We start from the raw sequence: 57,671 nt of genomic DNA, 5'->3' as shown, positions 1-57,671 counted from the left end.
AATTCTACGTAAGAACTGAGCCTTTTTTTGAAAAGATGAACAGCAGTTATGCCGAAGCTCTTTCAAAATTCATGGAAAGAAAATGGATTAGTTTTCCAATTTTAATTGCTTGTTTTGGATTGATTTATTTGTTTTTTACCATTTTACCAAAAGAAACAGCTCCTTATGATGACCGAAGCTCTGTAACCATGCGTATGACAACTCCAGAAGGATCATCATACGAATATACAGATCGTTTTATGCAGGAAATTTCAAGATTGGTTGACGATTCAATTCCTGAGAAAAAAGTAAGTTTGGTGATTACCGCACCAGGTTTTGGAGCATCAGCTACAAATACTGGTTTTATAAGACTTTCTTTAAAAGAACCTCATGAAAGAAAGAGATCGCAAAAAGAAATTGCCGACCAATTAACAAAATGGACAAAGCAATATCCTGATGCAAAAACATCTGTTATTCAACAACCTACAATTGCTGTAAACAGACGCGGCGGATTACCGATTCAATATATTATTCAGGCTCCTAATTTTGAAAAATTAAGAGAAAAAATACCTGTTTTTATGGATGAAGTTGGTAAAAGTGATGTTTTCTCTATCAGTGATGTTAATTTAAAATTCAACAAACCTGAAATAAACGTTAGTATTAATCGTGAAAAAGCCGAAAGTTTAGGAATTTCAATTATTGATATTGCACAAACTTTACAACTTTCTTTAAGCGGACAGCGTTTTGGTTATTTTATCAAAAACGGAAAACAGTATCAGGTTATTGGTCAATTTGATCAAAAAGACAGATCGAAACCATTGGATTTAACTTCGATGTTTGTAAAAAACAAAAAGGGAGAATTAATTCAGATGGATAACGTTGTAAATGTTGAAGAACAAAGTAATCCTCCGCAGTTATACCACAACAATCGTTATATGTCGGCAACTGTTTCGGCAGGTTTAGCTCCAGGAAAAAGTATCAGCGACGGAATTGCTGAAATGGATAGAATTAAAGCTAAAGTTTTAAATGATAGTTTTACAACAGATTTGAGCGGAGAATCGAGAGATTTTGTGGAAAGCAGCTCGAATACATCTTTTGCTTTTGGATTGGCTTTATTATTAATATTTTTAATTCTTGCGGCTCAGTTCGAAAGTTTTATAGATCCTTTTATTATTATCTTGACGGTGCCAATGGCGGTTGCTGGGGCTTTATTTTCATTATGGTTATTCAATCAAACTTGGAATATTTTCAGTCAGATTGGAACCGTAATGCTTATTGGTCTGGTGACTAAAAATGGTATTTTGATTGTAGAATTTGCTAATCAATTACGAGAACAAGGAAAACCAAAACTAGAAGCAATTCTTGAAGCTTCAGAAGCACGTTTACGTCCAATTTTAATGACCAGTTTAGCCATTGCTTTAGGAGCCTTACCAATTGCGATGTCGCTTGGAGCTGCGTCAACCAGTAGAATTGGTATGGGAGTTGTAATTGTTGGCGGAACTATATTTTCATTAGCATTAACACTTTTTGTTATTCCTGCGATCTACATGATGTGGTCTAAAGCGCGTAAACATTATCCGGAATTTGATCATATCGAAGAATACGAAAAAGAAGTAAGTAAATAATTTATTAGCCTTGAATTTCTGAATTGCATTTGATTAATTCAGGAATTTAAGGCAAAAGAAAAATAATATGAATATTAAAATTTTAATTAGCAGTTTGTTATTACTCTTTTTAAGCATTACAAAAACGAATGCGCAAGAAGTTTTGACTATTGAAGATGCTATGAAAATTGCTTTAGAAAACAATTTTGAGATTAAAATAGCTAAGAATAACTCAATAATAAGCGAAACAAATGTGACTTTAGGAAATGCAGGAATGCTTCCTAATGCAGGCGCTTCGATTACAGACAATAACAGCGTCACAAATTCTTCGCAGACGCGTCAAGACGGAACAACAACTTCGTTGGATAACGCTAAAAATAATAGCTTAAATTACGGCGTAAGTTTAGGCTGGACTGTTTTTGACGGATTGAAAATGTTTGCTAAACTAGATCAGTTAAGAGAACTTCAAAAATTAGGAGACGCAGAATTAAAGAGAACTATTTTGATCAAAATTGGTCAGGTAAACTCTGCTTATTATGATTTAGTACAACAGCAGCACCAGTTAGCCGCTTTAGATACGACAATCGTAATTTCGAAACAAAGATTAACTTTAGCTCAAAACCGTTTCAGTATCGGAAAAGCTTCAAAATTGGAGGTTTTAAATGCACAAGTTGATTTAAATTCAGATCAAGTTGCATTATTGAGACAAAAAGAATCGTATGCAAATGCTAAAATTTTATTGAATCAATATTTAGCCAGAGATCCTAAAATAAATTTTACCGTTACAGATTTAGTTACGGTTGATAATAAATTGATTTTGGCTGATCTTATGGATTTAGCACAAAAACAAAATCCAGCTTTAGAAGCTCAAATTATCAATAAACGTATAGCCGAACTGCAACTAAAACAAGTAAAAGCAGATCGATATCCTGTGGTAAACTTAACATCTGGTTATAATTTTAACGAAAGTCAGTCGAGTTTAGGTTTTACGAGTCAAGCATCATCACGAGGTTTAAATTATGGCTTTAATGCCACTTTAAATATTTTCGACGGTTTTAATCAGCATCGAAATGAAAAGGTTGCCAAACTTCAAATTGAAAATTCTCAAATTGCTATCGAACAGCAAAATATGATTTTGAATACGCAGTTAAGTACTGCTTTTCAGACTTATTTAACCAATCTGGAATTGATCGATTTAGAAGAAGATAACGAAGCAATTGCTAAGCAAAATTTAGACATTACCTTAGATAAATTTAGAATCGGAACTATTACAACTCTTGATTTTAGAACGGCTCAGCTTAATTATGTAAATGCAAAAGTACGTTACAGTAATGCACAATATGAGGCGAAATTATCTGAAATTGCTTTAAAAGAATTGGCAGGAAATATTAATTTTTAAAGTAAATTTACTGCAAAAAAAAAGTAATGACTTCGTATAATCCAAAAGACTGGTTTAGTTTTATTTTTCATTTTAGCAAAGCCGATACTTTCCGTAAATTAATTCCCGTAATGTTTTTTATGGCAATATATTGCTACGGAATTGCTTATCTTGAACTTGAATATTGGGATTTACCAGAAGACAGTAAGGTTAAAAACATCTCAACAATGCACAGCATGTTGGGTTTTGTAATTTCATTATTACTTGCATATCGTACCAATACAGCCTATGATCGCTGGTGGGAAGGACGCAGGATGTGGGGAAGTCTGGTAAATAACAGTCGTAACTTTGCCATGAAACTTTCGGTTATTTTAGAGGACGAAAAGGATAAAGCATTTTTTAGAAAGATGATTCCAGGATATGCTTCTATCTTAAATAAACATTTGAAGGATGAAGAAACCGGAATGCAATTGTTTGATAATGTAGATTTAGAACTGGATCATCACAAGCACAGACCAAATCAGGTTGCAAAAATAATGTTCAAAAAAATACACGATCTTTATGCAACTAATAAAATTTCAGGCGAACAGCTCATTACCTTAAACAATGAAGTAACAGCATTTACAGATATTTGTGGAGCCTGTGAGAGAATTAAAAACACTCCTATTCCCTACTCTTACAGCGCTTTTATCAAGAAATTTATATTTATTTTTGTTCTCACACTCCCTTTTAGTTATGTATTTACATTAGGCTATTATGTAATTCCTGTAGTTGTTTTTATTTTTTATGTTTTAGCGAGTTTAGAACTTATCGCAGAAGAAATTGAAGACCCTTTTGGTGATGACGAAAATGACCTTCCGACAAGAAAAATGGCCGAAAATATTAAGAAACATGTTGAAGAGCTGATTTAATTAAACGTTAAATCTTAAATTGCTAAACTTATTTTTATTAAATTTAGAGTTCCACTCGAAAATTTAATACAATGCAAAATCAACGTGTTTTAATTACTCCGCCAGATTTATCTAATGAAAAATCATTAAAAACACTTGTTGAAAACAGGAGTGTTTACACTCTAAACCATTGCGAACTGAATATTTTTGAAACTTACGAATCTTCAAAACTAGTACCTTTAAAGTTTAACGATTTTGTAGTTACGAGTATGCTTCGTGGTAAAAAAGTAATGCATTTGTTTGACGAACCTGGATTTGATTATCTGCCTGGTGAAACAGTTGTTATTCCTTCGAATATTGAAATGAAAATTGATTTTCCAGAAGCTTCAAAAGAAAATCCAACGCAATGTCTTGCTTTAGCTATCGACACAACAAAAATTAGCGAGACTCTTGATTTCTTAAATGAGCGTTATCCAAAGAAAGGAAGCGACAATTATTGGCAGTTAAATTATCAAAATTACTTTTTTTACAATAATGTTGATCTTGCTTCAACAATCAGCAAATTAATAAAAGAATGCACAAGTACATCAATAACAAAAGATGTTATAGCCGATTTGACATTACAGGAATTATTAATCAGAATTATTCAAACTCAAACCGCAAAATCTCTTGATGATGGAGCTGTTCTACAATCCAACAATCCAATTTTTGAAGTTACCGAATTTATCAAACTAAACTTGAAGGAAAACATAAATCTTAAAAGCCTAAGCGAAAAAGCCTGCATGAGCACCGCTTCCTTTTATCGTTTTTTCAAAAGAGAATTAGGCATGAGCCCAATAGAATATGTTTTGAATGAAAAAATTAAACATGCTAAAAAGCTGCTCAAAAATCCAAGCATCCAAATAAACGAAGTTTGTTATTTATCTGGTTTTGAAGATGCCAATTACTTCATCCGATTGTTTAAAAAACACGAAGGAATTACACCGAAACAGTATCAGTTACTTTATGTTAATTAAAGGGGCTAAGGTACTAAGATTCTAAGGTGCTAAGATTCTGAGTTTTTTTTTAGACAATCTTGTCATTTCGAGGAACGAGAAATCACACTAGAAGCTCGACAAAGATTATCCATAAAGATTAGCGACATACTTAACGGAGTTTCTAGTGTGATTTGCTTCGCCTGTTCGCTATCGCTCGGGTCTCCTTTCAGTCGAAATGACAAAACCCTACAAAACTTTTGTCTCTTTGCCTCTCTGAACCTTTGTCCCTTTTTTAAAAACTTATTCAAAAATTTTTACAGGTTCTAAATCTTTTTCCTCTTCTTCAGTAAAGATTCTATATTCAATTTGGAATGTTTTTTTCAGAGGTGTTTCCAAAGAGAAACCACCAACACCAAAAGCATCAATAACTTTAAGTGTAAAATGCGAATGCTTCCAATATTCATACAAATCATTATCAACCCAAAATTCAGTATCTTCAATAGTCCCGATACAAACATCACCTATTCGCTGATAGTAACCGCCTTTTTCAAAACACTGCGGCTGCGTGCCTTCACAACATCCTCCGGCTTGGTAAAACATTAAATCGCCATGTTTTTCCTTTAGAATTTTAATTAATTCGACAGCTTCTTGTGTGGCTTCAATTCTTTTAACCATGACTTTTACAATTTAAAAAAGCAGTAAACTTATTGTTATAAATTTACTGCTTTTTGCATTACCAATTAAATATTTGCGATATCAAGAACGACTCGTCCTTCAATCTGACCTTTTTTCATTTTATCAAAAACGGTATTAATGTTTTCCAGTTTTTCGGCAGTTACAGTAGCTTTTACCTTTCCTTCGGTGGCAAATTCTATTGCTTCTTTCATATCCTTACGAGTACCAACGATGGAGCCTCGAATTGTAATTCGGTTTAAAACCGTATCAAAAATAGATAAATCAAAATTACCTGGTGGAAGTCCGTTGAGTGCCATTGTACCTTTTCTTCTTAAGGTTTCAAGACCTTGCTTGAAAGCTATAGGAGAAACTGCAGTTACCAATGCCCCATGCATCCCACCGACTTCCTTTTTCAAATATTCTCCAGGATTTTGATTTTTTGCATTAACTACTAAGTCCGCACCTAGTTTTTTTGCCAGGTTAAGTTTATCATCGGCAACATCAATTGCAGCAACATGCATTCCCATTGCCTTTGCATATTGTACTGCAACGTGGCCTAGTCCGCCAATTCCAGAAATTGCTACCCATTCTCCAGGTTTCACTTCTGTTTCTTTTAGACCTTTATAAACAGTAACTCCGGCACAAAGTATTGGAGCCATTTCCATAAAATTTACATTTGAAGGTAGAATTCCAACATATCTTGCATCAGCAATTACAAATTCGGCAAAACCGCCGTCTACACTATAACCTCCATTTTGCTGACTGTCGCATAATGTTTCCCATCCAGTAATACATTGGTCACAGCCGCCGCAAGCGCTGTAAAGCCAAGGCACTCCTACAGCATCACCCTCCTTAACATTTTTCACATCTTGACCCACAGCTGCAACATAACCGACAGCTTCGTGTCCGGGAATTAACGGCATTTTTGGTTTTACCGGCCAATCGCCTTCAACGGCGTGCAAATCGGTATGACAAACACCACTTGCAATCACTTTTACAAGAATTTCATTTCTTCCCGGTCGTTTTACTTCAACTTCTTCAATTTTTAAAAGAGAACCAAATTCTCTAATAACTGCTGCTTTCATTGTTTTTGGTAACATAACAAAGATTGATTTAATGAGCATAATAAATAAATAGATTAACTTATTATGCTCAGGTTTATATTAATAGGGATAATGTTTTCTAGAAGAAACCTAATTTCTTTTTATCATAAGAAATAAGCATGTTTTTTGTTTGACGGTATTGACTCAACATCATTTTATGATTTTCGCGACCAATTCCAGATTGTTTATAACCTCCAAACGGTGCTCCTGCCGGATAAGAATGATATTGATTAATCCATACACGACCAGATTGAATTGCTCTAGGAACTTGGTAGATTTCATGCGCATCACGTGTCCATACTCCTGCTCCTAATCCGTACATTGTATCATTAGCAATTTCGATAGCTTCCTCGGTAGTTTTAAAAGTTGTTACCGCTAAGACTGGTCCAAAAATCTCTTCCTGAAAAATTCTCATTTTGTTATGGCCTTTAAATAAAGTTGGTTTTATGTAATAACCACCTTCAAGATCTCCGCCTAAATGATTTGCATCACCTCCTGTTAATAATTCTGCCCCTTCTTCTTTACCTAATTTTATATAGGACATAATTTTTTCTTTCTGAACTAAAGAGGTCTGCGCTCCAATCATAGTGGATTTGTCTAATGGATTTCCAGCAACAATAGCTTCAGTTCTTTCAATTACTTTGGCAATAAACTTGTCATAAATATCTTCATGAACTAATAATCTTGACGGACACGTACAAATTTCACCTTGATTTAAAGCGAATAAAACTGCACCTTCAATGGCTTTATCGAAGAAATCATCATCGTGATCTGCTACAGATGGAAAGAAAATATTAGGTGATTTCCCTCCCAATTCTAAAGTAACTGGAATAATATTTTCGGTTGCATATTGCATTACTAAACGACCTGTTGTTGTAGATCCAGTAAATGCGGCCTTCGAAACTTTTTTATTGGTAACCAATGGGCGACCAAGTTCAGCGCCAAAACCATTTACAATGTTTAAAACTCCCGGAGGAAGAATATCTCCAATAAGTTCCATTAACACCATAATAGATATAGGTGTACTTTCTGCAGGTTTTAGAACTATGGTATTTCCTGCTGCAAGGGCTGGAGCGATTTTCCAAACGGCCATTAAAATTGGGAAATTCCACGGAATAATCTGAGCAACAACTCCTAATGGTTCGCTTAAAGCTATTGAAACTGTCTGCGAATCCAATTCGGAAATCGAGCTTTCTTCGGCACGAATTACACCTGCAAAATATCTAAAATGATCTATTGCCAGCGGAATATCAGCAGCAAGAGTTTCACGAATAGGTTTTCCGTTATCAATAGTTTCAACAGTGGCTATGTACTCTAGATTATCTTCAATTTTTTGTGCAATTTTATTAAGTAAAATGCTTCGTTCTGTTACCGATGTTTTTCCCCAAGTTTTAAATGCTTCATGAGCTGCGTCTACTGCTTTTTCTAAATCTCCTTTGCCTGAGTGAGCCGCTTTGGTAAACACTTTTCCATCTATTGGAGAAACTACGTCAAAATACTCTCCTGAAATTGGAGCCGTAAATTTTCCGTTTATGTAATTGTCATATTTTGCCTTAAATTCAGGTCTTTGTGTGGTAGTGCTCATAATTAGTAAATTTTTGATTTGTATCAAATTTAGTTTCATAATTAGAAACAGAATAGCATTATTCATTCATCTAATAGCACAAAAATTACACATTCATTTTTTTATCTAATTTTTAATGAATTTTTATTAAAAAATTAATACTAAATATGATTTTATATTGACCTCTAGTCATTTAGTTTAAAAAAAGTCTTACTCGAAAAAACCAAATAAATTGTTTCTTACTACAATACGCAATTCTTATATTTGTAACCTCATACAAGAATAATAAAGCTAACATGAAAATATCTTACAACTGGTTAAAACAATTCATTAAAACAGATTGGACATCTGCAGAAACTTCAGAATTACTGACAGATTTAGGTCTTGAGGTTGAAGTTGTCGAAAAATACCAATCTATTAAAGGCGGTTTAGAAGGGGTTGTTGTAGGACACGTACTGACTTGCGAAAAACACCCTGATGCCGACAGATTAAAAGTTACAACTGTAAATATTGGTTTAGAAGCGCCTATACAAATTGTTTGCGGTGCTGCAAATGTCGCTGCAGGACAAAAAGTTCCTGTCGCAACTATTGGAACTGTTTTATACGATAAAGACGGCGGTGATTTTACTATTAAAAAAGGTAAAATTCGCGGACAGGAAAGTCACGGAATGATTTGCGCCGAAGATGAGTTAGGTCTTGGTACTGGTCATGACGGAATTATGGTTCTAGACGATAAATTAGTTCCAGGAACTCCAGCTGCCGAAGTTTTTCAAATTACAAATGATGAAGTTTTTGAAATTGGATTAACTCCAAATCGTGCCGATGCGATGAGCCATTTTGGTACTGCGCGTGATTTAAGAGCAGGAATGCTGCAACGTGGTGTAAATATAGAATTGATTACACCTTCTGTAAGCAATTTTAGAGTAGACATGCGTACGCTGAAAATAGATGTTAATGTCGAGGAACCACTTTTGGCTCCTAGATATTGCGGTGTAACGATTTCTGGAATTACAGTGCAAGAATCTCCAAGTTGGCTGCAAGATCGATTAAAAGCTATTGGTTTAACTCCAAAAAACAATATTGTTGATGTTACTAATTATGTATTGCATGAATTAGGGCAGCCTCTGCATGCTTTTGATGCAGCAAAAATTAACGGAAAAGTTATTGTAAAAACACTTCCTGAGGGAACAAAATTCACGACTTTAGATGATGTTGAAAGAACATTACATAAAGAGGATTTGATGATTTGCGACGAAAAAGGACCGCTTTGTATCGCAGGAGTTTTTGGAGGTAAAAAATCTGGTGTATCTGAAGGTACAACAACTATATTTCTTGAAAGCGCTTATTTTGATGCGGTAAGTGTTCGTAAAACGGCAAAAAGGCATCAATTGAATACTGATGCTTCTTTTAGATTTGAAAGAGGTATTGACCCAACTATTACAGAATATGCTTTGAAACGTGCAGCGCTTTTAATTCAAGAAGTGGCGGGCGGAAAAATAACTTCAGATGTTATAGAGGTTTATCCTAAAAAAGTAGAAGATTTTGCTGTTGTATTGAATTTCAGCCATGTTTCAAAAATCATTGGACAAGAAATTCCAAAAGATACCATCAAAAAAATATTAGTTTCTTTAGATATTAAAGTAAATAGTGTTTCTGATTCTGGTTTAGGACTTACTATTCCTGCTTATCGTGTAGACGTTCAGCGTGAAATTGATGTAATCGAAGAAATTCTAAGAGTTTACGGTTACAACAATATTAATTTCTCTAAGAAATTCAATGCGACGGTTGCAAATTCGCCAAGAACCGAAGACTATAAAGTACAAAATACAATCGCTTCACAATTGAATTCGCAAGGTTTTCATGAAATGATGGCAAACTCTTTAACAACAGCTTCATATGCAAAATTATCGACTGTTTTAAAAGAAGAGCACAATGTATTAATGCTAAACCCATTAAGCAGTGATTTAGCAGCATTACGCCAATCTCTATTGTTTTCTGGACTTGAAGCTGTTTCGTATAATATTAACAGACGTAATTCTGATTTAAAATTATTTGAATTCGGAAAAACATACCATAAGTTTCTAAGCGGTTACGAAGAACACAAACATTTGACTTTATTAATCTCTGGAAACAGAAACAAAGAATCTTGGACAAATCCGCAAAAAGGAACTGACTTTTTCTTATTGAAAGGATATGTAAAAGGTATATTGGCACGTTTAGGAATTGAAAAAATCTCGAATGCACCAGTACAATCGGATGTGTTTTCTGAAGGAACTGCAATTACTTATAATAATGATGTATTAGTAGAAGCTGGAGTAATTAAGAAATCTATTTTAAAGCACTTTGGAATAAAACAAGATGTGTATTATGCCGATTTTAACTGGAATTTAATTTTGAAAATCATTACTGGAAAAATTAAATATACTGAGATTCCTAAATACCCTGAAGTACGTAGAGATTTAGCCTTATTGATTGATAAAAACACAACGTACGAAAGTATTTTTAACTTGGCTAAGCAAACTGAAAAAACACTTTTAAAAGACATTAATTTATTTGACGTTTATGAAGGTGAAAAACTTCCCGAAGGTAAAAAATCGTATGCTTTGAGTTTTACAATTCAAGACAATACTAAAACGCTTACTGATGCTCAGATTGATAAAATCATGTCTAAGCTGCAACAGACTTTTGAAACTGAACTTGGAGCAAGTTTAAGATAAAAAAGCATTAGAAATAATAAATCCCAATTCTGAATTAATTTTAGAATTGGGATTTTTTTTATTCAATACCTTTTAGCACTTAATAAGTAATCGCAGAGAAGATTGGATAGTCTTTAATTTTTTCACGACCGTTTAGAAAAGATAACTCCATTAAAAAATTGCATTGTACAATTTCACCGCCCAGCTTTTCTACAAGTTCACAAACTGCTTTTGCGGTTCCTCCTGTTGCTAAAACATCATCATGAATCAAAATACGTTCTCCCTTCTTTATAGCGTCTATATGCATCTCTAAATTATCAGAACCATATTCGAGTTCATACGAAGCAGAAATCGCCTCATACGGCAGTTTATTTGGCTTTCTTACTGGAATAAAGCCAGCGTTTAATTCCTGCGCTAATAACATTCCGAAGAAAAACCCGCGGCTCTCCGCTCCTACCACTTTATCAATTTTTTGATCTTTTAATGATTTTACTAAAATTTCAAGGCATTCTTTTCTTGCAATTGGGTCATTTAGCAGCGGAGTGATATCTTTAAATAAAATTCCTTTTTTTGGAAAGTCTTGAATATCACGTATATAATTTTTAATCTGCATTTTTTTTTATTTTTATGTTATTTTTCTCTTGTATATCTCACATTTATGTCTATCTTTGCACCCGCAATAAGCAATCAACAAAGCTACAAAAAATTAGCTAATTGATAATAAAAAAGGCCTCGTGGCGCAACTGAATAGCGCATCTGATTACGGCTCAGAAGGTTACTGGTTTGAATCCAGTCGAGGTCACAAAATTAAAATCCCATTTCTAACGAAATGGGATTTTTTTTATGTCTAATTATTTGCTAATTGAACTATCTGTGATGATATAAATTTTTCAAAACTTCCCCACAAACTTCCCAATAAAATTTATTGGAAAGTTTCAACATAAGTATTCACGAGCTAGAAACTCGCACCAGTTCGGATGTAATGTTACAGAAGTTACAGCACCAAATAAATCCTTAAGGGTAGTAATAGAAAGTAAAACTCGAATTATTGAAAAAATAAAAAAAGTTTAGTTTATAAGTTTTCTGCAGCAATAAGTAGTGTTAGCAAAAACGGATTTAGATATTTTAATAGCAATTTTGTCTTTTGTATAGTAATAATTTTCACCCTTTTGTTCAACAAAATAATACTGAGCACTAGAAGTAATTTTTTCTTCTATCAAAAGTGCAATGAAGCGATCCGGTAATAATTCTATTTCAGATACATCTACCCGAACCACTCCATTTTGAATATTGAAAAATGTTAGTGTATCTACTATTGCTAATTATAGAAGGATAATGGGGTGTTATTAAATTCTGTAATAAAAAATCCTCTTTATCAACTTGTATACCTTCTTTTTCCAAATATCAAAAAAGAGGCTTTGAATTAATGCTCATGAAAATTATTTTATACTATTTTCTATTTTCTCAAATTCTTTAAAACTACTTCCTCTCATTAAAATTTTCCCATTAGAATCTAACAGAATATAGGTCGGATATGCTTGTATTGCTAAATCATCAAAAAGTAAACTTTTTTTATTTCTGTTTATAAATCCATTTGTCCAGTTCATTCCATTTTTTAGGACATATTCTTTAACTTTATTTTTATCTACATCATTTGCTATACTAATAATACTTAATTTTAAAGGGAATTTATTTTGGAGCTCTACTAGTTTTGGAATCATCTTTACACAAGGAGCACACCAAGTACCCCAAAAGTCAATTAATGTGTATTTTCGTTTTCTAAGTATCGAATCTGTTTTAAAATGACCATTATTTAAATCCTCAATAACTCTGTTTTCAAAATAGCTTCCGATTTCTTGTCCATATTTTCCTTTATTCTCTTTAATTTTTCTTAAATAAAGTTTAGATATATTTCTATTGATGCTATCTATTTTAAAGTAACCATCTCCAATTGCAATAGTATCATTAGAATAGTGCATAAACTGATTATTAAAATATTCATCTTTACTAAAAGGAATTTTTTTTGGTTTGATGTATATTGCTCCGAAATAATTATCACGGGCTTGGTAATAAAATTCGTAAGTTATATCATTTATTAGCTGTTCTCCTTTCCAATAATCTTTGAATCTATAACTTGATAAATATTCAAATTGTTTTCCATTTAGTTGATAACGTATAAGATACTTGCTAGGAAATAAAATTATTTTCCTTTTATAAGTTTGAATATTACCTTTATGATAAAATTCATAGCTATATTCAGTAACAGGTAGTTTATTTAAAACATCCAAGCTGTCTAATGCATGATTTCTAAAATTTATATCAAACTCATATTTAACATCATCATCAAATCTTTGATTTCTGTTGGCATCTGCAATAATAAATTGTTTATTTTTATAAAATCCTACTATAGAGACAAAACCTTGTTTTATAGGTTTTTTAGAGAATTTTAGAGTATCTATATCAATCTCTTTAACTAATTTCAAAAAATCACTTTTATTATATTCATTAGTTTTATATAAATCCCAATAAAACTGTAAACCCTCTTCATTATTAACATAGTATGCTATAGAATCATTTATAGGTACTCCAGTATAGTTACGTATTACTTTTTCTTTAAAAAGAGGGACTCTATCTATTGAATATAGATTTGGATTTACATAACTAAAATTAAGAATTATAGAATCGTTTATTTCTTGTTTCATATCAACAATCCACTTGTCATTTTGGTTCTTAAATTGATACCCACATAATACAAACACTCCAACCAAAAAAAATATTTTTTTATACATTTTAATTTTTATTAAATACAACTCCAGTATTAAAATTATTTGATAAAATAGTGATTTCCCAATATATCTTAAAAGATTACTAAAATATATTATAAAATTATCGATAAGTATAATAGCACGTTCAAATTAATTACCTCGAGTATTAGGCTCAAGGTAATTTTATTGATTAAGCATAATAATTACAACTTTTAAACGATGAAATAGTGCCGCTGATAGTTTTACAACTTGTTGTTGCACAATAAGAATTTGGATGTGCATCCGTTTTGCAAACAGTTTTGTCGTCACAAGGAGTATAAGTTCCTTCTGCGGGGCATGGTACATCGTCATCACCACTACCCGCCATCACATACCTCATTTCGTTTCTTGTCAGCTTGCTAATCATATTAGAAAGGCTCATTTTTTTAATTTGTTTCATACTTTTTTAAAATTTAAGGTTAAAATATCAATTTTAAAAATTCCTTAACCATCCTTTTAATCAATCCACCATGTGCACTTGATTTTTCAATATAAAAGAAAATAAGATAACTTCATCAAATATAACGATTGAGTAAAATAATCCTTATGCGAATTTATGCGAATTTACACACGTTATTAATTATTAAAATATTTTAACAACTAACCCTTAAATAATACATATTTGTAATAACAAAAGAAAAAACTTTATAAATGCTAAAAAAAGAGTACTAGAAGCATGATTAAATAAGGGGTTATCCCCCGCTCTCCGAAGAGTTCTGATGGAAAGGCCTCCGCTCTCCGAAGTGTTCTACTTTATGCTATGCAAATGTCTCTGACTTTGTGCATTTAAAAAAAATACAATTGAAAAGCAGAGACTTCATAAAGTCTCTGACTTTAAAACTAATTTCCTTAGAATAATTCTCATGAATGTAAAAAAAATCTAAGAAAATAATAAGACCTAACCGTAAAAGTCAGGAGACTTCTATTTGGTTTATAATTTCTAAGGAACAAAAAATTGCGTGAAGTCAGGAGACATCCGCACAGCTTTTCATAAGAACTCTTGGGAGAGCTGGGCATGTATTTATGCGGAAAATAAGGTGACTTTTAAGTTTGTTGCTATTTATTATTTTTTCAATCTTTTAAAATCTTCTATATATAAACCTTTGGCTGTATTTGTAGGGTTGAATGCAGCAAGATTGTCAATATTTAATAAAACAGAAGAATTTGTAGTTTTTGCTGTAGTTCGAATAGTTTGGCCTGTAATTAATTCGAGAGCTTTATTCAAATAAGGATCTTTTACGTTTCCAAATTCAACCAGGTTTAAGAAAGTACTATAAGGATTGATTTCGTAATCAGGTACAATTTTCGCTGGATTTGCGTCTTTGTCTTTATTGTAATATGAAAAAGTAATGGGTTGCAATTGCCATTTGTGTTTAGTGCTTCGATTGGCATAGGACGTATAATCACTAGCAGGAGAATCGTATAGTGTGTTTGAGCCAACAAATTTACCAACGGTTTCTTCGCCTATTGTGATTACGTTAATATATTTTTTTAGACATTGTATTGTGAGCTCGCTGGCAGAAGCGGTTTGAAAACTTACCAACACATATATTTTTGTCAAAGCAAGGCTGTTTATACTTTCTTCTCTCTGAAAAGTTGGTTTGTTATCAACCAAGTTAAAAATGTTTACTTTTTCGGAAAGATTTTCATAGCCGTCTTCACTATTGTGTTTATTATTGAAGTCTAAATAAATATATGGTTTATTGGTAAAACTGCCATTAATCATTTGAGCCAGAGCAACTGCCGTTTCTAATGAACCGCCTCCATTGTATCTTAAATCTAAAATCAATTCGTTAATTCCATCCAATTGCATTTTCGCGAAAGCCAAATTGAGTTCATCATTATAATCAGATTTAAAACCATTAAAAACCAGATAACCAATATTCTTTGCTCCGTATTCTTTCTTTTCGTAATAAGCAATTGGATTTTCATCAATTTCGGCTTTTGATACACTCACAGTTCCTGTTTTGTCTGTGGTTACTAAACCACCGCTTGAAAATTGCACGCTTGCCGCCAAAGTAATTGTCAATTGTGCGTTTTCTAGTTGGTCATAATTGCTTGAAGTAAGCTGGCTTCCATTTACTTTTGTAATAACGTCGCCTCTTTTCAATCCTGCCAAAGCTGCTGGTGAATTAGGTACAACGTAGTTAATTAAGGCTACCAAATTTGTATTGGATGCATCTTTAGGGTAGATTGCGAAATTAAAACCACCTTTTTTTTCGACTTCTGCAATTTTTGAAACACGCACTATCTCATTACTGTTTTCAATCCAAGAAAATCTATCGACAGTTCCTCTTTGATATAGAAGTGAATAAAAAAGCGCATCGGGAGTTTTTCCGTTGACTAAATTGTTATATACTTCGGTAGAAGTGATTTTGTCATCGGACAAATTGGCAACGTTGGGCTGCCAGTAGTACCAAGAATTCATAGCTTTCCAAACAAAGTTGTTAATCTCGTCTGGCTTGGTAACTGTAGCTTCTTTAGCGTCAGAATCAGAATCCTTGCTGCAAGCTGTAAAAACCAATCCTACCAGTAATGTCTTAACAATATGTTTTAATTTCATTATTTTTCAATCGTTTAATTTAAGTTAATTTTGTAGGTGTAAAACGCTAAAATTATGAAAAATAGTATCCCTAAAGCCGTCTTTTTATTATTTTCTTTTGGACTTTTTTTTCTTTCTTGTTCAAGACAACTTTTAGATATTAAAAATCAAACGTATAAAAGTTATAAAAGCAATAATGAAAGAGGATATATAGTTAGTTTTAAATTAAATGACACTGCTGTTGTTCCTAAATCGGTTGTGATTAATGGTATTGTTCAAGATATATCCAAAGCAAATAAAATTGGAGATACTTACCAGATCAATATCATTGCACAAACTACCATAATTCATAATTACAAAGTAAAATTTGATGAAAACGAAAATGGAATTTATTTTGAGAAAAATTCAAATATCTTTTTTCAACCTGTAAAATTCAAATTAATCACAGACTAATTGAAAAAGTTTAATTATAGTTGACTTTTTTTTTCTTTAACATACAAAAATTCATCATCTCAATCTGTCTTGATAGAGATGATGAATTAATTCTATTTGGAGTTTACTCCACTCCTCCGCCTAAAGCACGATAAAGGTTTACGGACGCATTTAATCTTTCCAATTTTATAGTGACCAAATCTAGATCATTTTGCAATGCACTGTTTTGAGCTGCTATAATTTCAAGATAATTTGCCATTCCGCTTTTATATAAAAGGGAAGCATCAGCAGTAGCTTTGTCTAAAGAAGCCGCTTTTTCTTGAGCCAATTCAATACGCTCGTCAGCATATTTCAATCTTGACATGGCGTCTGAAACTTCACCAACAGCAGTAATAAAAGATTGCTTAAACGATACAACTGCTTTTTCCTGTTCTAAAACGGCAACCTCGTAAGCTGTTCTTAAAGCTTTTTTCTGAAAAATAGGCTGTGCCAGATTCGCTGCTATATTTTTTGTAACTGATCCGGGAAAATTAAACCAAGTATCAAACTCAAATGAATTGATTCCAATTGACGGACTTAAACTCAGCGTTGGATACATGGTGGCTTTAGCTAAACCTGTTTTTGCTGTTGCCGACATAACTGCATACTCACTCGCTTTTACATCGGGTCTTCGGCTTAAAAGTGAAGCTGGAATTCCTGATGGCATCTTGAAAGCAAATTCATCAACATTTAAGTTTCCTGAACGCTCTATTGTGTTTGGATATTCGCCACACAAAATCTGCAAGGCATTTTCCTGAACAGCTATATTGGCTTTTGCTAAAGGAACGAGCAATTCTGCCGTTTTTTTCTGAGCCTCAGTTTGATTTACTGCCAAAGAGCTTATAGAACCCGAATTATACTGCAGTTTCATCATTTTAAGTGTATTGTCACTTAATTCAATATTCTTTTCAGCAATTTTCAATTGTTCATCCAATCCTAAAAGATTGTAATACGATTGTGCCACTTGAACAATAATTCTTGTTTTTAAAGCAGACAGGTTTTCTTTCTGCGCAAAATAAGTCGCTTTTGCATCTCTTTTCTGCATGGCTGCTTTTCCCCAAATATCAACTTCCCAAGACATTTTTAAAGAAGCGTTATAATCGTCCATATAATCTTTACTCGTAAACTGTGAACTTAAAGATCCGTTTAACGAATTCTTTGAAAGGTAGGAACGGCTTGTTCCTGCATCAAAATCAAGTGTTGGAAGTAAGGACAACTTGGCTTGCTTGTAAGCAAGATCAAGCTGTTCCATACTTTTGACTGCAATAAGCACCTCGTTGTTTTTAACGAGTGCTTTTTCAATCAAATTAACCAACAAAGGATCTTTATAATAATTTTTCCACGGCAGTAAAACCGTGTCGGCGGTAACCGCAATTTCTTCACGGTATTTTTCCGGCGCTTGTAAATCTGTACGGGAATATTTTTTTCCTACCACACATGATGTCATGAGCGTTCCGGTAAGTAAAACCATTCCAATTTTATATAGTGTTTTCATTATTATTCTTTTATAGTTTGAACTTGCACCGTAACTTTCTTACCGGATACTTTTTCCTGTAAATATTGGAATACGATAAAAAGCAGCGGAATTACAAAAATTCCTAAAATAACACCGCTCAACATCCCAATTGAAGCACTGACACTAATCGATCTGTTCCCAACTGCAGTTCCTCCAGAAGCAAACATCAAAGGAATCATACCTACAATAAAGGCCAATGATGTCATAATAATTGGTCGCAGCCTTGATCTTGCTCCTTCAATTGCCGCTTCAACAATACTTAAACCTGATAAACGTCTTTGCAATGCAAACTCCACAATCAAAATGGCGTTTTTGGCGAGAAGTCCCACAAGCATAATGAGTCCGACCTGAACATAAATGTTGTTATCTAACCCAACTGCTTTTACTCCGGCAAAAGCACCCAATATTCCTGTTGGAATTGAAAGTAAAACCGCCAACGGTAATAAATAACTTTCGTATTGTGCTGCTAATAAAAAGAATACAAACAACAGACATAATCCGAAAATGGCAACGGTTTGATTTCCTCCTGCTTTTTCTTCCAAACTTAAACCTGTCCATTCGTAACTGTAATCAGAAGGAAGTTTATCCAAAACCTTTTCTAAATTTCCCATAATCTGACCGTTACTGTAACCTGGTAATGCCATGGCAGTAATATTTACCGAATTGTAAAGGTTGTAACGGTTGACCGATTCTGGTCCGTACACTTTATGGAATTTTACAATTGATTTTACAGGAACCATCTGCATATCTGCATTTCTAACGAAAATCTCATTAAAGGCATCTTGATCCATTCTGAATATTCCATCGGCTTTTACATTTACTCTGTAAAACTTACCAAATCTTGTAAAATCTGATGATTGATCTCCCGCAAAATACGTTTGAATATTTCCTAACAGCTCTTTCACATTCACTCCCATCTGGCGGGCTTTGTCTTCATCAACTTCCAATTCCAGCTGCGGATAATCGGCTCTAAAAGTCGTATAGGCATATTGAACTCCGGGTTGCTGCATAATCTGTCCGATCACTTTATCTGACATTGCTTTTAAAGCTTCTGGACTTCTTGCCATTCTGTCCTGCAATACAATTTCGGCACCACTTGTTACACCAAATCCTTCAACAGGCGGCATCCTGAATACCATAATCGAACCTTCTTTGATTTTGGATAATTTAGCCGTTACACTGTTCAAAATTTCATCGATATCTTTAACTTCACCTCTTTCTTTTTTAGGTTTTAATTTAATAAATCCTAATCCGTATGCGGTACTGGAACTGTTACTCAAAATATTAAATCCAGTAATACTGGTATTGACATCAATCGCTTTTTCTGATTCTAATATTTTTTCCATTCTCTGCACTACTTCTGTAGTACGATCAAGTGCGGTTCCCGGCGGCATTGATAAACTATAAACCATAAAGCCGTCATCTTCAAGCGGAACAAAACTTTTTGGTGTAGACATCATCATGTAAACTGCAAGAGCTGTTATTCCAGTAACCAATCCTGCTGCGATCCATTTTCTTCCGATAAGGAAACGAACCCCTTTAATGTATCTTCCAGTAAAATTGTTGAAACTTGTATTGAATCCAACAAAAAAACGGTCTTTAAAACTGGTCTTATGCTCGTTATTTCCATGTTTATCTCCATGATTTTTAAGCAAAAGTGCACATAATGCAGGAGTTAAAGTCAAGGCATTTACTGCTGAAATAATAATCGCAATTGCCAATGTATAGGCAAATTGTTTATAGAATATCCCCGAAGATCCTGTCATAAAACCAATTGGAATAAATACGGCCGACATGACTAGAGTAATCGAAACAACAGCTCCAGTAATTTCTGCCATTGCCCCATGAGTAGCTTCTTTGGCTGAAATTCCTGCATCCTCTTCCATTTTACTGTGAACAGCTTCAACCACAACAATAGCATCATCCACTACAATTCCGATGGCCAAAACCAACGCAAAGAGTGTTAGAATGTTGATGGTAAATCCGAAAACCAACAAGAAGAAAAAAGTTCCAACAATCGCCACTGGCACTGCAATAGCAGGAATTATCGTCGAGCGAATGTCTTGCAGGAATATAAACACGACGATAAATACCAGAATAAAAGCTTCAAACAAAGTCGATTTCACCTGTCCGGTAGCTTCATCCAGACGTTCTTTAGTACTCATTACGTTCACATATTTAATACCGGGAGGAAAAGACTTCGATAATCGCTCTACTTCTTTATTAATCCCGATTTCAATATCGTTTGCATTAGAACCCGAAGTCTGTAAAATTGCCATTGTAACCGCATTTTTACTGTTCGATTTGTTATCTCCACTATAAGAAATAGAACCAAATTCTACTCGCGCAACATCTTTTAATCTTAGAACATTGCTTCCGTTATTTTTAACGACAATATTTTCATACTGCTCTGGTTTATTCTTTTTTCCTTTGTAACGAATTACATATTCTAAGGCTGCTTTAGATTCTTCTCCTAATTTTCCCGGAGCCGATTCTAAACTTTGATCTGCAATAGCCTGCGTAACATCTGAAGGAACTAAACCTGCATTTGCCATTTTACGCGGATCCAGCCAGATTCGCATCGAATAATCTTTCTGTCCAAAAATTTGAACCTGTCCAACACCCGGAACACGTTTCATTTGAGGCACTAAGTTGATATTGGCATAATTCTGCAAAAACAACTCGTCATATTTAGCATTATCTTCTGTATATAAGTTGAAGATAACAATCATACTATTTTGCTGTTTCGAGGTCGTAAGTCCCATACGAACAACTTCCTGCGGTAATTTTGGTGTCGCTTGCTGCACTCTGTTCTGTACATTTACCGCAGCCTGATCTGGATCTACGCCTTGTTTAAAAATAACGCTGATCGAAAAAGATCCATCGTTACTGGCAGTAGATTTTATGTACTCCATATTTTCAACTCCGTTAATTTGTTCCTCTAATGGGGTTACCACTGAACGAATAACGGTTTCACTATTTCCTCCTGGGTACGTACCGCTTACCATTACAGTCGGCGGCGAAATATCAGGAAATCTCGTCACAGATAATCTGGTAAGACCAATGATCCCCAAGATTACCAATACAATAGAGATAACTGTGGCCAATACTGGCCTGTCTATTATTTTCTTTAACATGGAAAATGTTATTATAAGTTTAAATCAAATATTATTTACTGCTTATGGCTTTACCAGCGATTTTTGGAACTACTTCCATATTATCGTAAAGCACATCGATAGAATTTAAAGCTACTTTGTCTCCCGATTTTAAACCTGATTTTACGAAGTAATCTACTCCGGCGCTTCCTGCAATTTCAATAGGAACCATGGCAACTTTGTTTCCTTCTTTCAAAACAAAAACGAAAAATTTATCCTGAATGTCTTTTACACTTGCCATTGGAACTGTAATTACTGATGATAAACTTTTGTTCAATACCACTCTTGCGGAACCTCCAGAACGTAATTCTTTTTTCGGGTTTGGGAAAATGGCTTTTAAAGCAATTGTACCTGTTGCACGATCAATATTTCCACTGGCAACTTCTAGTTTCCCTTTTTGATCGTACGGGCTGTCATCGGCCATAATCAAACTTACTGTTTGATCGCTTTTTGAATCTTTTGAGAAAGCCAGATAATCGGCTTCTGTCAACGAAAAATAAACAAATACATTGTTAATTTCTGAGAGCGTAGTCAAAGGAACTGCATCGTTTGGTGTAACTAAATTTCCTATACGATTTGGAATACGACTAATATAACCGCTTACAGGAGCTTTAATCAAAGAGAAATCGGCATTTAACTTTGATGATCCTAAAGCCGCCTTAGCTTGTGCTACTTGTGCTGTCGCCGCTTCGTAAGTGGCTTGCGCTGTTTTTAACTGCATATCAGAAAAAACTTTTCCTTCAACAAGCGGTTTGATTTTTTCTACTTCCAGCTTTGCATTGGCTTGGTTTGCCAAAGCGCTTTTATAGGCGGCATAACTGTTGTTTACCTGCTCGGCATATATGTCGCCTTTAATTTTAAAAAGAGATTGTCCTTTGTTTACATAATCTCCTTCTTTAACATAGATAGCTTCAAGATAACCTGATACTTGCGCTTTTATATCAACGTTTACAGTACCTTCGACTGTTCCAGGATATTTTTTTTCGACATCACCTGTTACGGAACTGGTCTGTAAAAAGTCAACTTCTGGTTTTGGAGGCGCCATCTGCGCATCTGCACTTTTCCCACACGAAGAGAAAGAAATGATTATCAATAAAACTGCAATCCTGCCAATTGCTTTATTATTCTTAAAAAACTGTTTTGTCATTTTACTTTTCATTTTAAATGAATTACCTGAAATTTGACAGCAAATTAACAACTCAAAAGAGCCTTTTTACGGGATAAACTTACCCAAACGGAATTTTTCGATACTGAAACGAAGACGTAAGTCTACCCAAATAATAGCGCATAAAAAAAACCTTATGCTATAGGATTATACGCTATAGAAAGGCTTTTTTATAATTATTTTGAAAGAAGGTTAAATCACAACGATTTTTCTCAGCAACTAGAAATAGACATATAATTTTAAGCCTATTACAAAAAACTTCAAAAGAGTTAGATAGAATTAAAGGATTGAAAAGATTCTATTTTTCACGCAGATTATGCAGATTTTAGCAGATTTAATAATGCACTAGCAATATTATGTCGCAAAGTTTTTTTTACCGCAGATTAAAGGATTTTTAGCACCGATTTTGTTCTCCTGACGGAGGAAAAAATAAAAAAAAGAGCTTTTCATCAAAAAAATAAAAAAACTTTGTCGCTTTGAGCCTTTTCATCTTTAAACCTTTCCTATCGATCCATCCATTGTTTAAAATAGGGTGCTTTTTCGCGGCTTATAATTACTTCGCGCTCTGGATCAGCTTTTAACTGAATTTTAAGTTTGGCATTAAAATAATTAGCGATCGATTTTATGCTTTCGGCACGTATGAAAAACTGCCTGTTGGCACGAAAAAAAACATCTGGATCAAGTTCCTGCTCCAATTCTTCCATTGTTTGTGGAATTGGAATCACCATTTCCGATTTTAAAACCAAATTTGATGTTTTAAATTCGGAATAGATAAAATCAATATCGGTAACATTCACACTTTTGTAGCCGTCACGATGCGTTACTAAAAAGCGAAGACGAAAATTCGGTTTATTTAAAAAACCTTTTAAAATTTCGGCAATATCAATATTACTGTCAGATTTAGATAGTTTTTTAAACTTTTGCAACGCAAATTCCAGTTCGCTCTTATCAATAGGTTTCATCAAATAATCGATACTGTTAACCTTAAAGGCTCTTACCGCATATTCATCGTAAGCCGTGGTAAAAATAACAGGACTTGTAATTTTTATTTCTTCAAAAATAGAAAAACTGATTCCATCTGCCAGTCGAATATCCATGGTTATTAAATCCGGTTTTTCGTTTGCGCGAAGCCACTTTACAGCCCCTTCAACGGTATCAATAATAGCAAGGATCTCACAATTGGGTTCTAATTCTTCTAAGAGTCTTTTAAGTCGACTGGCATTAATACTCTCATCTTCAATAATCAAAATTCTCATACTCTCTATATTAATGGTAAACGCACTGTAAAACTTTCTAATGACTGTGAAAAAACAGGTTTTTTGTTGAATAGAATCTTATACCGAAATTCTATATTTTTGCGCCCTACACCTGTAGAAACTAGGGATTTTCCAGAAGTAAGCTGTAAATTATTTTTTACTATTAAACTTTTTTCTTCTGAATGAATGGATATAATTAACGGACTCGATAATGTTGCCATGTTGTGTTTTACGGCATTTTCGACCAATAATTGTAACGTTAATGGCGGCAAATGAAGATCAAGACAATTGCTGTCAACTTCTAAATGTAAGTCAATTTTTTCACCCAATCGTTTTTTTAGCAGATAGAAATAGGCATTTAAAAACTCCATTTCTTCTCTTACCGTTATAGTGTCTTTATCTAAGTTCGAAATCATATAGCGGTACACACGTGTAATATTTTCCAAAAAAGATCCTGCTGCTTGTTGATCTTCATGAATCAGTTCAGTCAATGTACTGAAATTATTAAATATAAAATGAGGATCTAACTGCAATTTTAGCGATTCTAACTGTGATCGCGTTACGGCTTCCTGAAGTTCCGAAGCTTTAATTTTGAGCTCAGCTGCTTCATTTGAGGTCACACGCCAGCGGTTCAATAAAAAAATTCCGGTATGCACTGAACTAATAAAAAGAGATAATATCACAGCCATAATGTTAGACTGCCAAATAATAAGCAGTTCATTTTCTTCTAAACAAGCTTCGGGATATAGATAGTTCCATAAATAGGAAAAAACATAGTTTAAAAGAATATTTCCTGCTATGAGGCATATAAACTGCGCAACTGCTCTAAAAATAGGATTATGTTCCCAGCGTATTAAACGATTTAAACTTCGTCCAACAAAAAGACTTAATTCTGTAAGTACACCACAGTATATCAGAATAATAAAAATATCGAATGTCGAGTCAAGCGATATTAAAGATTCTTCCTGATATGGATTCAACAGATAATAGGAAGACATATACACTAAAAAAACTACTGGAATAACTATAATTCTATAGTATTTGTAGAAAAAATTCTTCCCCGTAATTTTATTTTGAATACTTGCCCCCATTTATATATAACAACTGGTTTATGAATAAATTTATACTTTTAATTTTAAACAAAGATAAAAATTGAAAAAATCCTATTTTCATTAATCTATAAGATTACGATAATTGCGGCTCTAAAACTTTCCTTTTTTGAATTGCTTTATTAGACTTTTGCGGTTTTCTTTCTCTCATAACGCCCCATTTTAAACAGGTTGCACCCCAAGAAAATCCAGCTCCAAATGTAGTTATAAGCAGATTTTGTCCTTCTTTAAAATCAGCAGCATAATCCCATAAACATAACGGAATTGTCGCCGAGGTTGTATTGCCATATCTTTCGATATTAACTTTTACTTTTTTATTATCGATAGCAAGATTTTCGCTCACAGCATTTATAATTCTCAGGTTTGCCTGATGCGGGATAACCCAGTCAATTTCATCGGCATCTAGACCATTACTAATCAAAACATCTCTTGATACACTTGACATTGCTTCAACAGCTCTTTTAAACACAAATGATCCTTCTTGTGTAATAAAATGTTTTTTGTGCAGAATACTCTGCATACTAGCAGGAAATTTAGACCCGCCCGCTGGTACAATTAAAGATTCAGTACCGCTTCCGTCAGTTTTTAAAATACTCTTCAATAATCCGTATTCTGTTTCGGTCTTTTCTAAAAGTACCGCTCCTGCCCCGTCTCCAAAAAGAATACAAGTATTTCGATCTTCATAATCAACAATCGAACTCATTTTGTCTGCACCAGCTACAATAATCTTCTTATAACGTCCGCTTTCAATCATTGTTGCACCCATTTCAAGAGCATACAAAAAACCACTGCAAGCTGCATTCATATCAAAACCAAAAGCGTTTTTAAGTCCGCTCAGCTCACATATTTTACTGGCTGTTGGCGCCAAAATATGATCTGGTGTGGCTGTTGCGAGTATCAAAACTTCAATTTCAGAAGCATCGACATCATAATTGCTCATTAAATTTTCGATCGCACCACAGGCAAGGTCAGATGTACTTTTACCTACTGCAATTCGTCTTTCTTTTATTCCTGTTCTTTTCTCAATCCATTGCTCTGTAGTTTCAACAGTTTCTGAAATTGTTTTATTATTTAGGATTGAAGTGGGTACAAAACCGCCAATAGCTGTAATTACTGCCTTCATTTTTTTGTCTTTTTTGTTTTTTTTAATTCTTTGGAATAGATAATAATGGAATATCTAAACCTACGGCCATAATTCTGGTTTTACTTCTATGAATCAATGAATCCCAAAAACCATATTTTTGAGGTACCATTACTAAAATATCGGCTTCAAAATTTTTGATTTCTTTCTTAATTTCATCGATCACCGCATTTGATCTTACGTTTTTATAAATATATTTTACATCTTCAAAATTATTTCCAATTGAAGAATTTAGTAAAACTTTGCCTTGTTCTTCTCTTATTTCGTCTAATTTTTTATCAACGCTGAAAAATTCAATTTCAGAACCTAAATTGCCAATCACCTCTCTAATCCAGGTAAATCTTCTAATTGACGATAAACTTAGCGTATCACAGGCATACAAGATTTTTTTTGCGTTTTGAAAACGGGCATTTTGTGGAACAGCCAAAATGGGAATATTTAAACTTTTAATAACCGAAGTGGTTGTATTTCCCAGTAAATCCTGCTCCAGCGAACGTTCTGCCATTCCCATCACAACAAGATCAGCATTAGTTTGATCAATGATAGCGGGAAGTTCATCTTCTAAAAAAGAATAACTGCAAATGCTTTCTACGGAAATTTTAAACAAATCTGCGATCTCCTCACCTAAAGTTTGAACTCGTAAAGCTGCTTTATCCATTTGTTTCTGCATCGATTCGGCAGTAATCAAAGAATTGGCACTGTGAACGCTTAACGAAAATGAGTTGAACAAAATAAGTTTGGCACCTGTTGCTTTTGCAAGTCCCGCAGCATAAGTTACGGCATTGCCTGCGATAGTAGAAAAATTTGTAGCGGCGATTATGGTAAGTGGAGTTATCATAGATACATAGATTAAGCAATTATTGCCGTAAAATTGCTGAATTAAACTTTACCTTTTTTTTTAAAATTACTGAAGAATCATATTTTTAGACTCAACCGTAATATTTACATTCTGAAAATTTTTACTCAAGCTTTTTTCACTTAATATTACTTTGGAGTGGATACCATTTTTACCGCAAAAAGTTAAAGCTGCTTATTTTTACTTAAAAAAATATTCAATAATAATTACATCACAGCATTAATCTGATTTGTTTTCTTGATTTTTTCAACTCCCCTTTCTCTTATTAACTCCACGGCATCGAGCATTTTCATTAAATGAATATAAGGTGTCGTCAGGTCAAAGTCAGGATCTTCGGCATAAGGAAACAACGAAAGCTCGAGGATTTGACATAGAAATAGTGCAAATTCCTCAAGAGTTAATTCATCAAATGCTTTTTGAAATACAATAAAAGGATTTTCGTATTCCTCTTTTGTAAGCGACAAAAGATGAAAAACCTTTTCAGAACGCAAAGATTATTTAATCTTCCATTTTTTGTTTTTCTCTTGCAGGCAGTAACAAATTTTCAGAAAAGAGTTAAAAGCAGTATATAAAACAAAAACACTAGCGGGATTGTCCTGTAAATAGACTTTTCTTTTATAACTGTAAATTACCATTTCGCTTAAATGTTGTTTATAATAATCAAGATCTGCATAGTCAAAAAAGGCATTAATTGCCCTAAACGGATTTTTTGTCGTATATCCTGCCCAATATCTGGTTTCGAAAGATATTTTATCCTTTTTCATAGTTAGTAACTTTAAAATTATCAAGCGAAATTCTATTCTTTCAAAAGGATAATCTATTCGATAAACAGCTATAATATTCTTACAAAATAATTCTTCTTTAAAATATTTTTTTATCTTTGAAACTCATCATTTTTAGACCAAATGGCTTTATCTTTGAGCCTTAGAAAACCAATATTCATTATGGAACAGAAAATACATCAGGGAAGAAACGTAAAACGTTTTAGAGAAATGCTTAACATAAAGCAAGAAGCATTAGCTTATGATCTGGGCGAAGACTGGAACCAAAAGAAAATTTCTATGCTGGAGCAAAAAGATGTAATTGAAGACAGTTTGCTAAAACAAATCTCAGCAGTATTAAAAATTCCTGTTGAAGCTTTTCAGAATTTTGATGAAGAACAAGCGATAAATATAATTTCTAATACTTTTGAAAATGGAGCATTCTTAAATACGGGACATAGTTCAACATTTAATGTTAATCCGATCGAAAAATTGATTCAACTTCATGATGAAAAAATTGCTTTGTATGAAAGGATGTTGAAAGAGAAAGATGAAATGATGGTTAGGCTTGAGAAATTGATTAGCAAATAATAGTTTTTAAAGATATATAAAACAGAAAAGAGACTCAAAAGTCTCTTTTCTGTTTTGCTACTACAGCGGGTTTAGGGCTAAATTAAGTACATTATTCAAATTTTTCCAATCATTCCAAATACAAAACTTTCCATTATGCCAATTGCCCAAATCCGCTGTAGTAGCTGTTATCTGTATTTTTTATTTAAATTCGAATAAATCCGTTTCTTTAAAATCAATTATTCCTTCTTTACGTAGTATTTCTGTATATGCATCTATTCTTGTTGCTATTAATCTATTTCTATTTGAAATTGACCACTCATTCATAATTCCAATTAATTTTGGTTCGCTTTTCAAATCAAAATTATTGATATACCACAGACCACATCCACTAATCCCAAACAAATCAGGTCCATAACTTATTGATTTAGATTTTAGATTGGGCGTGTTTTGTCGATCATACTCTACAATAAGATTTAAATAAGCATCTCTTTTTAATTTCTTATACTCATTTAAATTCACACATTTTGTGACACTAATAAATGGAATAGAATGAAATGAATTTCTCGAATGTGATTTTTTTGACCAATTACTTGGGTATCCAAAAACTATGTAACTCATAAAATCAATTGAAGAATGATTAATCTCAATATTTGAACTTTCAAGAAATGAATAATCAATGCTTAAATCTATTACAGATTGATTGTCCAAAATTAAAATTGCCACATCTAATTCATCAGACTTCCTATCGTTTTTTGGATTATTTTTAATAATATTTCCACCAGGTTTAATTAATGTTTTACCTTCTTTAATGGGTATGAATAATTTTTCAAAATCATCAAAAACATGAGCTGCGGAGAATAGAAAATATTTCATTCCAATTTTTACAAAAACACCAGTGCCATGTTGCGTGTAAGAATCTAGATTTTTAAAAAGTGTGCAAGTGAAATTCCTAATTTTTGGAAGACTATTTATATATTTTTCTACAATTTCTTTCATTATATCTGGTTTAAAATTACAGATAACGTCTTAGCGTTTGTGGATGTTGAGGATTAAAGATGCGAGATTTTTCGGTTAAACACAAATTTTACAAATATAAAAAACCATTAGTACCTGATCGCCCGATTTGTAATCCGTGCCCGCAAAGTAATCATAACAGATTTTTATTAATATAGGAACAGGAACGGAAAGAATTTCCGCACTATAGTTGCGCATATACGAGCGATCGGGATCATTAAAATGATGGGAAGAACCATTTACCCCGATCTGAGACCAATAAAAAAAGCCCCTCAATTGAGGGACCTATTTCGTGGACAGCTCAGGAATCGAACCTGCAGGCTAACTACAATATATTCGTCATTAGTTTTAATATCAATTTGACTTTTCTAAACTCGGACTGCCCGCGTTAACCCAAATCCACCTTTTCAAAAAAATTCCTTTGTCATTCATACCTTCAAGATTTTTAATATAGTTAAAAACTGTTATTCCACCCAGAGCAAACTGGAAAAAAGTTACGGGTGGACATCCAAAAAGAACAACCGATAAAAAACTAATTACTACTAATATTCAATATTATTTTACGAATGTACTACAAAAACATCGTATTTCAAAGCTATTCCGAACCCGATAGCGCAGATTTGTAATCCGTGCCCGCAAAGCATCATTTTGATATAGGCTAATTAAATACAATCTATACTATTTGCCAGATTAGCAAAACGGTAATAAAGGAAACTATAGCAAACACAATTAAGTTAATGGCTCTATCTTTTCTCAGCATCGATTTATTTGATAAATATCGTTTCGTAATCTCTTTATTTCTAGTTTTTTTTGCTTTCATATTTCTTTAAAATTGATACTGTTTTGGGGTTATAATTCTATTATTACAGTTGTAATGAATTACATCATTTTCAAAATTGATGTAATCCTATATAATTATGCAAAACAGTTGAATTATTTTTGATAAATGAAGTCAAATTGCATGCCAGTAAATTTTAAAAAACATCAAATAATTAATTATCAATTTACTACCAAATAAAAATTATCATGTTATTTATAAATTCTTATCAAAATGATATGATAAGCCTTTCAAAATGAGAGATATAATTAACCTTTGAATAGGCTATCGTTAGGCATATCCGCGCATCTGGATTCAAAATGTTAATTAAAAACAGGTGACAAATACTATTTTTATCATAGAATTATGTTTTCCATTTTAAAATATTGGTGTAAATTCACACAAATATAAAACTTGCATTATTTATGACACGCCAAAATATATCATTAACTGCCCATAATGAAGAGTGGTTGAAAAATCAAGTTAATACAGAAGAGTTTAGCAGCAAAAGTGAAGCTATTAACTATTTGATTAAGCAAGCTCGTTCACAAGAAGAATACTATGAGTTTGTAAGAGCTAAAATAGATAAGGGAGAAAAAAGCGACTTTGCAAAAAAACAAACTAGAGAAGAAATGTTAGCTGAATTTAAAAAAGATCTGCCTAATTTATAAGCTATTTTACTTTACATCAGTTTTTATTAATACACCAATGGGTTTGGAAAGGATTTCCAAACTGTCATTGCACAAATCCGAGAGATCAGACTTTACTCTCAACAAATCAGCAACAATCGATATTCTCCTTCATTTTCTATTGGTGCTCTATGAATGCAAGGAAGTACTTGTTGTTTTGGATGATCTACAGCCAAACGCCAAAGATGTCCTAATCCTAAATTAATTGGTTCTGCATCCGGATGAAGCTGATAATGCAAATCAAAATAGTTTTCTTTTAGAAAATCTTCGAATTCTTCCTCTGGTCCATCGTGGAGTTCTTTTAATTTTGCTCGGACTTCTGGAATTAGGATTTTTTGGTCTGCTTGCGAATTTGAAACAATATCGCTTGCGGCTCCGTGATAGGTACATAAAAAAGTATCTGTTGCAATAGGCGAACGATCAACGTGAAACGAATACACATCTGTAGATATAAAATCAAATTCGTCATCACGTTCGTAACACTTCAGTAAATTAAGCGAGGGCGAAGCACGAAAATGAGTTAATAATTGTAAATCATTTAAGATTATTTCTCTAGCCGTATTTCCCTTTTCTGAGAGTTGGAGCGCAATTAAATCTTCGGGAAAAACTTCGGTTATATTTTCTTTTAAAGATAATTTGGTTACAATCTCATTAAAATCACCATCCAAATTTCTGTACCAGCAAAGCGCATTCATTTCTCCTTTGAAATGGGTATTTACAAGATCAGAGAAAGCAGTTACTACTCCTATTTGGCTGTTATCAGAAAATATATTGTTCATGGTATGTTATTATTTTTAAACACATAGTCCCGACAGCAATCGGGACTATGTGTTAGAAACGAGTTTCTTTTAATTTTCTTTTTTTAGATAAAGAAATAACTATGTTTCTATGTGTTTAAATAATATTGGCTATACAATAATAATGCAGTAAAAGCTGCTTTATTATTTTGTTTTAAAAACTTTGTAAAATACAAAAAGTATACCCAGCCAAATAGGAATTAATTCTACAGACAATTTCATATTAGTCATCCACATGATGAATAAAATTCCCAATAAAAACACGAAACAGATGTAATTACTTACTGGATAAAATATTGACGGAAACTTAGTTTTTGTACTCTCCTTGTCTTTCGCAAGTCTAAATTGCAGGTGTGTATAAGAAATCATTACCCAGTTAATAACTAAACAAGACACTACTAGAGACATTAAAATACTAAACGCTTCTTCGGGGATTATTTTATTTATTAAAATACAGATTGCGGCAAAGCATGAAGAAATTAAAATAGCATTAACAGGCACTGATTGTTTGTTTAGTTTCTTTAAAAACCTAGGAGCACTGCCCTGATCTGCTAAACCGTATAACATACGTGAATTACTATAAACACTGCTATTGTAAACTGATAAAGCAGCGGTTAATACAATTAAATTAAGCACATTGGCTATAAGTTTTGTAAAATATATTTTATTGCCAAACAGCTCAAACTCCATTCCGTTTAAATTTTGAAAAACCATTACAAACGGGCTGCTGTCTGTAGTAATTTGTCTCCACGGTGATAAAGCAAATAAAATAACCAATGCTCCAACATAAAATATAAGGATTCTATAAATAACCTGATTGGTTGCTTTTGGAATGTTTTTTTCTGGATTTTCTGCCTCAGCAGCGGTAATTCCAATAAGTTCTAAACCTCCAAACGAGAACATAATTAAAGCCATTGCTGCTAATAAACCTTGAAAACTGCCATCAGTAGTTTTTTCAAAGAAACCTTTTGGGAAGAATCCGCCATCGTTATATAAATTATGAATCGTTGCATGTTCTCCTCCTGTACCGCTTATAAGCAAATAAGTACCAAAAAGAATCATGGCAATAATTGCGACAACTTTTATGATTGAAAACCAAAATTCAGTTTCTCCGTACACTTTTACCGAAGCAAAATTCAAAGCATTAATAACTAAGAAGAAAAACAAGCTGGATGCCCAAAGCGGAATTTCCGGCCACCAAAACTGTACATAAACACCAATGGCGGTAAGTTCAGCCATGCTGACTAAAATATACAAAATCCAATAATTCCAACCAGATGCAAAACCCGCAAATGAACCGCAATATTTATAAGCAAAGTGGCTAAAGCTTCCTGATACAGGTTCTTCGACAACCATTTCGCCAAGTTGTCTCATAATAAAAAAAGCGATAATTCCGGCAACAGCATATCCTAAAATAACAGACGGCCCTGCTAATACGGCCGCTGGACCAATTCCTAAGAAAAGACCTGTTCCTATTGATCCTCCTAAGGCAATTAACTGAATGTGACGGTTAGTAAGTCCGCGTTTAAGCTGATTATCTTCTGCAGTTTCTTGTTTTTGTTTCACAAATTAAATTTTAAAATGAGTTAAATGTACTCACAAATGTATAAAGAGCGAAGATAAGTTAAAAAAGGAATCGTACAAAGGATACACTATACTAAAAAGTTCTATTAGCTTGTCTTACATTCTGAAGTCTTCGGCTTCACGACAACTTTACGACACAATTCAACTTTTTTTTCCGATTATCGATAGTATTTAAACTGTCGATTAATTCTTTTATTGGAGATTAATAGAGAATATGGTTGCAACTTATAAGTTGCAACCATATTTGTATCTAAAAAAGTTGAAATTTTTCGTTTAAATTCTAATTTTAAAATCAGGAAATAATTTATTTATAAACAAACTGCTTGATTATGAAAAATCTAACTGCTTTTATTATCATTTCTCTTTTAGTGTTTACTGGCTGCAAAAAAAACGCCTCAAACGATAAACAAGATAGTACTGATGCAGCAGTCTCATCTGATTCAATAACTGCTATTGCAAAAGAAGCATGGATTTACGGGTATCCTATATTCTATAATTATAAAACTATTTATGCAAGTGCCTTAAATAAAGAGGCAAAAGAGTATGTGGGCTTTAACAAATTTAAAAGCTTTGCCATGAGTGCAACTCCTGCAGATACTTTGGTAATAACAATAAATAATGACACTCCATATTCAATGGCTGCCATTGATGTTTCGAATGAACCGGTTGTTATGGAAGTTCCAAAAATAGAAAACGACAGGTATTATGTAATGCAGTTTGTAGATTTATATACTTTTAATTATGAATACATTGGATCAAGAACTACTGGAAATAATCCAGGAAAATATCTAATTGCAGGACCAGATTGGAAAGGCGAAACTCCAAAAGGCATCAATAAGGTTTTACGTTCTGAAACAAATTTAATTTTTCTTGTTGGACGCACTCAGCTTCATGATCCATCAGATGTATCTAATCTTAAAAAAATTCAGGCGCAATATAAGTTAATCCCGCTTCATCAATTTACACAAAGCGCAGCTCCAGAAGTAAAAAAATACAATTTACCGCTTCCAACTTGGAAAGAAAGTGATTACAGCTCTCCACAGTTTATCAATGTATTAAATTCATTATTACAATATACCAGTGAAGACAGCAGTGAAAAAGAACTTAGAGCCCGTTTTGCCCAAATTGGAATTGTACCGGGAACTCCTTTTGACAGCTCTAAATATCCGCCAGAGACTATTAAAGCGATAGAAAAAGGAATTGCAGAAGCAAAACAAGAACTAGAATCAAACTTAAATACTGTAACCGATTTTGCAAATCTTTTTGGTACTCGTGCCGAGCTTAAAAACAATTATCTAACCCGAGCAGTTGCCGCCGCTGCAGGAATTTATGGAAATACAAAAGAAGAAGCGGTTTATACTGGAAGCAGTAATGATAAAAACAATCAACCGCTTTTAGGAAAAAATAATTATGTGATAAAATTCAGCAAGGATCAACTGCCAAAAGCAAAATACTTTTGGAGTATAACTATGTACAATCTGCCAAAACGTTTTCTTGTTCCAAACTCAATCAATAGATATTCGATTGGTAACAAAACTAAAGGTTTAAAATATGAAGCAAATGGAGATTTGATTATTTATATGCAGCACACTTCACCCGGAAAAGACAAAGAAAGTAACTGGCTCCCTACTCCTAAAGATGAAAACTTCATGTTTGTTATGAGAATTTACGGCCCAGAATCTGATGTGCTTAACAACATTTGGAAAATGCCTTTACCTGAAATTGTAAAAAAATAATCTGATAAATTTATGGCAAAAGATAATCTTATTGACGAAACTGCTCCACCGCCTGCAAAAATCATAACTGCTGAACAAGGTTTATATCAAAATATTCTCGGAGATATTCAAACAATAAAGCTTTCGGGCAAAGACACCGCTGGAAAGTTTACCATATTTGAAAACAATAATCCGCCTGGAGTTGGTATACCCTTACACGTGCATACAAATGAAGATGAAGTATTTCGAATACTCGAAGGAGAAATGGAATTTATTGTAGAAGGCAATACAAACCTATTAAAAGCAGGCGATACTATTTTTCTGCCACGCAAAATACCGCATTCATTTAGAGTTGTAGGAGAACAAAATGCCAAAGCCATAGTTACAATAATCCCTTCTGGAATCGAAGAGATGTTTATACAACTTAATCGACTGCCTGCCGGGCCTCCTGATATGGAGAAAGTTTTGGATATCTGCGGTAGTTTTGGAATATCATTCATCTAAAATTATTCTGATTTAAATATCTTGCTATTACTCTCTTCCTTTATAAAAAAACCATATTGCTGCAATTGAAACGCTCATAACAAAAATAAATCCTGCCAGTCCAATATTTTCGGCATGAGATTCCTGCCCTTTCTCTACAATCTCTCTCCAAACGCCTGTATTGTTTTTAAATCCCAACAGCCATTGAGCAGCATTCCATGAAAAATGAAGTCCCAAAGGCAATGCCAAACCTTTTGATTTCAAGGCCGACAAACCAAATAAAACTCCTCCAAAACCAGATCCTAAAATTGCCATTTTCCAAGATGATCCACCAATCACATGCTCTATAATAAAAATAATAGTAATGATCACTAATGCCTTTGCAGCATTTATTGAATAAGCTAAACTTCTTAAACTGTAACTGCGAAAAACCAACTCTTCTCTACAGGCGATCAAAAAATAGAGTATCAATGAAGTAATTACATTTATTAATTGAATATCAAAAGTTAAAGAAAACTTCACTTTGGCAAAACTTGAAATAATAATGGCTTGAACCACTACCATTACACAGCCAATTACAAAACCGCCTGAAAAACGAAGAAAACTGCCTCGATCAATCTTTAATCCAATATCTTTTAATGAAAGTTTTTCCCATTTAGCAAATCCAATTACTAATAAAAAAGTTAATATTGAAGAAGCTAGAAAAGATAAATGATCCCCAAAATAAACGTTTTTGACTGCTCCCGAGCAAGTGGCAAAAATTACAACACTACAAATATAAAAGAGTAAGACTCTGCCAATAGAAAAAAGATACTTTACAGATGCTTTTGATGCAGTCATAACTTTATTTTTAAGTTAATACTATAAAACTTTCTTTACAAATAAACTAAATCAATAATTCTAAAACTCTTCCTTAAAGAATTGCAGCTACTTATAAACATTCATTTCCTCATTGTAAATAGGACTTTCAATACTTAAAAAGTTTAAAACGCTATGAAACACATGATTTTGAGTCAGCGTTTTATTCGTCTTTAGTTCTCTTGAATGATCAGATACCCATACAATAAAAGGAATTTCATATTGCTCTTTTGGCGCAAAACTTATAGGAACTCCATGCATATATAGATTTTTTTCACCTAAAGATTCTCCATGATCCGAAACGAAAATCATCGTGCTTTTATACTCTTTCAGTTGTTTTAAATCTTCAATTACACGATGCAAAATATAATCTGTGTAAACTATAGTATTGTCATAAGCGTTGATAAGCTCCTCTTGAGAACATTTTCCTAATTCGACACTATTGCAAACAGGTTTGAAAGTCTCAAATTGAGACGGATATTTTTTACTGTAAGCAGGTCCATGACTTATACTTGTATGCAATACTATCAATACTTTATTTTTCTTGCTGGATACTATCTGTTCTTTTAATCCAGTTAAAAGTACCTCATCATAATTGCACACTGCTCCTTTACAATCCTTTCTTAAAACATCTCTGTTTTGATACTTTTCAATATGTACCGGAGGTTCGCCCCAATTGGTAGTTCTCCAGATAACTTCAACATTATTTCTGTATAAATAATTAGGCAGTATCTCATAAAAAGCATCACTATTTGTATGTTCTAGAATACATTTTACACCAGCAGTTGTATAAGTTGCACAAGAAACAGCGTTAAAATGAAATACGTTCTGTGTTTTAGAAAGCAGCGGATTTGTATTTTTCTTGTAGCCATATAAAGAGAAATTCTGACTTCTTGCTGATTCTCCTATTACTAAAACCACAACCGCTTTCTGATTGTCTTTTAGTACAGCATTTGGCAGTAAAATTTCCTTTTGATTCTTTTTGTGTTTATGGATATAAAAAAGTGATGTATTTACAGAATATGACCAAGGCATTGCCAGACCTCCTAATTGTTTGGAGTTTTTATCAATCCACAACCAATTGCTTGCATTGGCAAATATTAAAACCGCAATAAATAATAACGTAAGAGAAGAAATGGTTAAAAATTTCTTCCACGTTTTCTTTATTATTTTGGCTTTAATGATATAGATACTTGGAATTATCCCAAGTAAAACAATATATAAAACCAATTTAATCGAAAAAAAACTGCTCGATTCTTCATAATTGGTATTGAGAACGTTACCAATCATACTTTCATCTATGATAACATGATAAGTATTAATAAAGTAAAGCGCTATAGAATTGATTATAAAGAATAAAACCGACAGCATTTTTCCAATAAATTGAGAAATAGAAAATATCAGATAAAAAACAAACGCATTTAAAACCAACATTAAAACTATTATACTTACAATCAAAATTATGCCATTCATGCTTTTATAATCAACGTTATTAAAGACATAAACATAGAATGGTAAATGAAAAAGAAGAAAATTTAAGAAACTTATAAGAAGAACAAAATGCGTTATTCTCCAATTCTTTTTAAACATGAACTGCCATAGTTTTGCATAGTAAAACAACTGTTATCTGCAAGATAATTTCATATAATAACAGCTTATTATGACTATATAAGTTAAATTTTGTCATCAATATTACTTATCTAAAAAGTGATATTGTATCTGCCAGATTCTCTTTAATTATAAATGCATTAATAAATTCCTGAACTTCCATTTTTGTTTCAACAGGAGTTTCAAAAGAGTTGATATGAAACTCATCATCTTGATCCAGAATATGTATAATTTCTGTATAGCCCTTAGTAATTAAACTTCCTTTTAATTTAATTATATTCAACTGTTGTTGACTATTCAACTCTTTGCGGACTTTTAGTTTTATAGCTTTCTCCATCGTAAATATTTTTAAATTAATAAAGATTCAATTCCTATCAAATGTAGAAAATTTTTATTTTTTGTTCTGTTAAAAAAACAGATATAAATCATTATTTACTAACATATTAACATTAAAACTTCAACTTAGAAAATATCTTAAATAAAACGTTTAGAAAAGAAAGCAAGTTTTAGAAAAAATAAAAACAGTCCATAAAGCAATAAAACTAGATCCGTCTAACAAGTAGTTTTTCAAAAATTTTTCTGCCAATAACGCTAATTTACAGAGAAACAATACGGATATAAAGCTTTAGATCTTATTACATTCCATATATTTGCACTTGTTTTAATTAAGTCTAAATAAACAATGATAAAATTTTCTACTCTACTACTAGTGTTCTTTTCGATAAGTACACTTTCTGCACAACAAATTTCTAAAACCAATACAAACAACGAAAAAGACAAAACCACAAAAAGTCAAGACAGTATCTTAAACGATAAATCGAAAGCGGATAACGAATTGCAAGAAATTGTCGTTTCTGCATCTCGAAAGGCTGAAATTCTAGATGAGGTTCCTTCATCGGTAACATTGTTATCAAAAAAACAAATTCAACAACAATTAAGCATAAGCTCAAATCTTAGCGACATATTAGGAGCAACAGTACCAGGTTTGGGATTTTCGACTAATAGAACTCAAAATTTGGGTCAGACCTTACGCGGTCGACGTGTTTTGGTTATGATTGATGGAATTCCGCAATCAACACCGTTAAGAGATGGTGCCAAAGATATGCGCTCACTAGATCCTACTGTTCTAGATCGCGTAGAAGTTATTAAAGGCGCAACTGCTATTTATGGTAATGGTGCCGATGGCGGTTTGATAAATTATATTACTAAAAAATCAAATCCAGACAAAGCAATAAGCGGATCAACAGAGGCTGGAACAGCTTTTTCTCTAGTTAAACCTGCTGAAACTGCGGGTTTCTTTGTGTCGCAGTTGTTTACTGGAAAAATAAAAAAGTTCGATTATGTGGTGAGTGGACGTTATGAAGAAACTGGACTTTATCGTGATGCCAAAGGGCGTGTTCTTTCTCCTGAATACGGAATGAACGATCTTAAAAATTGGAATGCTTTTGCAAAAGTCGGTTATGATTTTAATGCCAATAATCGTTTAGAGTTAATGTACAATTATTTCGAGAGTACACAGCATACAGATTACGTTGCTAAAGCTGGTGTTTATGGCAATTTTGATTCACCGACAATTGGTGTAAAAGGACAACGTCCGGGAGAACCTGAAGGAACGCCGTATAATCATAATGCAAGTTTAAGTTATATTGGAAAAAACTTCATTGGAAAAACGGATGTTAACGCTTCTCTTTATTTTCAAGATTATCTTACGTTAATTAATTACAGTGATTTTTTTGAAAACAACGGACAACCTGCAACTCAAAGCAAAAAACTTGGTTTTCGTTTAAATTTAAATACGCCATATGAATTCAGCTCTCTTATATCAGGTAATTTAACTTATGGTTTAGATATTCTATCGGATATAACTGATACTCATCTTACTGATGGACGATTAGTAATTCCTGAAATGAAGATGAATAACATAGCACCTTACTTCCAGCTTAAAAATATGTTTGGACCAAATTTGGTTTTAAAAACGGGTTTAAGACTTGAAAACGTAAATATTGATGTGCCAGATTATACTACTATCGGTATTCGTAATTATGTAAACGGTACTTACGTAGGCGGCGGAATTGCCGTAAATGGCGGAGAACTGGATTTTAATGCGCTTATGTTTAATGCAGGTCTTCGTTATACAAAATGGTCATTGTTTAAACCTTTTGTAAGTTTTTCTCAAAGTTTTAGTGTTGCTGATTTAGGTTTAGTATTGCGTGCTGCTAAAGAAAATACGGTAAACAATACTTCGATAAAAGCGGTTACGGCAAACAATTACGAATTTGGTTTCTCTGGAGCTTGGGCAAAACTTTCTTATGATGCCGCTGTGTATTACAGTACTTCTAAATTGGGAGCTTCATACGTATACATTGATGGTAATCCGCAGATTTCGCGCTCGCCTGAGAAAATTTATGGTTTTGAACTGTCGGCAAAATATCGTCTTCACTCTAAAATTGATATTGGCGCTAATTATTCTTTTACTGAAGGAAAAAGAGAACTTACAGACAAAAAAGTGTATTTAGGAGGTGATCGTATAAATCCGCCAAAAATTACTGCCTTTACTGTTATCAGACCTTTAGAAGCTTGGTCGATCTATTTACAAATGATAAATACACCAGGAAGAGATCGTTTTGAACCTGTAAATGGTGCCTATACTTACGGAACTGGTCCTATAAAATCGTTCACAGCTTTTAATCTTTCTTCAAGCTATACTTTCAGAGAAAAAAGCACTATTCGTTTAGGTGTTGAAAATCTGTTTAACAAAGATTATTATTCTGTTATCTCTCAATGGCAGTCAAGCAATATGAATTATGTTAAAGAAAATGGTACTCGTTTGACGGTTAGTTTTACGCAGGCATTTTAATAATATAACCAACAATAATGCGCTATAATAAGATTTAGAACAGATTTTTCCAAACACAAAAAGAGCCTTCAAAATCATTTGATTTTGAAGGCTCTCAATTTTAAGGAACAATTAAAAATTAAAATGCTGCTCCTTACAAAGTACTCTAAGTACTGTTTGAATTAAAAAATAACCTGAAACTGAAGTATCGCCTGCCAATTTCCAATTAAATCTGGACGCTCTACATTATAAAACGCTTGAGCTGCAGCAGAGTAAAACAGTTTGCTTTTTGTACCTATTTGAAATGTTTTTCCAGGTCCTCCGCCAATAGGAACCAACCATTGATTTCCGTTTGATGCCAGCCAATTTACCACAATAGTCGCATTACTTTCAGCAAACCATCCTTTTGGAAAATTGTAATAAGCAATGTACTGAATACTTCCTGAATTGACTTTATTTACACCATCACCGCCTAGAGACCAGTAATTTTGTAAAACAATGCCACTTGAAAATTTATCTCCAGCCATATATAATAAAACCGAAGGTCCTAAACTTAAACGATTGCTTCCTAATGCAGCGTTTGTTCTAGTAGGAATCTGCATGGCGGGCCCAATACCCCAACTCAGTTTACCTTTCTTTTGAATGCTTGAAAAATATCCATTAAACAAAATATTTCCCATGCCTCCTTCATTTGTACCACCGTCAAAAAGCGGTGGTACAGTTTGAAAAGGAATAATAGTATAGGTTATCAACTTTAAATTACCTGCCAATTTAAAAGGATAAACAGGTTGTATCGAAAAGGAACTTGCTGTACCATCCGCTATCGGCAATAAAACTTCTTGTAAAAAAACACTGCGCAGACCACTTACAGGATCTTGTCTTTTTTTGCTCATTTCTTCTACTGAAGTTTTTTCACTCTCATTAGACTGACTGAAAATTGGTAAGCAAAAACAGATAAATAAAACAATTAAAATATTAGATTTAAAATTCATTGCATTTATGTTTACTTCTATGTTTACCTAAAAACGTCGTTTACTTAACCTCTTCAAAATCACCAGGCTGCCAGCTTCCATTAAAAGCATTTGCTTCTGGTCCATAAATTCGAATATAAGCAAACCATCCCCTATTTGGCAGTGTTTTTATCCATTGCCCGTCTTTGCCAGCTGGAGCTTTGGGCCCAAAATATAAATCGATGCTTTTACCGTTTATTTTGTCTTTCAGTTCAAATAAAGAACGTAATGCCGCTTTGTTTTGATCTGTATCAACTTGGCTTCTTGTTAGCGCATCATAAATAGTTACTGACCAAAATAATTTTGCAGGAACTGGTGTAGGTATTGTTAATTTATAGGTTTTTCCGCCATCAACATATTTGCCCGCATTATCCTTAAGTCCAAGCCAATATAATGAACCACCTCCTTCTTTTCTTCTAAACATCGATGGCGAAGCTCCAATTGCTTGATAAAACCAAGTTTCTCTTCCATCAAGATCTACATAATTTGGCGTATTAAAATCTCCGTCTTCAAATCGAAGTGCAACCCACTCCCACTGACGATCTTTCCAAACAATACGATCAGAACGACGATCTGCAAATGATTGAACACGCATTTGCGCATTTGCAATTTTAGCCGCTTTTTCTAGTATAGCTTTAAGTCTCGCATCGGGTTTAAAAGGCTGTCCTTTTTTGATGCCTAGTATAGAAAGTTCACCATAGTAATTTCTATAACCTTCGTAAGCAGGTTCTCTTTGAATAACGTCATTTAAATTCTCCCAGTATTTTATATTATTCTCCCAGCCAATTGGTGTTGTATTCTGAGGTTTATTGGTAAGATCAAGCCATTGTGGTTCTTTCCAGTCTGATGGTTTATTTAACGGATAAACTTTTACTGTTTTAATACGTTCTATAGCGGCATTTACATCTCCTCCAACAGGAAGTGAGCGTATACCAACTGTTAAATTATTTGATGAAGATTTCCATGTATGAAAACCAGAAGAAGGAATTGCACCTTTATATCCTGGAGGTAAAAGCAAATGTTTCCCGCCATTTCCGGCATCAGGACCCGGAATTCCCATGTCAGCAACCCAACGTTGATTTACATCCATTGCAACTACAATAAGCGGTCCCTTTGGAATATCTATAATCATTGGCCCTTTTGATAAATCAATGGGAATTGGCCCGTAAGGTGTATCTGAATTCAGCGTAAAACCAATTTGTTTTGGTTTTGTATCTAAAGTTCCAAATGATTTGTTTGGAACAATATTAATACTATCATTTCCTTTAACTAAGCCTTCTCCTGAAACGGTAGGATAGAAAAATTTATAGGCTTGTACAGCACGCGCCAAATCCGCATCATCGTAAGCTTTTTTGATAGTTGCTTCAGTTGGATAACCGCCTACAAATTCATAATCTGAACTTGCATCAGTAGAATCAGCAGTTCCTTTTGCAATTTCTGTTTCATTTTTACAACTATAAATGAATAGCACTAAAAACAGGGAGGGAAATATTTTTTTCATAAATCGATTTATTTAGGTTGTTAAATTCAAATCAAATTTATAACAACTTAATATCTAGCCAGTTTCATTAAATCTTATTTTGGTTTCAAATTATAATATGCTACCAAATTGATGTGTCAAAATAAATTTTCAATTGGCATTACCTTAATTTTAATTAAAAAAATCACTATTTTTAATAAACTTTCATTCTTTTGCTATGACTGATAAATCACAACTTCGCAGCTCTATTTTCAGACATTTAGATGGTTTGGCTGTTGCTCCTGTAGCAATAGCATTTAAAAATAATGCCGTTTTAGAATTTATCTTAAACAAAAAACAAGTGCAATTATCAGAACTTGCCTCCGTTTTTAAAGCAAATGAAGGTTACCTGAATGTAGGTTTAAGAATTTTGGCCTCTCAAGGTTTTGTAAATTATACGGTTGACAATCAAAAACAAGGAATTACGATTTCGGTAAACGAGAAAACAGAAATTGCTTTTTCATTGTTTTATCTCTATCAAGATGTTGTTGATTTGCTTCAATTGTCTGTTCAGTTTCATCCTCGTCTTTTTGAAGATGTTCCATTTGAAAAACTCAATACTATTTTTGAAAAGTATAAAGTAAAATACTACATAGAACAGTCTGATGATCTCTTGACAAACAGTATTCAGGATCAGATTTTAAAACATATTGAAGGGCATTTGATAGGCCCTACAATAGTTCGTTTGGCAATGAACGGGATGTTTCATAAATATTTTATGGAAACTTCTTTCAAACCGGAAGAGTTTCATAAATCGCCAGAAAATTTTAAAAAAATATTAGATTTTTTTGCGCATCTTGGATGGTTTTTAGAAAAAAACGGCAACTATCAGTTTACCGAAGACGGTTTGTTTTTTGCCAAAAGAGCCAGTGCTTATGGCGTTACGGTTTCTTATCTGCCAACATTTGCTAAAATTGAAGAACTAATTTTTGGCAACCCAGATGTTTTACGAATGGCTGCTGATGGAGAAAATGAAATTCATGTTGATCGTGTTATGAATGTTTGGGGAAGCGGCGGTGCACATGATACTTATTTTAAGGTTGTAGACGAAATTATTATTAAGCTTTTTAATCTTCCAATTGAAGAACAGCCAAAAGGAATTTTGGATATGGGCTGCGGAAATGGTGCTTTTTTACAGCATATTTTTGAAGTAATCGAAAGACAAACTTTAAGAGGGAAAATGCTGGATGAATATCCGTTGTTTTTGGTTGGAGCCGATTATAATCAGGCTGCTTTGAAAGTAACCAGAGCAAATTTAATAAAGGCTGATATTTGGGCAAAAGTAATTTGGGGAGATATTGGACGTCCTGATTTGCTCTCGGATGATCTGAGGGAGAATTATAATATTGATTTAAAGGATTTACTTAATGTGAGAACTTTTCTAGACCACAATCGAATTTGGAAAGATCCTGAACATATCAAAAAAGACAGAGTCAGCTCTTCTACTGGAGCATTTGCTTATAGAGGAAAAAGAATCAGTAATAATCTCGTAGAAGATAATCTTTTAGAGCATTTACAAAAATGGTCGCCTTATGTTCGCAAGTTTGGTTTACTTTTAATCGAATTACATACTATAAATCCAGAACTTGCAGCCTCCAATTTAGGAAAAACTCCTGCCACGGCTTATGATGCTACTCATGGATTTTCAGATCAATACATTGTTGAAATTGATGTTTTTAATACCATTGCTGGTGAAGCAGGCTTATTTCCAGATCAATCCACTTTTAAACGATTTCCTGAAGCAGATATAGCAACAGTGAGTATTAATTTATTGAAAGGAAAGTAATCTATGACTTAATTAAGTAAAAGAAAACACTACTTTATGTTATAAGAAACAAAAAATCATCTGTTCTATCCTTTTAATCTCTTTAGGCTTATTCAGATAAAAGCAGTTTTTTAGATCTATTCTTTCAAAAATAAAATAATATGTTTAACTTTAAATTTATTATAAATCCTTTATGAATAAATTTTACATCATATTGATCGCTGTTCTTGGCCTATTCTTAGTGCCAACGGTGACTTTTGCATGTAAAAAACCATCTGTAAACCATTCTTATACAAAAAACACTTCTAAAACTGAGAAGAAAAATTGTTGTGCTAAAATGAGTCATTCAAAAGATAAAAATGATGACGACTGCAGCGGAAAATGCAAACATTCGATGTGTAATTGTACTTTTGCGTGTAATGGAGGGATTACTTTTTTTAATGAATCACAATTCAATACTAATTTTTTCCGTTTTTATTCTGAAAAAGAAAAGTTCTATAATTCAGAAACCGTTACTTCTGCGGGTTTCTACTCTCTTTGGCTTATACCTAAAATAAGCTAAATTCTTTATTGACAGCCATAAGTGTGTCAATTCTAAAGCAAACTCTTTGCTGTTATTTATTTCCAACCTAATCAATTACAAAAATATTGTACTTGTACAATGTTCCATTTTGTTCTTGTTTAAAAAAGCACAAAATCTAATCTTAAAAAAAGAAAGACGATAATGCTTTTTTCATCAGCATTGTTATGCAAATTGGAAAAACAAAGCAAAACAAAGAGAATAAAACTAAATCCTTAGTACAATTCTAAAGCTGAGGTAAAGTAAAATAGTAAAATAACAACCTAAAACTTAGAAAAAATGAAAAATGTAATTCTATCAACTATAGCAACAGTATTTGTAATGGTTTCATGTAATCAAAAAAACAAAGAAGCTGTAACACCAGATCCAAAAGAAATCCAAACTCAATCAAATACGAAAGAAAGTACTGATAAATCTAATTTTTCTATAAATGAGATTACAAATAATTATCTGAATCTGAAAAATGCATTAGTCAATGACAACTCAAAAAATGCCGCCAATGCGGGAAAAGAATTACTTACTGCTTTTAATAATGTCAATTCTACAGCGATAGATGAAAAAATAAAAATCAAGTATAATGATATTGCCGATGTTGCCAAAGAACACGCTGAACATATTGGAGACAATGACGGAAATATAGAACATCAAAGAGAGCATTTTGTGTTACTGAGCAAAGACATTAACGATTTAATACAGGAATTTGGTACAGATCAAAAGTTGTATCAAGATTTTTGTCCAATGGCAAACGACGGTAAAGGCGCAATATGGATTAGTGAAACTAAGGAAATTAAAAATCCTTATTACGGTTCGAAAATGAGTAACTGTGGATCAATTAAGAAAACACTTTAAAATGAAACCTTTCATTAAAAAGATAATTTTTATTGGTGCAATTATTATTGTACTCATTCAATTTTATCAGCCCGCTCGTAATTCTGATTACGGGCAGGTTTTACCAATCCATTTTTCTAAAATCTATCCTGTTCCTCAAAATATCGAAACAATTTTGCAAACTTCTTGTTACGATTGCCATAGTAATAACACACGTTATCCTTGGTATTCTAACATACAACCCATGCGTTCCTTTATGGACAGTCACATTTCTGAAGGAAAAGATGATTTAAATTTTAGTGAATGGGGAAGTTATTCCAAAAGAAAACAAGGAACTAAATTGAACCGAATCATTAAGCAAATAAAGGATAACAAAATGCCTTTAAGTTCTTATACTTTAATTCATAGAGATGCTATACTGGATTCAACGCAAAAGAAATTGATAACTACGTGGCTTGAAAGCTTAAATGACAGTATTGCAAAAAGCAATTAAAATAATGGTAATAATTGAATGACTATTATAGTTCAAGTATTCAACAGCTTATTTAATTCTTTATAAAAAAAAAGCTCCAAAATCAAATGACTTTGGAGCTTTTATATTTTATTAAATTACTTTTAGTTCAAATCATTGAACTCGTGTAATGATTTTAATGTGCTTTCGTAAAACAAGATTGCAGCAACAAGATTTCCTTTATCTGAGTAAGGCATCATCTTTCTTTGAAACTCTACTGTAGTATCTAAGAAGTTTGTAGTTCCTACTGCTTGACCATCAAGAATTTTTTTATGATCACTATCGTCTGGAATACCTAAGTCAGCCATTGTAACACCTGGTTTAGTTACCAAAGCAATATAAGGAAGTGTTTTTACTAATACTTTAATACGCTCAATGTACAATTCTAAAAGCTCACCTTTTTGCATACCGCTCAATTCTTTTTGATCGTGGTATTTACGGATTATAGCTGTTGTACTGATAATACTTCTTGGAGCGTTTTTTGCCTGAGCTGATACAGCGCCAGTTGTCAAGAAGAAAAGGAAACTTAGTAAAATAATCTTACTCTTCATTTTAATAATAGGATTTGGGTGTTGTTCTTAAAAACAAAAATATATAAATTAACTTAAATTACAACTTAATAATTTCTTTTTTATGTCTAGAATATCATAACTTCTACGTTTTGATTATTCTAAAACGTCCTGGATACTTTATCCAAATGCTTTTTCTAGTGCCATAATAGTCCATAAATTCTTCACAAACAAAAACGGCATGCGCTTTTGACCATGCGACAACTCCACAGAATTCGCTTCCAGATTGCCGCTTTAATTTTTGTATTTGTTTACCAACCGTAAATCCTAAATACTTATAAATAGTTGGAGTATAAATAGTACCGTCTTCCAAATCTTCTAATGCTTTATCAAATACAGCGTCTTTGTCGATGATTTGTTTGTATTTTGCCATTACAGCATAGGTAAGTATGGCATAATCTGTGATTTTTTCACTTTCGCAATTGTCTTTTATATATACAAAACCAGCAGAAATTTTGGCTTTGTTAATTTCATCACTATTCAAATTAAATGATGCATTATTCTTTAAGGTAATTTTAAACAAACTGTCGTTTATCTTTTCAGTTACAAAAAGATTATCTAATCCGTAAACATTTAAAGATGCTTTGATGAATGCAATTGAGGAGCAATTGGTACGTTCGCCCTGTTTAAAACTTTCAAATATTTTATCTGAACTCAATTGTGAGTATGCACTTGAGCCTATAAACATTAAAAATAAATATATTGAAGTAACCGATTTTATCATTATTAGATTTTGTAATTATTTTCCAATTGATCTCTTGGAAATATTCAGATTATACAAATCTATAAAAATCAACTCGTAATTGTTTTCATTACTTCTTAACTTTTTTCGAAAATCATAATTGACCTAAAAATTTTACAAAATTTTATGAGAGAACACAAAACCGATCTGTAATTTTTATCGTACATTTAATACACGGCATTTAGGAATGCAGTAAATTCAAATGAAGTAGTTTTTGGAGCATGTTGGCTTTATCATTCTTGAATTATCGTTTATCAAGCTGACTACTTGAAACAAAAAAGCGATCTAAAAAAGATCGCTTTTTTATTACTTTTCTTCTTCACTTTTTAACTGCAATGCTCTTTGAAGAAAGCTTTGATGTAATATCTTATTTTCGGCTTCATTGATCGCCTTAAATAAATTATTCTGATTATCGGTAATTTCTGTAAGTACATTTTTCATAATCTCCCATACAGGTTTCATCTGCTCTATCAGCTCCTGCCCTTTTGAAGTAAGCTGAATGAGTCTTTTACGCTCGTCGATTTTATCTTTTTTAGAGCGAATCAGTTTTTGTTTTTCCAGTTCTTTAAGCAAACTTATGGTTGATGGATGTGTGTACCCAATTTCATTGGCCACTTCCACTACACTCAAAACTCCTTTATGATATAAAGTATAAATTACCGGAAACCATTTTGGCTCAAAATCAATTCCATATGCTTTATAAAACAATGCACCGTCTTTTCGCAATTGCTCGCTAAGTCGCTGCAATCGTGTTGAAAGAGCCAAAATCCCTGATTCGTCTATAATATTCATCTTTTATTTCTTTAAGTTTAAATGGCAGAAAACATTATCTGGAGCCATTAATGGAAATGTTTTTGGAAGCTCTCCTTTATCGATTCGCACAAAATTATTCTTTTCGTAAAAACGTAATGCCGCTTCTAATATTGAAACTGTTCCTAAATATAGATCATCAATTTTATTCTGCTGACAATATTCGATTAAAGTTTCTAATAATTTTTGAGCAATTGAAAATTCTTTTCCTCTAAATTCTTTCTTAACAAACATTTTTCTAATAGCTCCTGTATTCGATTCAAACTTAATTAAAGCAATGGTTCCAACTAATTCATCATTAATAAAACACCCCCAAAAGCTTCCGCCTCCTGCATGATAAAAATTAGTTATGTTTAGCAAATCTGGCTGATCTTCAATTGTAATTGCAACGTTAAACTCATTTTGCTGAATGTTTAATATCAAATCTACAATGGCGTTCGAATATTGATTATCGACAGGTTTAATAACAAGTTTCATATAGTATAAATTTTATAATGCAAAACTACGTAGTTAAATACATAAATAAAAACAAATTCGAAATTTTATGATTTATTTTTGATTGTTTTTAATGTCTTTGTTATTTAATATTAAAAAAGAAGGACGAGAATAAATAACACCTTTTCTAGTGCTTTATCCCTTAAATTGTTTTAAATTAGTAAATAAAGTGACTTTAAGTTCAATTAAATCTCAGGGAAAATATGAAGCAGATTATAGATATTTTAAATTTACGTGAAGGCGAAAATGACAGAGCTTTAACTCTTGAACAGGTAAAGAAAGACATTGAATTTAAAGGGGCAAATTTATGGATCTTGGCGTGCGCAATTATGGTTGCTTCGGTTGGGTTAAATGTAAATTCGACCGCAGTAATTATTGGTGCCATGCTTATTTCTCCATTAATGGGGCCTATTGTTGGAGCTGGTTTTGCATTGGGTATTTATGATTTTGCACTTTTAAAAAAATCATTACGAAATCTTCTAAATGCTACTTTTGTAAGTTTAGCCGTTTCAACACTTTATTTTTACTTAAGTCCTTTTAAAGATGTCCAATCCGAATTGTTAGCACGAACTTCTCCTAATATTTATGATATTCTTATTGCCTTTTTTGGTGGTATTGTGGGAGTTATTGCAATTACAAGAACTGAAAAAGGAAATCCTGTTCCAGGAGTTGCAATCGCAACAGCATTAATGCCGCCTTTGTGTACTGCAGGTTATGGATTGGCAACTGGGCAGTGGACATTTTTTCTAGGAGCATTTTATTTGTATATTATAAACTGTGTTTTTATTGGCATTGCTACTTTTTTAATCATAAAATATTTGAATTATCCACCAGTTAAACAAATTGATGAAAAACAGCAAAAAAGAGTAAAACTTATTATCGTTGTGGTTACTACGAGTATGTTGATCCCTAGCAGTTATCTTGCATTTTCATTATATGTTGAACAGCAGTTTAAAAAAAATGTAGATCTTTTTCTTGATGATGAATTTAGCAGTAAGGGATATACTGTGGTGTATAAAAAAACGGAGTTTAATCCGCAGAAGAAAAAAATTGAATTGGCTTTTCTTTCTAAAAAATTTGATGCGCAAGAAATAAAAGAACTTAAAACTAAACTTAACAGAAATAAATATTTAAAGGGAACTGAACTTCTTATTAGACAAGACAGCGATGATAAACAGAACCCTTTGAAAAATGATCTTTTAAATAAAATTAAAAGCAGTGAAAACGAAATGGATGCGAAAGATTTAAAGCTTTTGCATCTCGAAAAGGAACTTGCTAAAAATAAATTTGATAACGAGCAACTTTTAAAGGAGACTAAAACTTTGTTTCCTGCTATCTCTTCTTTATCTGTTACAAAAACAAACTTCGTTACTGAAAGTGACAGCACCTATGCGATTACTGCTGTAATCTATGACGGTAAAGGGACTTTTAATGAAAATGATCAAAAGAAATTTAAAGATTGGCTTAGTGTAAGACTTGCTGTTAAGGATGTAGAAATTTTTAAGAAGCAGTAGAAGCTATATATTTTTCTAAGTTTACAATTTTTGCAAACCTAAAAGGAATATTTTTTATTCCTACTTTAAAGATTGACCTTTATTATAGAAAAAAAATAATATTTAATTGTGACTTAATATATTTTTTTGTGTCTAAATTTAACTAGCTTCAATTTAATTGTGAGAAAATTAGTTTTGACACTTAGAGTAAAGTGCATTTAAGCTGTTTTTTCTATCAATACGTCTAGTATATTTTTGTTCAAGACAAAAAAACATTATTTTGGTCTTCAATATATTAGGCCATAGATCTAACAAAATGTCTTAAAATTTAAGATGTTTAAATATTATTATTGTTGTGCATATGAATAATCCTTTCAAGGAAATACTAAATGATGAAAAATTACCCGATGAAATTAAAAAAAGGGTTATGGCAGATATTGCCCGTCTTAAGAGTTCCGATGATATTACTGATTTATTTCTTGTAAAATACCCTGATATTTTTTCGGATATTGCGGATACCAAAGAAATTGATTCTTCAAAAATAAATCTTGATCAAAATTCAAGTAAGTAAAAAGAAGGTGCTTACCATAAATATTTAGATAAGCAATTTTATCTGCTAAAAACTTTATGTTCTTATAACTGCAATCAGCTTATACAAGAAACAATAAATATTATTAATTCAACAAAAGCTTTAAGAGATTATCTTAAAGCTTTTTGTTTTTCAGAATTTATTCAGGTCAATAAAATTAGTTTCGATAAGCTTCAATTAAACTGAATTTAGCTCTTTGTATTCTCATTTTCACTGCACTCTCACCAAGCGAAAGAACTTTCATTATTTCTTTTATTGACAGTTCATCTTGGTATTTCATAAGTAAAATCATTTTTTCTTTAGTGTCGATTTTATCAAGTGCAACATTTAGTTTATTTGCATTCATGCTTAAAATGTCTTCGTCTAGGATATCATCATCGATGGTGTCTACCAACATTTCAAAATCGGCGTCTCTTTGAATATTTTTGCTTTGTTTGTCTCTAGTAACATAGTTTGTGCAATAATTGTATGTAATAGAATAGATCCAGGTCGAGAATTTTGAATTCCCATTAAACGTTTTTAAGCTAACAAATAGTTTAATGAAAATATCATGTGCTAAATCCTGTGCTTCGGATTTTGATTTAACAAAACTAAGGCATTTATGATATACCAAATTGGCATATCTATCGTATATAATTTCAAATAGGTCAGAATTATTGCTTTCCGCTATCTGTAAAACAAGCTCTTCGTCAGAGATTTTCAATATTTTTTTATCAATTGGCATATTTGTCAATATTTAAAACAATTAAAAACCTTAGAAGCAATAAAATTATTTTTTAAAGTATTATACACTTAATTGTAATCGTTAACAATTTTAAAAAAGATGCCCTGGATTATCATTCCAAGGCACCGTTCTTCCAAATTTACCGAGATGATTATAAAAATTATAGAGTACCCCCAAATACATATTAATTCTTAAAGGAAACCATCTCTTCTATTAAGACACCGACAGTGCAATTACGTCACATTTTTTTTGTGATTTTTTTTGTTTTTTTTCACATTCCATTCTATCCAAAAGATTTCCCTTCAAAAACGGTCAATTCATTTTAATTTCTTTTATGAAATTTCTTAGGTTGAAAACATTAAAATTTAATGTTTTATTAAGAGTCAATTGTTCGTTTGAAACTAATGTTTGGTACGGGTTTGGAATGTGTAGAAAAAGCAGATTAAGTAATAATTCGTTAAAAATAGATTCGTTGCTAAAATTAGGTTTGGTCATATCAAAAGTCATTTTTTTATTACATTTTGATTGTCAAAATCATCCCAAAAAGTTGCAAAATTGTCTCATCAGTATTTTTTAACGTACTCAGTTGGAGTTACTTTGTAATAATCCTTAAAACTTTTAGAAAAATAAGACGGCGAATTGAAGCCTGTCATATACACAACATCTGAAATTGAATTACCGTTTTTAAGAAATTCTGCTGCCTTTGTTATACGGTAACTATTTATAATTTCACCTGCCGAAAGATTAAACAATATTTTGACTTTTCGCTGTAAATTGGCACGGCTTATAAATAATGATTCGGCCAGCATTTCTACACTTAAATTATTATTATCAAGATTGGCATCTATAATTTTATAAATTTCATTCAAGAATTTATCGCTTTCACTTTCGATTCTAGTATTATTTTCTAAAGGTTTTATCAGGCTGTTATGATAATTATCTCGTAATTTTTTCTGTTGATCCAGTTGATTTTTAATTCGAAGACGTAATTCATTAATGCTAAAAGGTTTTGTAACATAATCGTTGGCACCAATTGCAAGACCTTTCAATCTGCTTTCCATATCAGCTTTAGCGGTTAGTAAAATTACTGGAATATGATTTATGGTTATATTGTTTTTTACAGCTCTGCAAAATTTATAGCCATCCATACCTTCCATAGTAATATCACTTAATATTAGATCAGGCATTTTTTCAAAACAAATGTCTAATCCCTCATCACCATTTTTAGCTGTAATTACATTATAAATTTCTCTAAGATTATCCGCAATAAACTGCGCGAGTTCTAGATGATCTTCGACAACCAATATGGTATATTTTTTTTCATCTATTGCTGCTGTTGGAATTTCATCAATTTGAATCTGCATTCTTTGAACTGAAAATGGAAGCCAAACGCTAAAGGTAGTTCCTGAAGGAAATGCTGTTCGACTTTCTACATTGATGGTTCCTTTGTGCAATTGTACAAGTTCATAAACAAGTGATAATCCAATACCAGTTCCTTTTTTTTCAGTACTATTATTTGTTCCTTGATAATATCTCTTAAAAATATTCTCTTTGTCTTGAACAGACATTCCTCGACCATTATCTTGTACTTTAAGCATTAGTCCAATAGTTAGCTTTACGAGTGAAACTTTTATTGTGCCTCCAGCTTCGGTAAATTTTAATGCATTAGATATGAGATTATAAAGTATACGATCGAGTGTATTTACAGAAAACAAAAACTCTGCTATTTCAGGTGCTTCAAGTATTATTTTAATATTCTTTTCTTCTGCATCTTGCTCAAAAGCACTGATAATGTTTGAGATTACCATTACAACATCACCCCAGATCATTTCGGGGTTAAGAACTCCTGCATCTAATTTAGCTATATCCAGTAATTGATCGGTTAGATTGATAAGACTACTGGTATTTTTTGTAATCATCTTTAATAAACGGTCTTTATCTTTTGTACTTTTCTGCAATTGTTCCGCAGGTCCCTGAATAAGTGATAATGGTGTACGAAGTTCATGTGCTATATTAGAAAAAAAACGAATTTTTACATCATTTAATTTTCGAAGCTCACTTGCTTCATGTCTTTTAAGTTCAATTTCTTTTTTTATCAGTGCTTGATGTATTTTAAATCTAAAATACCACAGTACTCCTGCACTTGAAATTAAAATGTAAAACAATATTGCCCATCTGCTAAACCACCAAGGAGGAGTTATGCTTATAGGTAAAGAGGTTATATGACTGCTCCATTTTCCAGAAGTATTGGTTGCTGTTACCTGAAAAGTATAGTTTCCTGGAGGAATTTTTGTAAATACGGCTTCTCGTTTAATTCCTGCTGTAACCCAGCTGTCATCATATCCTTTTAGGCGATAACGATATTGATTACCAAGCGGCTGCCCAAATTGCAGAGCAGCATAGGAAAAGAATAAGTTGTTTTCTTCATGTGACAACTTCAGATCCTTTAATGTGTGTGCAGGCTGCAAACTTGGCCTCAGATCATTTAGAAATACATTATTTATTTTAATATCTGTTACAACTGTTACTGGAGATACTGTATCTTCCATAATACTAACAGGGTTAAAAACGACTCCACTTTTTAGCCCTCCAAATGCAATTTTGTTGTGCGGAAGCGGCAGTTGATGATAATGATTAAATTCTAGATTATTTAATCCGTGATATTTTGTAAAAATTCTTGTTCGATACGTTATTGTGTTAAAACGTACTAAGCCTTTGTTAGTACCCAGCCATAGATTCCCCATTTTATCTGGAAGAATCAAGTAAATGAAGTTATCAGGAAAACCTTCTTCGACTGAAAAAACTTTTGTTTTACGAGTAATAGTATTGAAAGAAATCAAACCTATTGAACTTCCCAGCCATAATACATCTTTACGTTTATAATCAGGTCTTATACTTATAAGATTATTAATAGGCAGACCTTTTTCTGACTTTTGATAAAGCTCAACTTTTTTAGTGTCGACTGCAATACGAATTAATCCATGTGATTCAGTTGTAATCCATAATGCGTTACCTTGCATATCGGCATGCATTCCTCTACAGACAATTTTTTTCTTTGGATGGACAGAAAGGGTATTTAGCGATATAAAAAATTCCCATTCATTTTTTTCTTTATTAAAAAAATAAATAGAATTTTCTCTATCAAGTGCTATTGGGTTATCATTATATAAAGAAAATCCGATTATAGGTGCAAAGGGAGTTTCTGGAACTTTTGGCAGTTGAGGAAGTTTTGTCACGACACTGCCATAATTATCAAATAATGCAACCGTTCGATTAAGTGCAATCCAAACACCATCTTTAATTTTTACGGATCGTAAATAATACGAAGGTGTTAAAGGTGCATTTGAAAATTTCCAATCAAAGAACTGTAAGGCAGGAATATGATAATATTGATTGAATAAATCTGCAATAAAACCTTCTTTATAGTCAAAACTGGCGAAATCAATACTTGTATCAATAGTATAAACACCATCTGCATCACCTGCTACCCAAAAAAGACCTGATTTGTCTACTAAAAAGGCTTGAGCATTGGCATCCATTTTTATTGTTGCCATGCTTATAATACCTTTTTTATCAGAGTACTCATAGATTGTTTTTTCTAAAATAAAAAACTCTTTACCTTCAGTATCTGCATCTATATATCTTACAGGAAATAATGATTTTACAGGCAGGCTTACTTTTCTAAATTCTTTTTTTATTGGATTAAAAAAATAAATAAAAGAATTATCGGCCCACATTAGTTCACCATTTTTTCTTTCTGTAAAGGCATTAAAAACTATTCCATCATCTTTGAATCCTTCGGGAAAAAGTTGATACGGTATTATTATGGGAATAAATTTATTCTTTTTCTTGTCGAACTTGCTGATCGCTTTTTGGCTTAAAACCCAAAGTTCTTTTTTATAAGTTTCGATTATATTATAAATTGGACCATACTTACTAAAGTAGGAACCATAATTTACCAGCTTTTTCTTATCACTTAAATCTATTTTACACAATACATTGTTGTCTTTGGTTCTGAACCAGAGCATATTCTCGTGGTCTACAAACCAGACTCTTCTGCTTATTGTTATATTGTTTTTTTCTAAGAATGACTGAGTGATAACTGGATTTGCTTTTTCGGTATTATAATTAAATTTATCCAGTTCTCCTGATTCGTATTTTATCCACAAAGTATTACTGTCACTCTCTTTAATTTGCTCAATTAAATTTGAGGTAAGTGAATTTTTATTGTTATGAATGTGCTGAAAAATTTTGAAATTATGCCCGTCAAATCTTGCAAGCCCATTTCTGGTACTCAACCATATAAAACCATCTTTATTTTCTACTATGCCTGATACAAAAGATTGTGGAAGTCCTTCGTCTACTGATAAGTGTCTAATATTTTGTGAAAAGAGCATTGAAGAAGAAAAAAATAGTGCAAGCAAGAGTTGTATGCTATTTTTCATTTTTCCATAATTATAAAGATTTGGGCACATAAAGTTACGATATAAGGTAGATTTTAACATTCAAATACTGCTGAAAATTTTACAGAATTCCCACTAGTTGATAAACACAACAAAAGCTGTCTACTAGACAGCTTTTGTTCTTTTGCGTAATTTATTAGAAACTAAGAAATAAGAAAACTAGATTATCTGATAATAAATTCACTTCTTCTATTGGCATGGTGTTGTTCCGGCGTACATAAGATTTTGTCGCAATCGTATAGCGGGACAGCTTCGCCATAACCTTTTCCAGATATTCTATTGGAGTCTATCTTACCTTTCTCAATTATATAGTTAATTGTTGATTTGGCTCTTTTATCAGATAATGCTTTGTTGTATACCGCAGTACCTCTATTATCAGTATGTGAACGAACTTCAATTTTTATGTCTGGGAACAACTGCATGACCTCAATAACTTTATTTAACTCACTTTCAGATTCTGCCGCTATTTTAGACTGGTCGAACTCAAATTTAATTGGCTTTAATTTCATTATTCGAGCTAAATCTGTATTCTTAATTAAAGTTTCTCTTTCTAATAATACATCTGCATGAATAGTATCTTGGGTCATTCCTGCTGTAGAGATAATCAAGTCTATTGGAGCGTAAATACTTTTTGCTATTCGTATCGAATATACTTTTTGACACAAAAGTTCTTTATCAAAACTATAACTTCCATCTTTTAAAGATTTTGTTGTTGATATTAGTTTGTTATCTTGATCGTACAATAGAATTTCTATATCTGCAATAGGTTGACTGTTTTTTGCCTCTTTGATATTTCCTTTTAAGAACTGACTGCATTTTGAAATTATGTCTTGTTTTTGCAGTACTTCGTAGATATCGTCATTATAGGGTTCATTATCTCTATTTGAAGAAAAATAACCTATTCTGGTATTGCTGTTCATTATAAAAGTTATATCATTGGAAAAACCGGTCAATTTG

The 57,671-nt window shown here is 32.5% G+C and carries 48 protein-coding genes and 1 tRNA gene (1 of these 49 running past the window's edge); 18 read left to right on the top strand and 31 right to left on the bottom strand.

Annotated features, from left to right (window positions below; all coding sequences use genetic code 11):
- The 4 genes from B0A75_RS18000 to B0A75_RS17985 form a co-directional block, all read left to right on the top strand.
- Positions 1-1,604, top strand: the 3' portion of a protein-coding gene (locus tag B0A75_RS18000; RefSeq protein WP_089055652.1) for an efflux RND transporter permease subunit. It extends 1,495 nt beyond the left edge of the window; only the last 1,604 of its 3,099 coding nucleotides appear in the window; its start codon lies off the left edge, out of view; it ends in the stop codon at positions 1,602-1,604.
- A gap of 67 nt (positions 1,605-1,671) precedes the next feature.
- On the top strand, positions 1,672-2,982 hold the full coding sequence (locus B0A75_RS17995; protein ID WP_089055651.1) for a TolC family protein: 1,311 nt from the start codon (positions 1,672-1,674) through the stop codon (positions 2,980-2,982).
- Between the two features lie 26 nt (positions 2,983-3,008).
- Positions 3,009-3,872 carry a bestrophin family protein gene (locus B0A75_RS17990; RefSeq protein ID WP_089055650.1) on the top strand — a complete coding sequence of 288 codons (864 nt, stop codon included), beginning with the start codon at positions 3,009-3,011 and terminating at the stop codon, positions 3,870-3,872.
- Positions 3,873-3,943: 71 nt separating this feature from the next.
- Positions 3,944-4,867, top strand: coding sequence for an AraC family transcriptional regulator (locus B0A75_RS17985; protein WP_089055649.1), 924 nt, complete (start codon positions 3,944-3,946; stop codon positions 4,865-4,867).
- 261 nt (positions 4,868-5,128) lie between these two features.
- Here B0A75_RS17985 and B0A75_RS17980 read toward each other — a convergent pair whose 3' ends face one another.
- The 3 genes from B0A75_RS17980 to B0A75_RS17970 form a co-directional block, all read right to left on the bottom strand.
- Positions 5,129-5,503 (bottom strand): DUF779 domain-containing protein, encoded by a 375-nt coding sequence (locus B0A75_RS17980; RefSeq protein WP_089055648.1) that lies wholly within the window; start codon positions 5,501-5,503, stop codon positions 5,129-5,131.
- A 65-nt stretch (positions 5,504-5,568) separates the two neighbouring features.
- Complete coding sequence (gene adhP / locus B0A75_RS17975; RefSeq protein ID WP_089055647.1) at positions 5,569-6,603, bottom strand: alcohol dehydrogenase AdhP; 1,035 nt, start codon at positions 6,601-6,603, stop codon at positions 5,569-5,571.
- 82 nt (positions 6,604-6,685) lie between these two features.
- Positions 6,686-8,191: an aldehyde dehydrogenase family protein gene (locus tag B0A75_RS17970; protein WP_089055747.1), complete on the bottom strand. Its 1,506-nt coding sequence runs from the start codon at positions 8,189-8,191 to the stop codon at positions 6,686-6,688.
- Positions 8,192-8,466: 275 nt separating this feature from the next.
- Here B0A75_RS17970 and pheT point away from each other — a divergent pair, with 275 nt between their 5' ends.
- Positions 8,467-10,887 carry a phenylalanine--tRNA ligase subunit beta gene (gene pheT / locus B0A75_RS17965; protein ID WP_089055646.1) on the top strand — a complete coding sequence of 807 codons (2,421 nt, stop codon included), beginning with the start codon at positions 8,467-8,469 and terminating at the stop codon, positions 10,885-10,887.
- 79 nt (positions 10,888-10,966) lie between these two features.
- Here the strand turns inward: pheT and B0A75_RS17960 are convergent, their stop codons facing one another.
- On the bottom strand, positions 10,967-11,479 hold the full coding sequence (locus B0A75_RS17960; RefSeq protein ID WP_089055645.1) for an adenine phosphoribosyltransferase: 513 nt from the start codon (positions 11,477-11,479) through the stop codon (positions 10,967-10,969).
- A 115-nt stretch (positions 11,480-11,594) separates the two neighbouring features.
- Between B0A75_RS17960 and B0A75_RS17955 the strand changes: the two genes are divergently transcribed.
- Positions 11,595-11,668: transfer RNA gene (locus B0A75_RS17955), tRNA-Arg, on the top strand.
- Positions 11,669-12,305: 637 nt separating this feature from the next.
- Here B0A75_RS17955 and B0A75_RS17945 read toward each other — a convergent pair.
- The 3 genes from B0A75_RS17945 to B0A75_RS17935 form a co-directional block, all read right to left on the bottom strand.
- Positions 12,306-13,655, bottom strand: coding sequence for a thioredoxin-like domain-containing protein (locus tag B0A75_RS17945; protein WP_089055643.1), 1,350 nt, complete (start codon positions 13,653-13,655; stop codon positions 12,306-12,308).
- A 166-nt stretch (positions 13,656-13,821) separates the two neighbouring features.
- The gene (locus tag B0A75_RS17940) at positions 13,822-14,052 is read right to left on the bottom strand and encodes a hypothetical protein (protein WP_165765141.1); all 231 of its coding nucleotides are present in this window, start codon (positions 14,050-14,052) and stop codon (positions 13,822-13,824) included.
- A 681-nt stretch (positions 14,053-14,733) separates the two neighbouring features.
- Positions 14,734-16,233 carry a S41 family peptidase gene (locus B0A75_RS17935; RefSeq protein ID WP_089055641.1) on the bottom strand — a complete coding sequence of 500 codons (1,500 nt, stop codon included), beginning with the start codon at positions 16,231-16,233 and terminating at the stop codon, positions 14,734-14,736.
- A 54-nt stretch (positions 16,234-16,287) separates the two neighbouring features.
- Here B0A75_RS17935 and B0A75_RS17930 point away from each other — a divergent pair, with 54 nt between their 5' ends.
- Positions 16,288-16,665 carry a hypothetical protein gene (locus B0A75_RS17930; RefSeq protein WP_089055640.1) on the top strand — a complete coding sequence of 126 codons (378 nt, stop codon included), beginning with the start codon at positions 16,288-16,290 and terminating at the stop codon, positions 16,663-16,665.
- A 103-nt stretch (positions 16,666-16,768) separates the two neighbouring features.
- Here the strand turns inward: B0A75_RS17930 and B0A75_RS17925 are convergent, their stop codons facing one another.
- The 9 genes from B0A75_RS17925 to B0A75_RS20730 all read right to left on the bottom strand — a co-directional run bounded on the left by B0A75_RS17925 (position 16,769) and on the right by B0A75_RS20730 (position 27,645).
- A complete protein-coding gene (locus B0A75_RS17925) occupies positions 16,769-18,178 on the bottom strand; it encodes a TolC family protein (protein ID WP_089055639.1) in 1,410 nt (469 codons plus the stop codon).
- A gap of 2 nt (positions 18,179-18,180) precedes the next feature.
- Positions 18,181-21,336, bottom strand: coding sequence for an efflux RND transporter permease subunit (locus tag B0A75_RS17920; RefSeq protein ID WP_089055638.1), 3,156 nt, complete (start codon positions 21,334-21,336; stop codon positions 18,181-18,183).
- Positions 21,337-21,367: 31 nt separating this feature from the next.
- Positions 21,368-22,501, bottom strand: a complete 1,134-nt coding sequence (locus B0A75_RS17915) for an efflux RND transporter periplasmic adaptor subunit (protein WP_089055746.1) — start codon at positions 22,499-22,501, stop codon at positions 21,368-21,370.
- A gap of 521 nt (positions 22,502-23,022) precedes the next feature.
- The gene (locus B0A75_RS17910) at positions 23,023-23,775 is read right to left on the bottom strand and encodes a LytR/AlgR family response regulator transcription factor (protein WP_089055637.1); all 753 of its coding nucleotides are present in this window, start codon (positions 23,773-23,775) and stop codon (positions 23,023-23,025) included.
- A 5-nt stretch (positions 23,776-23,780) separates the two neighbouring features.
- Positions 23,781-24,866, bottom strand: coding sequence for a sensor histidine kinase (locus B0A75_RS17905; protein WP_089055636.1), 1,086 nt, complete (start codon positions 24,864-24,866; stop codon positions 23,781-23,783).
- A gap of 94 nt (positions 24,867-24,960) precedes the next feature.
- On the bottom strand, positions 24,961-26,007 hold the full coding sequence (locus B0A75_RS17900) for a beta-ketoacyl-ACP synthase III (protein WP_089055635.1): 1,047 nt from the start codon (positions 26,005-26,007) through the stop codon (positions 24,961-24,963).
- 22 nt (positions 26,008-26,029) lie between these two features.
- Positions 26,030-26,863 carry a universal stress protein gene (locus B0A75_RS17895; RefSeq protein ID WP_089055634.1) on the bottom strand — a complete coding sequence of 278 codons (834 nt, stop codon included), beginning with the start codon at positions 26,861-26,863 and terminating at the stop codon, positions 26,030-26,032.
- Between the two features lie 224 nt (positions 26,864-27,087).
- A complete protein-coding gene (locus tag B0A75_RS20735; RefSeq protein WP_244284422.1) occupies positions 27,088-27,372 on the bottom strand; it encodes a hypothetical protein in 285 nt (94 codons plus the stop codon).
- Between the two features lie 3 nt (positions 27,373-27,375).
- Positions 27,376-27,645, bottom strand: a complete 270-nt coding sequence (locus B0A75_RS20730) for a hypothetical protein (protein WP_244284421.1) — start codon at positions 27,643-27,645, stop codon at positions 27,376-27,378.
- A gap of 180 nt (positions 27,646-27,825) precedes the next feature.
- Here B0A75_RS20730 and B0A75_RS17885 point away from each other — a divergent pair, with 180 nt between their 5' ends.
- Positions 27,826-28,233, top strand: a complete 408-nt coding sequence (locus B0A75_RS17885) for a helix-turn-helix domain-containing protein (RefSeq protein WP_089055745.1) — start codon at positions 27,826-27,828, stop codon at positions 28,231-28,233.
- Positions 28,234-28,413: 180 nt separating this feature from the next.
- Here the strand turns inward: B0A75_RS17885 and B0A75_RS17880 are convergent, their stop codons facing one another.
- Complete coding sequence (locus B0A75_RS17880) at positions 28,414-29,211, bottom strand: hypothetical protein (protein WP_089055633.1); 798 nt, start codon at positions 29,209-29,211, stop codon at positions 28,414-28,416.
- A gap of 1,260 nt (positions 29,212-30,471) precedes the next feature.
- Here B0A75_RS17880 and B0A75_RS17875 point away from each other — a divergent pair.
- Entirely contained in the window at positions 30,472-30,717 is a 246-nt protein-coding gene (locus tag B0A75_RS17875) for a ribbon-helix-helix domain-containing protein (protein WP_089055632.1), read from the top strand.
- A gap of 98 nt (positions 30,718-30,815) precedes the next feature.
- Here B0A75_RS17875 and B0A75_RS17870 read toward each other — a convergent pair whose 3' ends face one another.
- Positions 30,816-31,514, bottom strand: coding sequence for a DUF1826 domain-containing protein (locus B0A75_RS17870; RefSeq protein WP_089055631.1), 699 nt, complete (start codon positions 31,512-31,514; stop codon positions 30,816-30,818).
- 162 nt (positions 31,515-31,676) lie between these two features.
- Positions 31,677-33,098, bottom strand: a complete 1,422-nt coding sequence (locus B0A75_RS17865; RefSeq protein ID WP_089055630.1) for an amino acid permease — start codon at positions 33,096-33,098, stop codon at positions 31,677-31,679.
- A gap of 347 nt (positions 33,099-33,445) precedes the next feature.
- Between B0A75_RS17865 and B0A75_RS17860 the strand changes: the two genes are divergently transcribed.
- Positions 33,446-34,852, top strand: coding sequence for a DUF1254 domain-containing protein (locus B0A75_RS17860; RefSeq protein WP_089055629.1), 1,407 nt, complete (start codon positions 33,446-33,448; stop codon positions 34,850-34,852).
- 12 nt (positions 34,853-34,864) lie between these two features.
- On the top strand, positions 34,865-35,335 hold the full coding sequence (locus B0A75_RS17855) for a cupin domain-containing protein (protein ID WP_089055628.1): 471 nt from the start codon (positions 34,865-34,867) through the stop codon (positions 35,333-35,335).
- A gap of 27 nt (positions 35,336-35,362) precedes the next feature.
- On the opposite strand, the gene B0A75_RS17850 is transcribed toward B0A75_RS17855, so the two are convergent.
- From B0A75_RS17850 to B0A75_RS17840, 3 genes are all read right to left on the bottom strand, one after another.
- Positions 35,363-36,154, bottom strand: a complete 792-nt coding sequence (locus tag B0A75_RS17850) for a CPBP family intramembrane glutamic endopeptidase (RefSeq protein WP_089055627.1) — start codon at positions 36,152-36,154, stop codon at positions 35,363-35,365.
- 87 nt (positions 36,155-36,241) lie between these two features.
- Entirely contained in the window at positions 36,242-37,792 is a 1,551-nt protein-coding gene (gene eptA, locus B0A75_RS17845; protein WP_262490112.1) for a phosphoethanolamine--lipid A transferase EptA, read from the bottom strand.
- 76 nt (positions 37,793-37,868) lie between these two features.
- On the bottom strand, positions 37,869-38,117 hold the full coding sequence (locus B0A75_RS17840) for a hypothetical protein (protein WP_089055625.1): 249 nt from the start codon (positions 38,115-38,117) through the stop codon (positions 37,869-37,871).
- Positions 38,118-38,462: 345 nt separating this feature from the next.
- On the opposite strand from B0A75_RS17840, the gene B0A75_RS17835 reads away from it, so the two are divergent.
- Positions 38,463-40,637 carry a TonB-dependent receptor gene (locus tag B0A75_RS17835; protein ID WP_089055624.1) on the top strand — a complete coding sequence of 725 codons (2,175 nt, stop codon included), beginning with the start codon at positions 38,463-38,465 and terminating at the stop codon, positions 40,635-40,637.
- A gap of 161 nt (positions 40,638-40,798) precedes the next feature.
- Here B0A75_RS17835 and B0A75_RS17830 read toward each other — a convergent pair whose 3' ends face one another.
- Both B0A75_RS17830 and B0A75_RS17825 read right to left on the bottom strand, forming a co-directional pair.
- On the bottom strand, positions 40,799-41,608 hold the full coding sequence (locus B0A75_RS17830) for a hypothetical protein (RefSeq protein WP_089055623.1): 810 nt from the start codon (positions 41,606-41,608) through the stop codon (positions 40,799-40,801).
- A gap of 40 nt (positions 41,609-41,648) precedes the next feature.
- Positions 41,649-43,127, bottom strand: coding sequence for a DUF1254 domain-containing protein (locus tag B0A75_RS17825; RefSeq protein WP_089055622.1), 1,479 nt, complete (start codon positions 43,125-43,127; stop codon positions 41,649-41,651).
- Between the two features lie 196 nt (positions 43,128-43,323).
- Here B0A75_RS17825 and B0A75_RS17820 point away from each other — a divergent pair, with 196 nt between their 5' ends.
- From B0A75_RS17820 to B0A75_RS17805, 4 genes are all read left to right on the top strand, one after another.
- The gene (locus B0A75_RS17820) at positions 43,324-44,931 is read left to right on the top strand and encodes a class I SAM-dependent methyltransferase (RefSeq protein ID WP_089055621.1); all 1,608 of its coding nucleotides are present in this window, start codon (positions 43,324-43,326) and stop codon (positions 44,929-44,931) included.
- Between the two features lie 172 nt (positions 44,932-45,103).
- Entirely contained in the window at positions 45,104-45,472 is a 369-nt protein-coding gene (locus B0A75_RS17815) for a hypothetical protein (RefSeq protein WP_123872396.1), read from the top strand.
- A gap of 297 nt (positions 45,473-45,769) precedes the next feature.
- Entirely contained in the window at positions 45,770-46,339 is a 570-nt protein-coding gene (locus B0A75_RS17810) for a DUF3347 domain-containing protein (RefSeq protein WP_089055619.1), read from the top strand.
- A 1-nt stretch (position 46,340) separates the two neighbouring features.
- Complete coding sequence (locus B0A75_RS17805) at positions 46,341-46,811, top strand: heme-binding domain-containing protein (protein ID WP_089055618.1); 471 nt, start codon at positions 46,341-46,343, stop codon at positions 46,809-46,811.
- 122 nt (positions 46,812-46,933) lie between these two features.
- Here the strand turns inward: B0A75_RS17805 and B0A75_RS17800 are convergent, their stop codons facing one another.
- The 4 genes from B0A75_RS17800 to B0A75_RS17785 form a co-directional block, all read right to left on the bottom strand.
- Positions 46,934-47,380, bottom strand: coding sequence for a hypothetical protein (locus B0A75_RS17800; protein ID WP_089055617.1), 447 nt, complete (start codon positions 47,378-47,380; stop codon positions 46,934-46,936).
- Positions 47,381-47,483: 103 nt separating this feature from the next.
- The gene (locus B0A75_RS17795) at positions 47,484-48,122 is read right to left on the bottom strand and encodes a hypothetical protein (RefSeq protein ID WP_244284420.1); all 639 of its coding nucleotides are present in this window, start codon (positions 48,120-48,122) and stop codon (positions 47,484-47,486) included.
- A gap of 324 nt (positions 48,123-48,446) precedes the next feature.
- On the bottom strand, positions 48,447-48,932 hold the full coding sequence (locus tag B0A75_RS17790; RefSeq protein WP_089055616.1) for a MarR family winged helix-turn-helix transcriptional regulator: 486 nt from the start codon (positions 48,930-48,932) through the stop codon (positions 48,447-48,449).
- 3 nt (positions 48,933-48,935) lie between these two features.
- Positions 48,936-49,427 carry a GNAT family N-acetyltransferase gene (locus tag B0A75_RS17785; RefSeq protein WP_089055615.1) on the bottom strand — a complete coding sequence of 164 codons (492 nt, stop codon included), beginning with the start codon at positions 49,425-49,427 and terminating at the stop codon, positions 48,936-48,938.
- Between the two features lie 221 nt (positions 49,428-49,648).
- On the opposite strand from B0A75_RS17785, the gene B0A75_RS17780 reads away from it, so the two are divergent.
- The gene (locus tag B0A75_RS17780; protein ID WP_206734762.1) at positions 49,649-50,959 is read left to right on the top strand and encodes a DUF389 domain-containing protein; all 1,311 of its coding nucleotides are present in this window, start codon (positions 49,649-49,651) and stop codon (positions 50,957-50,959) included.
- A 340-nt stretch (positions 50,960-51,299) separates the two neighbouring features.
- Entirely contained in the window at positions 51,300-51,509 is a 210-nt protein-coding gene (locus B0A75_RS17775) for a hypothetical protein (protein WP_089055614.1), read from the top strand.
- Positions 51,510-51,684: 175 nt separating this feature from the next.
- Here the strand turns inward: B0A75_RS17775 and B0A75_RS17770 are convergent, their stop codons facing one another.
- The 3 genes from B0A75_RS17770 to B0A75_RS17755 form a co-directional block, all read right to left on the bottom strand.
- On the bottom strand, positions 51,685-52,251 hold the full coding sequence (locus tag B0A75_RS17770) for an RNA polymerase sigma factor (RefSeq protein ID WP_089055613.1): 567 nt from the start codon (positions 52,249-52,251) through the stop codon (positions 51,685-51,687).
- A gap of 563 nt (positions 52,252-52,814) precedes the next feature.
- The gene (locus B0A75_RS17760) at positions 52,815-56,696 is read right to left on the bottom strand and encodes a hybrid sensor histidine kinase/response regulator transcription factor (protein ID WP_165765139.1); all 3,882 of its coding nucleotides are present in this window, start codon (positions 56,694-56,696) and stop codon (positions 52,815-52,817) included.
- 182 nt (positions 56,697-56,878) lie between these two features.
- Positions 56,879-57,671 (bottom strand): OmpA family protein (locus B0A75_RS17755; protein ID WP_208861283.1); only part of this gene is annotated, 793 nt, incomplete at its 5' end.

This window comes from Flavobacterium oncorhynchi (assembly GCF_002217355.1).
Lineage (GTDB): Bacteria > Bacteroidota > Bacteroidia > Flavobacteriales > Flavobacteriaceae > Flavobacterium > Flavobacterium oncorhynchi.
The sequence above is the reverse complement of the archived record's forward strand: the minus strand, read 5'-3'. Positions and strand labels throughout refer to the sequence as shown.

Excerpts from the sequence above, each read along its gene's own strand:
- B0A75_RS17995 (WP_089055651.1), top strand. The coding sequence starts at position 1,672 with ATGAATATTAAAATTTTAATTAGCAGTTTGTTATTACTCTTTTTAAGC.
- B0A75_RS17990 (WP_089055650.1), top strand. The coding sequence starts at position 3,009 with ATGACTTCGTATAATCCAAAAGACTGGTTTAGTTTTATTTTTCATTTT.
- B0A75_RS17985 (WP_089055649.1), top strand. The coding sequence starts at position 3,944 with ATGCAAAATCAACGTGTTTTAATTACTCCGCCAGATTTATCTAATGAA.
- B0A75_RS17980 (WP_089055648.1), bottom strand. The coding sequence starts at position 5,503 with ATGGTTAAAAGAATTGAAGCCACACAAGAAGCTGTCGAATTAATTAAA.
- adhP (WP_089055647.1), bottom strand. The coding sequence starts at position 6,603 with ATGTTACCAAAAACAATGAAAGCAGCAGTTATTAGAGAATTTGGTTCT.
- B0A75_RS17970 (WP_089055747.1), bottom strand. The coding sequence starts at position 8,191 with ATGAGCACTACCACACAAAGACCTGAATTTAAGGCAAAATATGACAAT.
- pheT (WP_089055646.1), top strand. The coding sequence starts at position 8,467 with ATGAAAATATCTTACAACTGGTTAAAACAATTCATTAAAACAGATTGG.
- B0A75_RS17960 (WP_089055645.1), bottom strand. The coding sequence starts at position 11,479 with ATGCAGATTAAAAATTATATACGTGATATTCAAGACTTTCCAAAAAAA.
- B0A75_RS17945 (WP_089055643.1), bottom strand. The coding sequence starts at position 13,655 with ATGTATAAAAAAATATTTTTTTTGGTTGGAGTGTTTGTATTATGTGGG.
- B0A75_RS17940 (WP_165765141.1), bottom strand. The coding sequence starts at position 14,052 with ATGAGCCTTTCTAATATGATTAGCAAGCTGACAAGAAACGAAATGAGG.
- B0A75_RS17935 (WP_089055641.1), bottom strand. The coding sequence starts at position 16,233 with ATGAAATTAAAACATATTGTTAAGACATTACTGGTAGGATTGGTTTTT.
- B0A75_RS17930 (WP_089055640.1), top strand. The coding sequence starts at position 16,288 with ATGAAAAATAGTATCCCTAAAGCCGTCTTTTTATTATTTTCTTTTGGA.
- B0A75_RS17925 (WP_089055639.1), bottom strand. The coding sequence starts at position 18,178 with ATGAAAACACTATATAAAATTGGAATGGTTTTACTTACCGGAACGCTC.
- B0A75_RS17920 (WP_089055638.1), bottom strand. The coding sequence starts at position 21,336 with ATGTTAAAGAAAATAATAGACAGGCCAGTATTGGCCACAGTTATCTCT.
- B0A75_RS17915 (WP_089055746.1), bottom strand. The coding sequence starts at position 22,501 with ATGACAAAACAGTTTTTTAAGAATAATAAAGCAATTGGCAGGATTGCA.
- B0A75_RS17910 (WP_089055637.1), bottom strand. The coding sequence starts at position 23,775 with ATGAGAATTTTGATTATTGAAGATGAGAGTATTAATGCCAGTCGACTT.
- B0A75_RS17905 (WP_089055636.1), bottom strand. The coding sequence starts at position 24,866 with ATGGGGGCAAGTATTCAAAATAAAATTACGGGGAAGAATTTTTTCTAC.
- B0A75_RS17900 (WP_089055635.1), bottom strand. The coding sequence starts at position 26,007 with ATGAAGGCAGTAATTACAGCTATTGGCGGTTTTGTACCCACTTCAATC.
- B0A75_RS17895 (WP_089055634.1), bottom strand. The coding sequence starts at position 26,863 with ATGATAACTCCACTTACCATAATCGCCGCTACAAATTTTTCTACTATC.
- B0A75_RS20730 (WP_244284421.1), bottom strand. The coding sequence starts at position 27,645 with ATGAAAAAGGATAAAATATCTTTCGAAACCAGATATTGGGCAGGATAT.
- B0A75_RS17885 (WP_089055745.1), top strand. The coding sequence starts at position 27,826 with ATGGAACAGAAAATACATCAGGGAAGAAACGTAAAACGTTTTAGAGAA.
- B0A75_RS17880 (WP_089055633.1), bottom strand. The coding sequence starts at position 29,211 with ATGAAAGAAATTGTAGAAAAATATATAAATAGTCTTCCAAAAATTAGG.
- B0A75_RS17875 (WP_089055632.1), top strand. The coding sequence starts at position 30,472 with ATGACACGCCAAAATATATCATTAACTGCCCATAATGAAGAGTGGTTG.
- B0A75_RS17870 (WP_089055631.1), bottom strand. The coding sequence starts at position 31,514 with ATGAACAATATATTTTCTGATAACAGCCAAATAGGAGTAGTAACTGCT.
- B0A75_RS17860 (WP_089055629.1), top strand. The coding sequence starts at position 33,446 with ATGAAAAATCTAACTGCTTTTATTATCATTTCTCTTTTAGTGTTTACT.
- B0A75_RS17855 (WP_089055628.1), top strand. The coding sequence starts at position 34,865 with ATGGCAAAAGATAATCTTATTGACGAAACTGCTCCACCGCCTGCAAAA.
- B0A75_RS17850 (WP_089055627.1), bottom strand. The coding sequence starts at position 36,154 with ATGACTGCATCAAAAGCATCTGTAAAGTATCTTTTTTCTATTGGCAGA.
- B0A75_RS17840 (WP_089055625.1), bottom strand. The coding sequence starts at position 38,117 with ATGGAGAAAGCTATAAAACTAAAAGTCCGCAAAGAGTTGAATAGTCAA.
- B0A75_RS17835 (WP_089055624.1), top strand. The coding sequence starts at position 38,463 with ATGATAAAATTTTCTACTCTACTACTAGTGTTCTTTTCGATAAGTACA.
- B0A75_RS17830 (WP_089055623.1), bottom strand. The coding sequence starts at position 41,608 with ATGAATTTTAAATCTAATATTTTAATTGTTTTATTTATCTGTTTTTGC.
- B0A75_RS17825 (WP_089055622.1), bottom strand. The coding sequence starts at position 43,127 with ATGAAAAAAATATTTCCCTCCCTGTTTTTAGTGCTATTCATTTATAGT.
- B0A75_RS17820 (WP_089055621.1), top strand. The coding sequence starts at position 43,324 with ATGACTGATAAATCACAACTTCGCAGCTCTATTTTCAGACATTTAGAT.
- B0A75_RS17815 (WP_123872396.1), top strand. The coding sequence starts at position 45,104 with ATGAATAAATTTTACATCATATTGATCGCTGTTCTTGGCCTATTCTTA.
- B0A75_RS17810 (WP_089055619.1), top strand. The coding sequence starts at position 45,770 with ATGAAAAATGTAATTCTATCAACTATAGCAACAGTATTTGTAATGGTT.
- B0A75_RS17805 (WP_089055618.1), top strand. The coding sequence starts at position 46,341 with ATGAAACCTTTCATTAAAAAGATAATTTTTATTGGTGCAATTATTATT.
- B0A75_RS17800 (WP_089055617.1), bottom strand. The coding sequence starts at position 47,380 with ATGAAGAGTAAGATTATTTTACTAAGTTTCCTTTTCTTCTTGACAACT.
- B0A75_RS17795 (WP_244284420.1), bottom strand. The coding sequence starts at position 48,122 with ATGATAAAATCGGTTACTTCAATATATTTATTTTTAATGTTTATAGGC.
- B0A75_RS17790 (WP_089055616.1), bottom strand. The coding sequence starts at position 48,932 with ATGAATATTATAGACGAATCAGGGATTTTGGCTCTTTCAACACGATTG.
- B0A75_RS17785 (WP_089055615.1), bottom strand. The coding sequence starts at position 49,427 with ATGAAACTTGTTATTAAACCTGTCGATAATCAATATTCGAACGCCATT.
- B0A75_RS17780 (WP_206734762.1), top strand. The coding sequence starts at position 49,649 with ATGAAGCAGATTATAGATATTTTAAATTTACGTGAAGGCGAAAATGAC.
- B0A75_RS17775 (WP_089055614.1), top strand. The coding sequence starts at position 51,300 with ATGAATAATCCTTTCAAGGAAATACTAAATGATGAAAAATTACCCGAT.
- B0A75_RS17770 (WP_089055613.1), bottom strand. The coding sequence starts at position 52,251 with ATGCCAATTGATAAAAAAATATTGAAAATCTCTGACGAAGAGCTTGTT.
- B0A75_RS17760 (WP_165765139.1), bottom strand. The coding sequence starts at position 56,696 with ATGAAAAATAGCATACAACTCTTGCTTGCACTATTTTTTTCTTCTTCA.